Source organism: Enterocloster bolteae (assembly GCF_002234575.2).
Taxonomy (GTDB): Bacteria; Bacillota; Clostridia; order Lachnospirales; family Lachnospiraceae; genus Enterocloster; species Enterocloster bolteae.
In genome coordinates this window covers 6,511,995-6,569,665 of sequence record NZ_CP022464.2, presented here as the reverse complement: position 1 = coordinate 6,569,665, position 57,671 = coordinate 6,511,995, and the positions used below count along the sequence as shown (strand labels likewise).

At 47.2% G+C, this 57,671-nt stretch carries 49 protein-coding genes, 2 tRNA genes and 1 riboswitch (2 of these 52 cut by a window edge); of the genes, 36 read left to right on the top strand and 15 right to left on the bottom strand.

Annotated elements, in window-relative coordinates; genetic code table 11:
• From CGC65_RS30650 to rsmG, 9 genes are all read left to right on the top strand, one after another.
• Window positions 1–578, top strand: the 3' portion of a protein-coding gene (locus CGC65_RS30650; protein ID WP_002569305.1) for an ECF transporter S component. 64 nt of this gene lie to the left of the window's left edge; the window shows 578 of its 642 coding nt (coding positions 65–642); its start codon lies beyond the left edge, outside the window; the stop codon is at window positions 576–578.
• 238 nt (window positions 579–816) lie between these two features.
• Entirely contained in the window at window positions 817–951 is a 135-nt protein-coding gene (gene rpmH / locus CGC65_RS30645; protein ID WP_002569304.1) for a 50S ribosomal protein L34, read from the top strand.
• Window positions 952–1,066: 115 nt separating this feature from the next.
• On the top strand, window positions 1,067–1,411 hold the full coding sequence (gene rnpA / locus CGC65_RS30640) for a ribonuclease P protein component (RefSeq protein WP_002569303.1): 345 nt from the start codon (window positions 1,067–1,069) through the stop codon (window positions 1,409–1,411).
• Window positions 1,412–1,418: 7 nt separating this feature from the next.
• Window positions 1,419–1,631: a membrane protein insertion efficiency factor YidD gene (gene yidD / locus CGC65_RS30635; RefSeq protein ID WP_007038278.1), complete on the top strand. Its 213-nt coding sequence runs from the start codon at window positions 1,419–1,421 to the stop codon at window positions 1,629–1,631.
• 18 nt (window positions 1,632–1,649) lie between these two features.
• Window positions 1,650–2,966 (top strand): YidC/Oxa1 family membrane protein insertase, encoded by a 1,317-nt coding sequence (locus tag CGC65_RS30630; protein WP_002569302.1) that lies wholly within the window; start codon window positions 1,650–1,652, stop codon window positions 2,964–2,966.
• An 11-nt stretch (window positions 2,967–2,977) separates the two neighbouring features.
• The gene (gene jag, locus CGC65_RS30625; protein ID WP_002569301.1) at window positions 2,978–3,769 is read left to right on the top strand and encodes an RNA-binding cell elongation regulator Jag/EloR; all 792 of its coding nucleotides are present in this window, start codon (window positions 2,978–2,980) and stop codon (window positions 3,767–3,769) included.
• 96 nt (window positions 3,770–3,865) lie between these two features.
• Window positions 3,866–5,245, top strand: a complete 1,380-nt coding sequence (mnmE, locus tag CGC65_RS30620; protein ID WP_002569300.1) for a tRNA uridine-5-carboxymethylaminomethyl(34) synthesis GTPase MnmE — start codon at window positions 3,866–3,868, stop codon at window positions 5,243–5,245.
• A 29-nt stretch (window positions 5,246–5,274) separates the two neighbouring features.
• Window positions 5,275–7,152, top strand: coding sequence for a tRNA uridine-5-carboxymethylaminomethyl(34) synthesis enzyme MnmG (gene mnmG / locus CGC65_RS30615; RefSeq protein WP_002569299.1), 1,878 nt, complete (start codon window positions 5,275–5,277; stop codon window positions 7,150–7,152).
• A gap of 11 nt (window positions 7,153–7,163) precedes the next feature.
• Window positions 7,164–7,943 carry a 16S rRNA (guanine(527)-N(7))-methyltransferase RsmG gene (rsmG, locus tag CGC65_RS30610; RefSeq protein ID WP_002569298.1) on the top strand — a complete coding sequence of 260 codons (780 nt, stop codon included), beginning with the start codon at window positions 7,164–7,166 and terminating at the stop codon, window positions 7,941–7,943.
• A 1,124-nt stretch (window positions 7,944–9,067) separates the two neighbouring features.
• On the opposite strand, the gene CGC65_RS30605 is transcribed toward rsmG, so the two are convergent.
• Window positions 9,068–9,898, bottom strand: a complete 831-nt coding sequence (locus CGC65_RS30605) for a deoxyribonuclease IV (RefSeq protein WP_002569297.1) — start codon at window positions 9,896–9,898, stop codon at window positions 9,068–9,070.
• Window positions 9,899–10,018: 120 nt separating this feature from the next.
• On the bottom strand, window positions 10,019–10,969 hold the full coding sequence (locus tag CGC65_RS30600; RefSeq protein WP_002569296.1) for an alpha/beta fold hydrolase: 951 nt from the start codon (window positions 10,967–10,969) through the stop codon (window positions 10,019–10,021).
• 293 nt (window positions 10,970–11,262) lie between these two features.
• Between CGC65_RS30600 and CGC65_RS30595 the strand changes: the two genes are divergently transcribed.
• The 3 genes from CGC65_RS30595 to CGC65_RS30585 are packed head-to-tail and all read left to right on the top strand — an operon-like array spanning window position 11,263 to window position 13,490.
• Complete coding sequence (locus tag CGC65_RS30595) at window positions 11,263–12,033, top strand: ParA family protein (RefSeq protein WP_002569295.1); 771 nt, start codon at window positions 11,263–11,265, stop codon at window positions 12,031–12,033.
• Window positions 12,033–12,953, top strand: a complete 921-nt coding sequence (locus CGC65_RS30590; RefSeq protein WP_002569294.1) for a ParB/RepB/Spo0J family partition protein — start codon at window positions 12,033–12,035, stop codon at window positions 12,951–12,953. Before CGC65_RS30595 ends, CGC65_RS30590 begins: the two co-directional genes overlap by 1 nt.
• Before the next feature lie 24 nt (window positions 12,954–12,977).
• Entirely contained in the window at window positions 12,978–13,490 is a 513-nt protein-coding gene (locus CGC65_RS30585; RefSeq protein ID WP_002569293.1) for a DUF4446 family protein, read from the top strand.
• Between the two features lie 818 nt (window positions 13,491–14,308).
• On the opposite strand, the gene CGC65_RS31160 is transcribed toward CGC65_RS30585, so the two are convergent.
• A complete protein-coding gene (locus tag CGC65_RS31160) occupies window positions 14,309–14,779 on the bottom strand; it encodes a hypothetical protein (protein ID WP_158259163.1) in 471 nt (156 codons plus the stop codon).
• 280 nt (window positions 14,780–15,059) lie between these two features.
• Here CGC65_RS31160 and CGC65_RS30575 point away from each other — a divergent pair, with 280 nt between their 5' ends.
• The 5 genes from CGC65_RS30575 to metK all read left to right on the top strand — a co-directional run bounded on the left by CGC65_RS30575 (window position 15,060) and on the right by metK (window position 23,708).
• Window positions 15,060–17,540, top strand: a complete 2,481-nt coding sequence (locus tag CGC65_RS30575) for a cysteine peptidase family C39 domain-containing protein (RefSeq protein ID WP_002569290.1) — start codon at window positions 15,060–15,062, stop codon at window positions 17,538–17,540.
• 163 nt (window positions 17,541–17,703) lie between these two features.
• The gene (locus CGC65_RS30570; protein WP_002569289.1) at window positions 17,704–18,996 is read left to right on the top strand and encodes a UDP-N-acetylglucosamine 1-carboxyvinyltransferase; all 1,293 of its coding nucleotides are present in this window, start codon (window positions 17,704–17,706) and stop codon (window positions 18,994–18,996) included.
• A gap of 107 nt (window positions 18,997–19,103) precedes the next feature.
• The gene (locus CGC65_RS30565) at window positions 19,104–20,132 is read left to right on the top strand and encodes a transglutaminase domain-containing protein (protein ID WP_002569288.1); all 1,029 of its coding nucleotides are present in this window, start codon (window positions 19,104–19,106) and stop codon (window positions 20,130–20,132) included.
• A 186-nt stretch (window positions 20,133–20,318) separates the two neighbouring features.
• On the top strand, window positions 20,319–22,163 hold the full coding sequence (locus tag CGC65_RS30560) for a 5'-nucleotidase C-terminal domain-containing protein (protein ID WP_002569287.1): 1,845 nt from the start codon (window positions 20,319–20,321) through the stop codon (window positions 22,161–22,163).
• Between the two features lie 95 nt (window positions 22,164–22,258).
• Window positions 22,259–22,405, top strand: a riboswitch (SAM riboswitch).
• A 115-nt stretch (window positions 22,406–22,520) separates the two neighbouring features.
• Window positions 22,521–23,708 carry a methionine adenosyltransferase gene (gene metK / locus CGC65_RS30555; RefSeq protein ID WP_002569286.1) on the top strand — a complete coding sequence of 396 codons (1,188 nt, stop codon included), beginning with the start codon at window positions 22,521–22,523 and terminating at the stop codon, window positions 23,706–23,708.
• 238 nt (window positions 23,709–23,946) lie between these two features.
• On the opposite strand, the gene CGC65_RS30545 is transcribed toward metK, so the two are convergent.
• Window positions 23,947–25,128 (bottom strand): ISL3 family transposase, encoded by a 1,182-nt coding sequence (locus CGC65_RS30545; protein WP_002578311.1) that lies wholly within the window; start codon window positions 25,126–25,128, stop codon window positions 23,947–23,949.
• A gap of 398 nt (window positions 25,129–25,526) precedes the next feature.
• Here CGC65_RS30545 and adhE point away from each other — a divergent pair, with 398 nt between their 5' ends.
• Window positions 25,527–28,139, top strand: a complete 2,613-nt coding sequence (adhE, locus tag CGC65_RS30540) for a bifunctional acetaldehyde-CoA/alcohol dehydrogenase (protein WP_002569285.1) — start codon at window positions 25,527–25,529, stop codon at window positions 28,137–28,139.
• Between the two features lie 89 nt (window positions 28,140–28,228).
• Here adhE and CGC65_RS30535 read toward each other — a convergent pair whose 3' ends face one another.
• Complete coding sequence (locus CGC65_RS30535) at window positions 28,229–28,489, bottom strand: helix-turn-helix domain-containing protein (protein WP_002569284.1); 261 nt, start codon at window positions 28,487–28,489, stop codon at window positions 28,229–28,231.
• Window positions 28,490–28,623: 134 nt separating this feature from the next.
• Between CGC65_RS30535 and CGC65_RS30530 the strand changes: the two genes are divergently transcribed.
• The gene (locus CGC65_RS30530) at window positions 28,624–28,884 is read left to right on the top strand and encodes a hypothetical protein (RefSeq protein WP_002569283.1); all 261 of its coding nucleotides are present in this window, start codon (window positions 28,624–28,626) and stop codon (window positions 28,882–28,884) included.
• A 243-nt stretch (window positions 28,885–29,127) separates the two neighbouring features.
• Here CGC65_RS30530 and CGC65_RS30520 read toward each other — a convergent pair whose 3' ends face one another.
• The gene (locus CGC65_RS30520) at window positions 29,128–30,117 is read right to left on the bottom strand and encodes a WYL domain-containing protein (protein WP_002569282.1); all 990 of its coding nucleotides are present in this window, start codon (window positions 30,115–30,117) and stop codon (window positions 29,128–29,130) included.
• 6 nt (window positions 30,118–30,123) lie between these two features.
• Complete coding sequence (locus CGC65_RS30515; RefSeq protein ID WP_002569281.1) at window positions 30,124–31,425, bottom strand: WYL domain-containing protein; 1,302 nt, start codon at window positions 31,423–31,425, stop codon at window positions 30,124–30,126.
• Window positions 31,426–31,745: 320 nt separating this feature from the next.
• Here CGC65_RS30515 and CGC65_RS30510 point away from each other — a divergent pair, with 320 nt between their 5' ends.
• The 6 genes from CGC65_RS30510 to gdhA all read left to right on the top strand — a co-directional run bounded on the left by CGC65_RS30510 (window position 31,746) and on the right by gdhA (window position 37,182).
• Entirely contained in the window at window positions 31,746–32,981 is a 1,236-nt protein-coding gene (locus CGC65_RS30510) for an RtcB family protein (protein ID WP_002569280.1), read from the top strand.
• Window positions 32,982–33,591: 610 nt separating this feature from the next.
• The gene (locus CGC65_RS30500; RefSeq protein WP_002569279.1) at window positions 33,592–34,704 is read left to right on the top strand and encodes a slipin family protein; all 1,113 of its coding nucleotides are present in this window, start codon (window positions 33,592–33,594) and stop codon (window positions 34,702–34,704) included.
• A gap of 131 nt (window positions 34,705–34,835) precedes the next feature.
• Window positions 34,836–34,923 (top strand) — tRNA-Tyr (locus tag CGC65_RS31155).
• A gap of 65 nt (window positions 34,924–34,988) precedes the next feature.
• Window positions 34,989–35,077 (top strand) — tRNA-Ser (locus CGC65_RS30495).
• A gap of 281 nt (window positions 35,078–35,358) precedes the next feature.
• A complete protein-coding gene (locus tag CGC65_RS30490; RefSeq protein WP_002569277.1) occupies window positions 35,359–35,637 on the top strand; it encodes a hypothetical protein in 279 nt (92 codons plus the stop codon).
• 210 nt (window positions 35,638–35,847) lie between these two features.
• A complete protein-coding gene (gdhA, locus tag CGC65_RS30485; protein ID WP_002569276.1) occupies window positions 35,848–37,182 on the top strand; it encodes an NADP-specific glutamate dehydrogenase in 1,335 nt (444 codons plus the stop codon).
• Between the two features lie 224 nt (window positions 37,183–37,406).
• Here the strand turns inward: gdhA and CGC65_RS30475 are convergent, their stop codons facing one another.
• Window positions 37,407–38,588 carry an ISL3 family transposase gene (locus CGC65_RS30475; RefSeq protein ID WP_093979954.1) on the bottom strand — a complete coding sequence of 394 codons (1,182 nt, stop codon included), beginning with the start codon at window positions 38,586–38,588 and terminating at the stop codon, window positions 37,407–37,409.
• Between the two features lie 368 nt (window positions 38,589–38,956).
• Between CGC65_RS30475 and CGC65_RS30470 the strand changes: the two genes are divergently transcribed.
• The 9 genes from CGC65_RS30470 (at window position 38,957) to otnK (ending at window position 48,113) form a co-directional block, all read left to right on the top strand.
• Window positions 38,957–40,120, top strand: a complete 1,164-nt coding sequence (locus CGC65_RS30470) for a DUF819 family protein (RefSeq protein WP_002569274.1) — start codon at window positions 38,957–38,959, stop codon at window positions 40,118–40,120.
• A gap of 171 nt (window positions 40,121–40,291) precedes the next feature.
• Window positions 40,292–40,990, top strand: a complete 699-nt coding sequence (locus CGC65_RS30465; protein ID WP_002569273.1) for a GntR family transcriptional regulator — start codon at window positions 40,292–40,294, stop codon at window positions 40,988–40,990.
• A 310-nt stretch (window positions 40,991–41,300) separates the two neighbouring features.
• Window positions 41,301–41,825 carry a PTS sugar transporter subunit IIA gene (locus CGC65_RS30460; protein WP_002569272.1) on the top strand — a complete coding sequence of 175 codons (525 nt, stop codon included), beginning with the start codon at window positions 41,301–41,303 and terminating at the stop codon, window positions 41,823–41,825.
• A gap of 4 nt (window positions 41,826–41,829) precedes the next feature.
• Window positions 41,830–42,111 (top strand): PTS sugar transporter subunit IIB, encoded by a 282-nt coding sequence (locus tag CGC65_RS30455; protein ID WP_002569271.1) that lies wholly within the window; start codon window positions 41,830–41,832, stop codon window positions 42,109–42,111.
• Window positions 42,112–42,132: 21 nt separating this feature from the next.
• The gene (locus CGC65_RS30450) at window positions 42,133–43,512 is read left to right on the top strand and encodes a PTS galactitol transporter subunit IIC (protein WP_002569270.1); all 1,380 of its coding nucleotides are present in this window, start codon (window positions 42,133–42,135) and stop codon (window positions 43,510–43,512) included.
• 49 nt (window positions 43,513–43,561) lie between these two features.
• On the top strand, window positions 43,562–45,463 hold the full coding sequence (locus CGC65_RS30445) for a BglG family transcription antiterminator (protein WP_007037394.1): 1,902 nt from the start codon (window positions 43,562–43,564) through the stop codon (window positions 45,461–45,463).
• A 45-nt stretch (window positions 45,464–45,508) separates the two neighbouring features.
• A complete protein-coding gene (locus CGC65_RS30440) occupies window positions 45,509–46,189 on the top strand; it encodes a class II aldolase/adducin family protein (RefSeq protein WP_002569268.1) in 681 nt (226 codons plus the stop codon).
• A gap of 15 nt (window positions 46,190–46,204) precedes the next feature.
• On the top strand, window positions 46,205–46,867 hold the full coding sequence (locus CGC65_RS30435) for an aspartate/glutamate racemase family protein (RefSeq protein ID WP_002569267.1): 663 nt from the start codon (window positions 46,205–46,207) through the stop codon (window positions 46,865–46,867).
• A 13-nt stretch (window positions 46,868–46,880) separates the two neighbouring features.
• Window positions 46,881–48,113 carry a 3-oxo-tetronate kinase gene (otnK, locus tag CGC65_RS30430; RefSeq protein WP_002569266.1) on the top strand — a complete coding sequence of 411 codons (1,233 nt, stop codon included), beginning with the start codon at window positions 46,881–46,883 and terminating at the stop codon, window positions 48,111–48,113.
• A gap of 90 nt (window positions 48,114–48,203) precedes the next feature.
• On the opposite strand, the gene CGC65_RS30425 is transcribed toward otnK, so the two are convergent.
• From CGC65_RS30425 to CGC65_RS30395, 7 genes are all read right to left on the bottom strand, one after another.
• Window positions 48,204–49,607: an MATE family efflux transporter gene (locus CGC65_RS30425; protein WP_002569265.1), complete on the bottom strand. Its 1,404-nt coding sequence runs from the start codon at window positions 49,605–49,607 to the stop codon at window positions 48,204–48,206.
• Between the two features lie 87 nt (window positions 49,608–49,694).
• Entirely contained in the window at window positions 49,695–51,035 is a 1,341-nt protein-coding gene (locus tag CGC65_RS30420; RefSeq protein ID WP_002569264.1) for a sodium-dependent transporter, read from the bottom strand.
• A gap of 80 nt (window positions 51,036–51,115) precedes the next feature.
• Window positions 51,116–51,733: a manganese catalase family protein gene (locus CGC65_RS30415; protein ID WP_002569263.1), complete on the bottom strand. Its 618-nt coding sequence runs from the start codon at window positions 51,731–51,733 to the stop codon at window positions 51,116–51,118.
• 19 nt (window positions 51,734–51,752) lie between these two features.
• Complete coding sequence (locus CGC65_RS30410; RefSeq protein ID WP_002569262.1) at window positions 51,753–52,049, bottom strand: spore coat protein CotJB; 297 nt, start codon at window positions 52,047–52,049, stop codon at window positions 51,753–51,755.
• Window positions 52,042–52,260 (bottom strand): spore coat associated protein CotJA, encoded by a 219-nt coding sequence (locus CGC65_RS30405; protein WP_002569261.1) that lies wholly within the window; start codon window positions 52,258–52,260, stop codon window positions 52,042–52,044. Before CGC65_RS30405 ends, CGC65_RS30410 begins: the two co-directional genes overlap by 8 nt.
• A gap of 442 nt (window positions 52,261–52,702) precedes the next feature.
• The gene (locus CGC65_RS30400) at window positions 52,703–54,592 is read right to left on the bottom strand and encodes a PEP/pyruvate-binding domain-containing protein (protein WP_002569260.1); all 1,890 of its coding nucleotides are present in this window, start codon (window positions 54,590–54,592) and stop codon (window positions 52,703–52,705) included.
• Between the two features lie 68 nt (window positions 54,593–54,660).
• Window positions 54,661–55,626: a LysR family transcriptional regulator gene (locus CGC65_RS30395; RefSeq protein WP_002569259.1), complete on the bottom strand. Its 966-nt coding sequence runs from the start codon at window positions 55,624–55,626 to the stop codon at window positions 54,661–54,663.
• Between the two features lie 130 nt (window positions 55,627–55,756).
• Here CGC65_RS30395 and CGC65_RS30390 point away from each other — a divergent pair, with 130 nt between their 5' ends.
• Window positions 55,757–57,043: an aspartate aminotransferase type Ic gene (locus CGC65_RS30390; RefSeq protein WP_002569258.1), complete on the top strand. Its 1,287-nt coding sequence runs from the start codon at window positions 55,757–55,759 to the stop codon at window positions 57,041–57,043.
• A gap of 51 nt (window positions 57,044–57,094) precedes the next feature.
• Window positions 57,095–57,671, top strand: partial view of a Glu/Leu/Phe/Val family dehydrogenase gene (locus CGC65_RS30385; RefSeq protein ID WP_002569257.1) — the 5' end (the start) only. Its footprint extends 686 nt past the window's final position; the window shows 577 of its 1,263 coding nt (coding positions 1–577); it begins with the start codon at window positions 57,095–57,097; its stop codon lies beyond the right edge, outside the window.

The window sequence follows — 57,671 nt, the reverse complement described above, 5'->3', positions numbered from 1 at the left end:
TCATGGCATTTGTGCCATTCTTAGGGTATATTCCGCTTGGATTCATGAATGCGACCACCGTTCATATCCCTGTGATTATCGGAGCCATTATTCTGGGACCGAAATACGGGGCATTCCTGGGGTTGACATTCGGTCTGACCAGTTTGTGGAAGAACACCTTCATGCCAAATCCCACGTCCTTTGTGTTTTCACCCTTTGTTACCATGGGACAGTTTCACGGAAATCTGGGAAGCCTGGTTATCTGCCTGGTTCCAAGAATACTGATTGGGGTTGTGGCCTATTATGTATACCGTCTGTTTATGAGAACGCTTAAGAACAGGAGGAATAAGCAGGGGACCGCATTGTTTGCGGCAGGCGTGGCCGGATCCCTGACCAACACCCTTCTGGTTATGAACCTGATTTATTTTTTGTTTGGGGATCAGTATGCGTCCGCTGCCAGCTGGACAGCCAAATGGGTATATGGAGTAATATTGGGAATTATCGGTATGCAGGGAGTGCCGGAAGCCCTGGTGGCCGGAATTATTGTGACGGCTGTAGCCGGAATCCTGCTGAAGCTGACACCTGACATCAGAGGATAGCAGCGTATAGGAAGGAAAACGGATTTATACTAAATATAGTAATGTAGTTTTGCAATGCACACATTTTGTTGGGACAGTCTTTGGGACTGTCCTTTTTTGCCGGTTTTTTGTTGATTTTTTGAGAAAATCCGCTTGACGAAGGCGGATTTCTTCTATATAATTGAGAAGATGTTTAATTATACTAGTCTAAATGTGTGTTTTCACATTGCCACATAATTTTGATAGGAGGTGCCCGGATATGAAGATGACATTTCAGCCCAAGAAGAGACAGAGAGCGAAAGTTCATGGCTTTAGAGCAAGAATGAAGACTGCAGGCGGTAGAAAAGTTATTGCTGCCAGAAGAGCTAAAGGTAGAGCAAAATTATCTGCTTAATTGTTTCAAGCTTAAAGCAAAAGAACTACGGGCCACAGCATCATGTGGCCTTTTCTTTTCTTACCTTCCCGGAAAAAGGGGAGTGTTTTGACAACCTGATTGTAAGGAGTTTCGGATGAAACGATTTCCTTCCGTTAAGAAGAACAGTGAGTTCCAGGTGATATACAGGAATGGAACTTCCTATGCGAACAGACTGCTGGTGATGTATGTGATGAAAACCGGGGAAGATGAAAACCGCATTGGCATATCTGTGAGCAAAAAAGTGGGCAACAGTGTTGTCCGCCATCATATAACAAGGCTTTTAAGAGAGATTTTCCGTTTAAACAATAATAGAATAAAGACTGGGTTAAACATCATCCTGGTAGCCAGAGGCGCTGCCAGACAATCGGATTACAAACATTTGGAGGGTGCTTACCTGCACCTGTGCGGACTGCATCACATTTTAAAAGAATCGAAGTGAAGTGATTATGGCAAGATGTCTGATTTTGTTGGTAAGGGGATACCAGAAGTTTCTGTCGCCCCTTAAAGTAAGAACTCACTGTATTTACACACCTACATGCTCTCAATACGCCATTGAAGCATTAAAAAAGTATGGTGCGTTAAAGGGTACATGGTTGGCCTGCAAGAGGATACTCCGGTGTCACCCATTTGCAGAAGGCGGTTATGATCCAGTTCCGTAGATCGAAGGAGGTAGTGTATTGAACAGTATAGCTGGCGCAGTATTATTGACAAAAACAGGAGGTATTCTGGGGCCGATAGCTGATATCCTGGGGTGGATCATGGACTTATTGTTCCGTTTTACCAGTACCTTCGGAATATTAAATATCGGTTTATGTATCATTTTATTTACCCTGGTAACCAAGGTGCTGATGATACCTCTTACCATTAAGCAGCAGAAATCATCAAAACTCATGGCAGTCATGCAGCCCGAAATTACAGCCATTCAGAAGAAGTACAAGGGCAAGGAAAGCGACCAGAAGTACGCCATGATGATGCAGACTGAAATCAAGGCGGTTTATGAGAAGTACGGCACATCCATGACAGGCGGATGTCTTCCTCTTCTGATCCAGATGCCTATTATTTTCGCGTTGTACCGCGTCATATACAATATTCCTGCATATGTACAGTCCGTAAGGGTATATTATGAAGCAGTGGTAAGCAAGCTTCCCAGCGGATATGAAGCATCCCAGGCATTTACAGACCTGGCACAGGCCCACAAGATGGTGGGTGAGAGATTTGACTATACCAATGTAAACACAGTCATTGATTTATTATATAAGCTGACAGGACAGCAGTGGGATTCACTGGTCAATGCCTTTTCTTCCGTGGGACAGGCAGTTACGGAAACCGGCGTGAGAGTGGTGGATGCCATTGAGAATATGCAGAACTTCTTTGGTCTGAATATTGCATACACACCCCTGCAGGTTATCATGAACTATTTTAATAAGGTTGACAACACCACTCTGATGACTGCCTTTGCAGCACTGTGCATTCCGCTGTTAGCAGGTTTAAGCCAGTGGTACAGCACCAAGCTGATGACAGCCAACCAGCCCCAGCAGTCTGAAGATGCTCCGGGCGCAAACATGATGAAGAGCATGAATGTGACCATGCCTTTAATGTCCGTATTCTTCTGTTTCTCATTTGCATCCGGTATCGGACTTTACTGGGTTGCACAGAGTGTATTTACCATTATCCAGCAGGTGGGAATCAATTCTTATCTTAATAAGGTTGACATTGACGACCTGGTTCAGAAGAACATTGAAAAGACGAACAAGAAGCGCGCAAAGAAAGGCCTTCCTCCTACAAAAGTGGGCAATGTAGACGAGATGCTCAAGAAGATTGAGGCAAAGGAAGAAAAGGCAGAGCAGGCCCAGATGGCTAAGATCGCTAAGACCAAGTCTATTGTTGAGGAGTCTACCAAGTACTATAATGATAATGCCAAGCCTGGAAGTCTGGCGGCTAAGGCTAACATGGTTTCCAAGTATAATGAGAAGCATGAGAAGGGTAAAAAGTAGGAGGGTTTTGTATGGATATGATTACAGTTACTGCCAAGACAGTGGACGAAGCAGTTACAAAGGCGTTAATCGAACTTGAAACCACCAGCGACAAACTGGAATATGAAGTAGTTGATAAAGGAAGTACAGGATTCCTTGGTATCGGCGCAAAACCTGCCATTATTCGTGCTAAGAAAAAAGAGTCCATTGAGGATAAGGCCATGGATTTCCTGTCTCAGATTTTTGGGGCAATGAATATGCAGGTGAATATTACAGCTGCATATAACCAGGAGGAGCAGGAGCTGTCCTTAAACCTGGAAGGCGAGGACATGGGGATCCTCATTGGCAAGAGGGGGCAGACCCTGGATTCTCTCCAGTATCTGGTGAGCCTGATTGTGAACAAGGGAACAGAAGGATATCTCAGGGTGAAGCTGGATACTGAGAATTACCGTGAGAGAAGGAAGGAAACCCTGGAGACCCTGGCTAAGAACATTGCCTATAAGGTTAAGAGAACCAAGAGACCGGTATCCCTTGAACCTATGAATCCTTATGAGAGAAGAATCATTCATGCGGCTCTTCAGAATGATAAGTATGTTACCACCAGAAGCGAAGGGGAAGAGCCCTTCCGCCATGTGGTGATTGCCCTTAAGAAGGAGGCAGCGTCCGGCGACCGTAAAGGACGCTATGACAGAAATAAAGGGGGACGTTTTGAGCGTTCCGACCGTTCCGGCGGATATAGGAATAACCGCCGCACCAATGGAAACAGTGCATCTCAGACAGGTTCAGATGCATCAGCAGAGACTGCTGCCGGTGAAGAAGAATAAGCCCATCCGTGGTTGATCGGATGCAGGCAGTAATGAAACAGGTTAAGAGGCTGTTGCTGAAGCGACGGCCTTTTTGCTCTATTGTGAGGAGAGCCTATGAAGACAGATACGATAGCGGCTATAGCTACAGGTATGAGCAATTCAGGAATCGGAATCGTGAGAATCAGCGGAGAGCAGGCGTTTTCCGTGATTGATTCCATATTCCGGAACAGAAAGGGGGAGAGGGTCAGACTGAGCCTTTCCCAGTCCCACACAGTCCATTATGGGTATATATATGACGGTGATGAGAAGGTGGACGAGGCCCTGGTCATTATCATGAAGGGGCCCCACAGCTATACGGCTGAGGATACGGTGGAGATTGACTGCCATGGGGGAGTGCTTATGGTCAGGCGGATTCTGGAGACTGTTCTTCACGCAGGAGCCAGAACAGCGGAACCGGGAGAGTTTACAAAGAGGGCTTTCTTAAATGGAAGGCTGGATTTGTCACAGGCCGAGGCGGTGGCAGATGTGATTCACGCCACCAATGAATATGCGTTAAAAAGCTCTGTGAGCCAGCTGAGCGGTTCAGTGTCCGCTAAAATTAAGGAACTGCGCAGCCGGATACTGTATCAGATAGCTTTTATCGAATCAGCTCTGGATGATCCGGAACATATATCACTGGATGGATATGGGAGCCGGCTGATGGATGATCTGGTGCCTATGATTGGTGAGGTGAGGAAGCTGCTCCTGTCTGCGGATGACGGAAGGGTTATGTCCGAAGGGGTAAAGACAGTTATACTGGGTAAGCCCAATGCAGGTAAATCCTCTCTGATGAATGTGCTTTTGGGAGAGGAGAGGGCCATTGTTACTGAAATTGCGGGAACTACCAGGGATACCCTGGAAGAGCATATTTATTTGCAGGGAATCAGTCTTAATGTGGTGGATACGGCGGGAATCAGGGATACAGAGGATGTGGTGGAGAAAATCGGTGTGGACCGGGCGATGAAAGCAGCCAGGGACGCTGATTTAATTATCTATGTGGTGGATGGTTCCAGGCCCTTGGATGAAAGCGACAGGGAAATAATAGAATTTATCCGGGACAGAAAAACCATTGTATTGCTGAACAAATCGGATTTGGATTTGGAAGTGGGTACGGCCGAGCTGGAACAGATTTGCGGACATAAGGTGCTCCCTGTTTCTGCTAAAGAAGAACAGGGAATCGAGCTGCTGGAGCAGGAAATCAAGAAGCTCTTTTATCACGGCGACCTGTCTTTTAACGACCAGGTTTATATTACAAATGCGCGTCATAAGGAAGCCCTGGAGCAGTGTCTGGAGAGTCTGCTGATGGTAAAGGGAAGCGTTGAGGACAGCATGCCAGAGGATTTTTATTCCATTGACCTGATGAATGCATATGAACAGCTGGGTTTCATTATCGGGGAGGCAGTGGATGATGATGTTGTCAATGAGATATTTGCAAAATTCTGTATGGGTAAATAGGGAAATTTAATATGGAAGAGGAACGCGGAATGATACCTTATTTAGAAGAAACATACGATGTGGTGATTGTCGGAGCCGGCCATGCAGGATGTGAGGCCGCTCTGGCCAGTGCAAGACTGGGTATGGAAACGATTATGTTTACTGTCAGCGTGGACAGCATAGCGCTGATGCCCTGTAACCCTAATATAGGAGGAAGCTCCAAGGGGCATCTGGTCAGGGAGTTAGATGCGCTGGGCGGAGAGATGGGGAAGAATATAGACAAGACCTTCATACAGTCCAAGATGCTTAATGAATCCAAGGGACCGGCTGTTCATTCCCTGCGGGCTCAGGCTGACAAGCAGGATTACAGCAGGCATATGAGAAGGACCCTGGAAAACACAGAACATCTCACCATACGTCAGGCGGAAGTGTCTGAAATTATGGCGGAGGATGGTAAAATCAGGGGAGTAAAGACATTTTCCGGCGCAGTGTATTACGCAAAGGCCGTGATACTGTGCACGGGAACGTATCTGAAAGCCAGGTGTATCTATGGGGATGTGAGCAATCCTACAGGGCCTAACGGCCTTCAGGCAGCCAACCATCTTACGGATTCTTTGAGGGAACATGGAATTGAGATGTTCCGGTTCAAGACAGGGACGCCGGCCAGGGTGGATAAAAAAAGCATTGATTTTTCTAAAATGGAAGAGCAGTTTGGCGACCTCAGGATTGTGCCGTTTTCATTTTCAACGAATCCGGATGAAATCCAGAAAGACCAGGTTTCCTGCTGGCTGACTTATACCAATGAAAATACCCATCGTATCATCAAGGATAATCTGGACCGTTCACCTCTGTTTTCAGGGGCCATTGAGGGAACCGGACCAAGGTATTGTCCTTCCATTGAGGATAAGGTGGTTAAATTCCCGGATAAGAACCGTCATCAGGTATTTGTGGAGCCGGAGGGCCTTTACACCAATGAGATGTATCTGGGAGGCATGAGCAGTTCACTGCCGGAGGATGTACAGTATGCAATGTACCGTACGGTTCCGGGACTTGAAAAGGTAAAGATAGTGAGAAATGCCTATGCCATTGAATATGACTGTATTAACGCTCTCCAGCTTAAGCCGACTCTGGAGTTTAAGAAGATTTCGGGCCTGTTTGCAGGCGGGCAGTTTAACGGAAGCTCAGGGTATGAGGAGGCGGCCGTCCAGGGGTTCATGGCTGGTGTGAATGCAGTGATGAAGATACGTGGACAGGAGGCTGTGGTTCTGGACCGTTCACAGGCATATATAGGGGTTCTGATTGATGATCTGGTAACAAAGGAAAACCATGAACCTTACCGGATGATGACTTCCAGGGCAGAGTACAGGCTTTTGCTGCGCCAGGACAATGCAGATATAAGACTCAGAAAAATCGGTCATGAAATCGGCCTGGTATGTGATGAAGAGTATGAGCATCTTTTAAGGAAGATGGATGATATACAGTCAGAGATCAAACGGCTGGAAAAGACTGTTATAGGTGTAAGTGATCGGGTACAAATGTTTTTGGAAAATTATGGAAGCACCTTATTGAAGTCCGGAATAACGCTGGCAGAGCTGGTCAAGAGGCCGGAATTGGATTATGTTAAACTGGCGGAACTGGATGAAGGCAGGCCTGAACTTCCTGATGATGTCAGAGAACAGGTTAATATTGAGATTAAGTATGAAGGATATATAAAGCGTCAGATGCAGCAGGTGGCACAGTTTAAGAAGCTGGAGGATAAGAAGCTGCCCGAGGACTTTGACTATTCAGAGGTAAACAGCCTTCGCAGGGAGGCAGTTCAGAAGCTGAACAAAGTACAGCCGGCAACCATTGGACAGGCATCCCGTATATCAGGTGTATCACCGGCGGACATATCTGTTCTGCTGGTGCATTTTACAAGAAAACAGTGAGAGGGTCTGATATGACAGATACATTTAGACAGCAGATGGACCGGGAGCTTGGCCTTCTGGGGATAAAATTAAGTGAGAAGCAATTGGAGCAGTTTTTTACTTATTATGAAATGCTGGTGGAAAAGAATAAGGTTATGAACCTGACAGCCATAACAGATGAGACAGACGTAGTATCCAAACATTTTAGTGACAGCCTGTCACTGTTTAGGGTGTTGAAACGGGTGATGGATTCCGGTGATGGGTGTGACGGCAGCAGAGTGTATGAGGAAGAACTGTTGGAGGGAAAGTCGGTTATTGATGTAGGAACAGGCGCAGGATTTCCAGGTATACCCCTTAAAATAGCTTTTCCGGGAATAAAACTTACCTTGCTGGATTCCTTGAATAAGAGAGTTAAATTTCTGGAGGAAGTCTGTGATGCCTTGGAATTAAAAAACGTGGAATTTATTCATGGGAGAGCTGAGGATATAGGAAGGCAGAAAGAGCACAGGGAAATGTATGATTTGTGCGTGTCCAGGGCTGTGGCAAATTTGGCTTCTCTGTCTGAGTATTGTATGCCCTTTGTGAAGATTGGCGGTTTCTTTGTTCCTTATAAATCCGGCGAGATAGAAGATGAGCTGAAGTCTGCCGGCAGTGCGGTTGGAATATTGGGAGGAGAACTAGAATTTGTAGATAAATTTATGCTGCCCGGTACAGATGCTTCCAGATCTTTGGTGGTAATAAAGAAGGTGAAAGGGATTTCTAAAAAGTATCCAAGGAAGGCAGGAATGCCAACTAAGGAGCCTTTGGGATAGAAGTGGATGTGGGAATGTTTCACGTGAAACATTCCCTTTTTCTTGACTGAATTTATTATTGTTATAAGCTTGTATAGATTTAATTGTTTTTAATTTTAAGTGTAATAAAAACTCATAGATATTTTTTTGTTATTATATAGGGGATGAAAAATTGAAAAGATGGAAGAGCGTATATGAAGTAATAGGATTTACTAAGTTATATGATGCATTAAATTATATAATTTATTAGATGACAAAATGTGAGAAGGAACTTATTGCGTTAAATAATATAAGGTGTTTTAGTTAGAATAATGAGTTATTCAGTATCTTGGATTAGTCAGAGTAGTGAGTTATTCAGTATCATGGGTTAGTCAGAGTAGTGAGTTATTCAGTATCTTGGATTAGTCAGAATAATAGGTTAGTTAGTATAATTGTATAATTAACATAATGCATTAATCTATATGATTGGTTCCACATTACAATAAGTTATTGAGTTTAATATATTGAGTAATATGATGGGACAGTCAACATAATACATTATTCACTATAATAAGTTATTCAGTATAATGCATTGGTTATATACTGAGTTATTCAGTATAATGCGTTGGGCATGTAATGTGTTATTTAATATAATGCATTGGGCATGTAATGAGTTATTCATTATAATGCGTTGGCCTTATAATGAGTTATTCAATATAATGCGTTGGCTATGTAATGAGTTATTCAATATAATGCATTGGGCATGTAATGAGTTGTTCAGTATAATGCGTTGGGCATGTAATGAGCTATTCAATATAATGCATTGGGCATGTAATGAGTTATTTAGTATAATGCGTTGGGCCATAATAGGTTATTAAACATAATGCATTATCCTACATAATAGGTTAGATAATGCTATATATTATGCGATAAAATGTATTAGTTAATACAATACATTAGTCAGCATAATACCGTAATTAATATAAATGTGTCATCTCACTTTTAATAGGTAATAAACATCTATTAATATTTAATATACATATAAAACTTTTAAATATAATTGAATATAAAAATAAGAAGGCAAAATACATCGTATGCCTTCTTATTACTTCATTTATATTTGTACATGAAGAAGTCACGCACTCAAAATATCTGATTAACTAGAGTTAATCTGCCGCCTCACGCATCATTTGTATTTCATGTGCATATCCATCCAAATCATTAGGAGTCTCTAAAAAGAATGGAAGATGTCTCAATTCAGGATGTGTGACAATTCGTTTAAATGTGTCTAATCCTATATAGCCTTCACCTAATTTTGCATGTCTGTCTTTATGAGCGCCTATTGGGTTCTGGCTGTCGTTTAAGTGTATGGCCTTTAAACATTTTAACCCGATTTTATTATCAAACTCTGTCAATATATCGTCTAAGTGATTGACTATATCATATCCCCCGTCCCATATATGACAGGTATCAAGACAAACACCCATATGACTTTTTAATTCAACTAAATCAAGAATCTGCCGCAATTCTTCAAAAGCCCCACCTACTTCACTGCCTTTTCCCGCCATTGTTTCCAGCAAAACAGTAGTGGTCTGTGCCGGAGAAAGAATTTCATTGAGCATTTCTGCAATAAATTGTATGCCAATTTCAGTTCCTTGTTTTACATGGCTTCCCGGATGAAAATTATACATATTTCCAGGTGTATACTCCATCCTAACTAAATCATCCGCCATGGTTCGTTTGGCAAAGTTTCTTAATTTAGGATCAGCCGAGCAGGCGTTTAGTGTGTAAGGTGCATGGGCTAATATTGGAGTAATGTCCAAAGACTGGACTTCCGTTAAAAAAACTTTTACATCGTTTTCATCTATGGCTTTTGCATTTCCTCCGCGTGGATTACGGGTAAAGAACTGAAATGTATTTGCATTTATCTTTTTTGCATCTTTTGCCATAGCTCGATATCCCTTTGATGAGGATAGATGACAACCAATTCGCAGCATATTGTATTTTCCTTTCTTATATATACAGTTAAATAATTTATTTTATTGTACAGAGGTGGTAGTAAAAACGGTTCGGAGTAGATGTCCGAACCGTATGTTTCACGTGAAACATTTTATATTTTAAGATAAATAGGTTTGAATCATATCAAATACTTCTGCAGGTTTTTCTAAATGAGGAAGTAACTTTGTGTTGGGGACATCAGCATATTCAACAGCAGGGTTGTATTCTTTATATTCTTCCATACATTCGCCTATGTCATCTATGGCACCTCCGCCTAACAGATATATGCTGTTATCAATTTTCTTTAAAGCAGCTGCAATATTGCATTTAACATAATTACATTTTAAGCTGGCATAGACGGACTTGGGAGATTCTCCTAAATGGGCTGATTCGTGATATGCATCAATTACACGGGTCTTTACTGAGTAAGGATTATAATAGTAATTAGTTAAAAATTCCTTTGTTATGAACTGTTTACTGCAGGCTATATTATATATTAAAGTTCCGGCAATCGGTAAATCCAAAATTATTTTATAAAGCTTTGCATTCTTACCGGGCACCTGACTGCAGGAGAGGAGGCTCTCTGGATTTATAAATAACAGCTGATTGAATAATTCAGGACTGTTGCTGCAAGCCATGATACCCAATGCAGCAGAGGAACCACTGGCAATTATATCCGTCCTGTGTCCTATCTCTGATTTTATGAAATCAGAGAGAAGCTGCACATACAGATAATTGGTATAGGTAAGATTGGGTTTTTCTGATCGACCAAAACCAAGCAAGTCAATGGTATAGACAGTATAAGTTTCCGCAAGTTTACCTACCAGATTCTTCCATTCATACCCACTGGAAGCAGGAGCAAGGTCGTGTACCAACAGAATCGGTTTACCTGTTCCGGTCTTAGTATAATGTATATTTCCTAAACGCCACTTATAACACAATGCCTCTGGTTCTTCCAATACATTTCGGGACGTTGCCGAAAGTTTTATCGCTTTGTTAATCAGAGCAGTAGCAGCAGCAGCTCCGGATGACAGTATAAGTAAGGTCAGTAATTTATTCCTGGTTTTCATTCAATAGTCTCCTGAAATTACATATTATATAACCGGTTTTTTGATTCTTCTCCATTATAATACAAGCTGGGGGCTATTACAACGGTTAGAGGATTAAATTATTATTAAGACACTACAGGATTAGGATGCCCAATTTTCTGCCTTAAAAATGTTTCACGTGAAACATTTTTTTGTATAAAACATGAAAATTCTCCTTTTCTCCTAATTTTCCGTAGGAAAAGAATAGGACTTGTGTTATAATCGTAAAAGTAATCGAAGAAAGGTTTGTTTTTTCGAGAAAGGAATTTATACATATGGGACGAATCATAACAATAGCCAACCAGAAGGGCGGGGTAGGTAAGACTACTACGGCCATTAATCTTTCCGCCTGTTTGGCTGAAGCAGGACAACATGTTATGCTGGTGGATTTTGATCCCCAGGGAAATGCCAGCAGCGGTTTGGGGCTGGAACAGGAAGATTTTGATAAAACAGTTTATGATATGATGATTGAAGAGGCATCTGTAAATGAATGTATTATTAAGGAAATACAGCCAAATCTGGATGTGCTTCCATCTGATATGAACCTGGCAGGAGCGGAGATTGAATTTCAGGAAGTCGAGGATAAGGAAAAACTTCTGAGCAGCTGTCTAAATCAAGTTCGTGATACATATGATTTCATCATCATTGATTGTCCCCCATCTCTAAATATATTGACCATTAACGCACTGACGGCAGCAGATACTGTACTGGTTCCTATACAGTGTGAGTACTATGCCTTGGAGGGACTTAATCAGGTATTAAAAACAGTGGACCTGGTTAAAAGAAAGTTGAATCCGGAGTTGGAATTGGAAGGCGTGGTCTTTACCATGTATGATGCAAGGACAAATCTTTCACTGGAAGTAGTGGAAAGTGTTAAGAGCAGTTTGAACAGAACAATTTATAAAACCATTATACCGAGAAATGTACGTCTGGCTGAGGCACCCAGCCACGGTATGTCTATTAATCTTTACGATTCCAGATCAACGGGGGCTGAGAGCTACAGGATGCTTGCGGCAGAAGTAATGAGCAGAGGAGAAGAATTGTAATGGCTAAAAAAGGATTGGGTAAAGGATTGGGAGCCATCTTTGGAGAAGATGTTATAAAGGAAAGTGAAGAAGAGATTGCAAAAGCAAAAGCGGCTGTGACGGATAACGGGGATGGCAAAAGCGGTGAGTTGATGGTAAAGATGGCTTTGATTGAACCTAATAGAGAACAGCCCAGAAAAGATTTCAATGAAGAACAGCTGGCTGAGCTGGCTGATTCCATCAAACGATACGGTATTTTGCAGCCCCTTTTAGTTCAGAAAAAGGGGACATTTTATGAGATTATCGCCGGGGAACGCAGGTGGCGTGCTGCCAAAATAGCCGGATTAAAGGAAATACCTGTTGTGTTACGGGAGTACAATAAGCAGGAAAGCATGGAGATAGCACTGATTGAAAATGTGCAGAGATCTGACCTGAATCCCATTGAAGAGGCATTGGCTTATCAGCGTCTGGTAACAGAATTCAAGTTGACTCAGGAGGAAATAGCAGCCAGAGTATCAAAGAACAGGGCTACCATTACCAATTCCATGCGTCTTTTAAAATTGGACGGACAGATACAGGAAATGCTGATTCAGAATCTTATTTCCAGCGGTCATGCAAGAGCTTTATTGTCTTTAGAGGATAAAGGACTTCAGCTGAAGGCAGCAAAGATGATATTGGACGAATCGCTCAGTGTCAGAGAAACAGAGCGCCTTGTAAAGCGCCTTGCAAAAGAAGCGGAGAACGGGGAAGAGAAGAAGGATAAAAATAAGGATGAAGCCCTGGCTTTGATATATCAGAGCTTGGAAGAACGTATGAAAAGCGTCATGGGTACAAAGGTCAGTATCCACAACAAGGATAAAAATAAAGGACGCATTGAAATTGAATATTATTCAGAAGCAGAATTAGAGCGGATTGTAGAAATGATAGAATCAATTCGCTAGGTACAAAGGAGAGATGGATATTATATGGAGAACAGCATCTTAAATCAAATTCCCTTTGATCCTGCATACATAATAGCGGGATTATTGATATTAGTGGTTCTGTTGCTGATATTGACGATTACAACAATGACAAAAGTGAGAAGGCTGGATCGCCAATATGACTATTTTATGAGAGGAAAAGATGCAGAAACTCTGGAAGATGTCATTCTGGACCAGATTGAAGAAATCAGGGATTTAAGGGCCGAAGACAGGTCAAATAAGGATTCCATCCGAACATTGAACCGGAATCAGAGAGCCTCATTCCAAAAATATGGGCTTGTCAAGTATAATGCCTTTAAAGGAATGGGAGGAAACTTAAGTTTTGCCTTTGCCATGTTAGATTATACAAACAGTGGATTCGTATTAAACTGTGTCCACAGCAGAGAAGGTTGTTATCTGTATATTAAGGTGGTGGATATGGGGCAGACTGATATTGTTCTGGGGAATGAGGAACAGGAGGCATTGGAACAGGCTCTTGGTTATATTAAGAAAAATTAAATCAATAACAATTGTAAAAGACTGGAAATTATCTGGTCTTTTATTTATTTTGGGAAAAAGGCGGAAAGTTGGCGCATAATGGATTTGGCCTGCATATGATATTGGTAAGAGAAAATTGGAAAAGGGAGAGTAGATGCAGGACATTGAATACCTGAAAAGCATGTATCCGTCAGGAATAAGAATTCTACAGGGGTATGTGGCAGAAGCTTGCGACAGATTGGATTATAAAAACAGCCCCATGTATGATGAGTATCCTGACCATATAATGATTAACCGGCTTTGTGATACAATTTGCGACACGGTGATTGCATCCGAAGGCGCGGAAAAGGTCAGAGGCATGTGGAACATATCAGAGCATGATAAAGCTGTGATGGAAATGGCAGAACTCAAAAAGGATATGAAACGTCTGGATGTAGATTTCTTTACAGAGGATGATGACCCGGTGATGGAGCAGGAGCAGAACATAGAAAATGTTCCGGCTGAAAACATAGGTAATGCTGAGGTTTTAACCACAGAAGAATCACTGGAGGAACAGTCTGTTTCCAATAGCCAGAATGAGTTCCTGGGTTATAGGGAATCAGTGGTGAACCCGTCCGGAATTATAATGGAGACTCAGGAAATGAGAGGGAGAGAACCTGGATTTTCGGGAAATGGAAGAATGGGTGGACGACCTAATATGGGTCCGGGCCCAGGAAGACCACCCATGGGAAATAATCCAGGCAGGCCGCCTATGGGTCCAGGTCCGGAACGTCCGCCTATGGGGCCAGGCCCGGAACGCCCTCCCATGGGGCCAGGGCCAGTGAGACCGCCGTCAGGACCTAATCAGGACAGACCACCAGTGGGAGGACCCGGACCAGTGAGACCGCCGCAGCCACCGAGGCCAACGCCGCCTCCGCCAAGACCGCCGCAGCCGCCGAGGCCAACGCCTCCGCCCCCGAGACCGCCGCAGCCACCGAGGCCAACGCCGCCTCCGCCAAGACCGCCGCAGCCGCCGAGGCCAACGCCTCCGCCCCCGAGACCGCCGCAGCCACCCAGGCCAACGCCGCCTCCGCCAAGACCGCCGCAGCCACCGAGGCCAACGCCGCCTCCGCCAAGACCGCCGCAGCCGCCGAGGCCAACGCCAACGCCGCCTCCGCCGAGACCGCCGCAGCCGCCGAGGCCAACGCCTCCGCCCCCGAGACCGCCGCAGCCACCCAGGCCAACGCCGCCTCCGCCAAGACCGCCGCAGCCGCCGAGGCCAACGCCCCCGCCCCCGCCGAGACCGCCGAGGCCACAGCCACCCAGGCCAACACCTCCCCCTCCGAGACCGCCAATGCCGCCCAGACCAATGCCGCCCAGACCGGTTCCGCCACCTAAACCCGGAAACAGGCCATCCTGGCTTAGAGACATGGTCAAGGTACTTCTGCTGAATGAAATGTTCCACAGAAGGTGTGCCAGAGGTCTGTGTGCCTTATAGGAGCAGCAAAGATATTATTAATAAAATTCCGAAAAGATTAAGTTGTAGTTTTACTGGATATTATATAAAATAGAAATGATACAGAGCAACCAGTATAAAGGATAAAATCACATATGAAAAAAATATTGCAAAAAGCAGGGATTTTGTTCCTGATATTTATAGGAGCGCTGGTAGTTTATTTTATCAGTGCCAGAAACACGATGGAAAAAGAATCAGCTGTATATACATCTATGGAAGAACCGTCTTTGCCAGTGGTTTATACCCAGCTGGGCGGTCAGGAAATCAATTGCCTGCATGGATACATGCAGGATATGGGGAATCAGGCAGCCAGGGAGAGTATCTCTGTGCTGCCTGAAGACCGTGGGCTGAATATCCGGATTGAAGAGTATGGAAATACCATTACAGGCATCAGTTATGAAGTGAGAAATCTTACTCTGGACAGGCTGGTGGAGAGGACAGAAGTGGAAGACTGGGTAAGCGGGGACGGAAGCGTCAGCGCGGTGCTCCCGATTCAAAACCTGCTGGCCAGAAATGAGACATATCTCCTTTCAATTACCGTGTCCACAGGAGAAAAGGAGCTGCATTATTACACCAGAATCATGTGGCCGGATAACGCTTATGCGTCAGATATGGTCAGACTGGCCCAGGAGTTTACCAGGAAGAGTCTGGACTATAATCAGGCAAGAGATTTGGTATCCTATCTGGAAACCAATGACACAGAGGATAACAGCTCACTGGGGCATGTTACCATCAGGGCCAGCTTCAGCCATTTAACATGGGACGGCCTGGATGTGGAGATGGTGGGAGAGCCTCTGATGACTCTCCAGGAGTTTGACGGCATTATGGGACAAATCCAGATTCGGTATCAGGTCGCCATTAATGAGGAAGACGGAACACGTTCCATGGTTGACGCAGAAGACAATTTTACCATGAAATGGAATGAGCAGAGAATCTACCTGATGAATTACGAACGCAATGCCAATGAAGTGTTTGACGGAGGTCACCAGTCTTTTTCAGGTAAAAAGATTCTTCTTGGAATTACAAATGACAACAAAGTAAGAACCATGAAGAGTCCAAAATCCAAGTATGTGGCATTTAAAACAGGAGGAGATCTGTGGTGCTATGACTATGATGATAAGCAGGCGGTGTGCGTATTTTCGTTCAGAAGCAATTCGGACGACGGTGTGAGAAGCAATTATGACAGGCACGACATAAAGATATTGTCCATGCAGGATGACGGCTCTATGGATTTTCTGGTGTATGGATATATGAACCGGGGGAAGTACGAAGGACGGATGGGAGTGGTATATTACCACTATGATAAGGAACAGGATACGGTACAGGAAAAGTTCTTCCTGCCTGCATCTGAATCCTATGATATGGTGAAAGCAGACATTGATAAACTGTCCTATCTCAGCGAGAATGACATGATGTATATTATGCTTCAGGGTACTGTGTACGGTATCGATCTCAAGAGCAATGAATCCCTGGTAGTGGCCCAGGGGCTGACAGAGGGAAGCTATGCTGTCAGCGGCGATGCCAGCCGGTTTGCATGGCAGGAAGGCCAGAACCTCTATGAATCCGAAAAGGTCCATGTTATGGACTTTAATACTTCCCAGAAACAGGAAATCGTAGGGGAGGTAAATGATTATGTCAGAGTATTGGGATTTGTTGGAAATGATTTGATATATGGACTGAGCAGTTCCAAGGATAAGTGGATTGTCAATGGCCGCATGAAGGGTATGCCTATGTATGCAATGTACATTGTCGATACGCAGATGCAGGTGGAGAGTGAATACAGAAAGGATGGCATTTATATAACGGATGTAGTTGCACAGGATGGACGGATTCATCTGAAACGGCTTGTGCCATTGGGCGAGAACCAATATCTGTATCAGAATGAGGATACCATTGTATGCAACCAGAGGGTTGAGAAGGACCCCTTGGAGGGAATCGGCTGGTTTGCCTCCCAGGATAAGGGAAAGGTTTATTTTGTACAGGCAGATTCGGAAATACACGGAAATGAGGTCCGTACATCTGCGCCAAAGGCATTTTCTTATGAATATACAAGTGTTCTGGATACAGGAACCAGTGCTTCCGCATCATCTGATAACAGCATGATATTCAGGGCATACGGAGGCGGACATTATTTAGGTTCATCCAGAACCTTCAGCCAGGCAGTGGAGATGGCCTATGGGCAGATGGGGTATGTGACGGACAGCAGCCAGCATATTGTGTGGGACAGAATCAACAGACAGCCCATACGCAATATCAAATCCCCGGTGGATGAGGCCAGGAAGGTGACAAAATATCTGGATTCATTTGACGGAAGCCGCGTCTATGAGGATGGACTTATTCTCATTGACGCAGGAGGATGCAGCCTGAGCCAGATACTGTACTATATTGACAAGGGTATTCCTGTGATTGCCTATGTGGAATCAGGCCAGTACGTGCTTTTATCCGGCTACGACCAGTACAATGTGACGCTCTATGACCCTCAGACCCAGGAGACACAGAAGATGGGGCTGAATGATGCCACAGAGTATTTCAAGAACCTGCAGAATGATTTCCTGTGTGCTTTGGCAGTGGAGTAGACAGTGTACTTTAGGGTGTGCATTTTCGTTTTACTTTACAAATCTGATTCTTATGGTATAATCTAAGAAGATGTAAATAAATTATGAACAAATTTTTAAAGATTTCTTTAGGAGTATTTTCCTTATATATTGGATTTGTTTAAATAAAAATCAGAGGTGTGGAATGGAACAATATATTATCAAAGGCGGGAATCCACTGGTGGGAGATGTGACCATAAGCGGAGCCAAGAATGCCGCACTGGGAATACTGGCTGCTTCTATCATGACTGACGATGATGTGGTGATTGATAATCTGCCGGATGTAAGGGATATCAATGTACTGTTAGAGGCGATTCAGGAAATCGGTGCAAGGGTTGACCGGATTGACCGACACACTGTAAAGATAAATGGAAGCAATATAAGCGAGGTATCTGTGGATGATGAGTATATCCGCCGGATACGTGCTTCTTACTATTTCATAGGAGCTCTTTTGGGCAAATATAAAAGCGCGCAGGTTCCCCTTCCCGGGGGATGTAATATCGGCAGCAGGCCCATTGACCAGCATATCAAGGGATTCAGGGCACTGGGGGCTGAGGTGACCATTGAGCGCGGGGCTGTCATTGCCCATGCCATCGACCTGGTGGCAAGCCACATTTACCTGGATGTGGTATCAGTGGGAGCTACTATTAATATCATGATGGCCGCGGCCCTGGCAGAGGGACAGACCATTCTGGAGAACGCTGCCAAGGAACCCCATATTGTTGATGTTGCCAACTTCTTAAACAGCATGGGCGCCAATATAAAGGGAGCCGGTACGGATACAATTCGTATCAGGGGAGTGAACCGTCTTCACGGCACTGAGTATTCCATTATACCGGATCAGATTGAGGCAGGCACATTTATGTGCGCTGCAGCTGCCACCAGAGGCGATATCATGGTTAAGAACGTGATTCCCAAGCATCTGGAAGCCATTTCGGCCAAGCTGACGGAGATAGGCTGTGAGGTGATTGAATTTGATGACGCTGTACGCGTGGTGGGAAAACCTGCCCAGAGGCATACGGATATAAAGACCCTTCCCTATCCCGGCTTTCCTACGGACATGCAGCCTCAGATGTCGGTTGCCCTGGTCCTGGCCAACGGCACCAGTATGGTGACAGAGAGTATTTTTGAGAACAGATTCAAATATGTGGACGAGCTGGCCCGCATGGGCAGCAATATAAAGGTAGAGGGCAATGTGGCTGTCATAGACGGCGTAAAAGGCCTGACAGGAGCCCAGGTCAATGCACCGGACCTGAGGGCGGGAGCAGCCCTTGTGATTGCGGGATTGGCCGCCGACGGGTATACGGTGGTGGATGAAATCGGTTATATCCAGCGCGGATATGAGTGTTTTGAGGAAAAGCTTCAGGGATTGGGAGCTATGATTGAAAAAGTAGATTCCGACCGGGAAGTACAAAAGTTTAAATTAAGGGTTGGTTGATAACAGGAGAGAATACAAGGCAGGAGGATGTACCGGAAGGTGCATGGTTCCTGCCTTTTCTTTCAGAGGCAGGACAAACAGACTTAAGAAGGATATGTGGAACGAATATGAAACAAGAATTTTATTACCAGCAAATGAATAAAGCTCAGCAGAACGCCTATAGGGCCATGTTGGATGGATTTGAGTCACTGTCGCCGGAATTTCCGGTTCTGCGCTTGGATGGTAAGGAGCTGTCAGATATTTTTTTCCGGCTCCGCCTGGACCATCCGGCCATATTTTATGTGGAGGGCTTTCACTACAGGTTTGCCCAGAATTCAGAGTATGTACAGATGATTCCGGAATATATGTTTGAGAAGAAGAAAATAAAAGAGATGAAAATAGCCCTGGAGTCCAGGATAAGCCGGCTGGTCCGGCAGGCAGAGGGAATGGCGCCGGAGGAAAAGGAAAAGTACGTGCATGACTTCATCTGCTCCAATGTGACCTATGACAAGCTGAAAAAACAGTATTCCCATGAAATTATAGGGCCTCTCCAGCAGGGGATCGGCGTCTGCGAAGGCATTGCCAAGACCGTGAAAATACTGTGCGACAGGATGGGGCTGGAGTGTCTGATAGCCATAAGTGAATCAGCTCCTGACAGGGGAATCCGGTACCGCCACGCATGGAATCTGGTAAGATTGAAGAACACATGGTACCATCTGGATGCGACCTTTGATAATTCCCTGGGACGGTATGGACAAAAGCGGTTTGATTATTTTAATCTGGACGACAAGATGATATTCAAGGATCATCAGCCCCTGGTGTATAAGGTGCCTGCGTGCACAGACGGGGGAAGGTTTTATTATAAAGAAAACAGGCTGTCCCTGACCAAGTTGGAGGATGTGGCGGGACGTTTTAAGGCTGTGCTGAGGAAGAAACAGCCCTATTATGTATTCCACTGGCGGGGAGGATATCTGACCAGGGATGTGCTGGAGCAGATTGCGGGCATTGCGTCTGAGGCAGCCAGGGAAAAAGGAAAATATGTCAGGATGTCCGTGAACTATTCCCAGGCCGTAATGGAGCTGGCTGTGACGGATTATCAGTCCGGGCAGGAGATATGCAGGGAAGAGGCGAATGAGGGCGAGCTGGCCTGTGAATAACCGAAATGCCGGAGGCAGAAATCAGGCGGCGGACTAAGGATACGCAAAAAATGGGGAAAGAATCCACAGGCAGGATGATTTCCCCATTTTTTTATCAGAACCGTTATCAGCGTTTTTTACTTATCCGCTTAAATATGATATGATGGTGGCAGGAACCTTTGGAAAAACATAATAAGGAGGAAAATCATGAAAAACAAGAGCTTCAAATGGCTGCGCAGCCTGTTTCTTGCAATTGTCCTGACCACTGTAACGGTGGCTGGCCTGCCGCTCACAGGCGGTCCGGTCACGGCACTGGCAGCGGACAAGGATATCGTGGTGCTGTACACCAATGATGTCCACTGCGGAGTGGATGACAACATCGGCTATGCAGGTCTGGCATTGTATAAGAAGGAGATGCAGCAGCAGACGCCGTATGTAACCCTGGTGGATACAGGGGACGCCATTCAGGGAGCGCCCATTGGTACGCTTTCAGACGGCGGGTATCTTATTGATATCATGAACTATGTGGGATATGATTTTGCAGTTCCTGGAAACCATGAGTTTGACTATGGCATGTCCAGATTTCTGGCGCTGGCCGGGAAATTAAATTGTGGGTATTATTCCTGCAATTTTATAGACAGTGCCACAGGCGCGCCTGTTTTTGCGCCTTATAAGATGTTTACATATGGGGCTACTCAGGTGGCTTTTGTAGGCGTTACCACGCCTGAAAGCTTTACAAAATCCACACCGGCATATTTCCAGGACAGCCAGGGCAATTATATTTATTCCTTCTGTGAGGACGAGAGCGGCCAAAAGCTGTACGATCAGGTGCAGGCCAGCGTGGATGCAGCCAGGACAGCGGGAGCTGATTATGTGATTCTGGCGGGACACCTCGGGGAAAACGGCATTACCCAGAAATGGTCCTCCGCCAGTGTGATTGCCAATACCACGGGAATTGACGCGTGTATTGACGGTCATTCCCATGAGACGGTCCCGTCGGAGAACGTAAAGAATAAAAACGGACAGAATGTGGTTCTGACCCAGACGGGGACCAAGCTGAATCATATCGGAAAGCTGACCATATCTGCCGATGGATCCATACGCACAGAGCTGGTATCAGAGGTGCCTGCTGCGGACCTGGACAGGGAGTATACGGTACAGGAACATGATTCCTTAAGCAGGATTGCGAAGAGGGAATTGGGCAGCTATAACCGCTGGATCGATATTTACAACAGCAATCTGGATAAGATAAAGAATGCGGACGTGATTCCTGTGGGTCTTAATATTGTGATTCCCGGCAAAAGCTATATTAATCCTGACGGAAAGGCCGCAGACTATGGGACCTATCAGTTTATCCAGTCTATCGAGAACCAGTACAATGAGACATTAAAGACAGTTCTGGGTACCACGCCATATGAGCTGACAGTCAATGATCCTGCCACGGGGAATCGTATTATCAGAAACGCTGAGACGAATCTGGGAGATTTGACGGCAGATGCTTACCGTGCGGAGCTGGGTGCTGATATCGGGCTCAGCAATGGAGGCGGAATCCGAAGCGTTATTAAGCCGGGAAACATTACCTATAACGACACCCTGGCCGTGTTCCCTTATGGGAATATGGGATGTGTCATAGAGGCCACGGGACAGCAGATTAAGGATGCGCTGGAGATGGCGTCCAGGAATTGTCCTGAGGAGAGCGGCGGTTTCCTTCAGGTTTCCGGTCTGACCTACACCATCGACACATCTGTTAAGTCCGGCGTTCAGACGGATGACAAGGGGAATTTCACCGGTGTGTCCGGTGCTTACAGGGTAATGGACATTAAAGTGGGAGGAGAACCCATTGACCTTAAGAAGACGTATACCGTAGCGTCCCATAATTATATGCTGAAACAGGGAGGCGACGGCATGACCATGTTTAAAGGATGTAATGTAATCCGGGATGAGGTTATGGTGGATGTGGATATATTGTCTTCCTATATCCGAAGAATGGGAGGTTCCGTGACATCTGAGTATGCAAATCCAGGGGGACAGGGAAGGATTTCCATAAGGTAAGACAGGAAATGATGGATTTTAGTATTGACATATATATATAATTGCTATAAGATATGGAAGGTAACACATTTTACAATTAAAGAGTTCGTAAATATCCCTTATTCAGAGTGATGGAGGTACAAAGGACCTGTGAAGTCACGGCAACCCCGGTTGAGTATATCAGCAAGATATGCGAAAGGGCCGGAAGGTGCCAGCCTGAGCGAGGAGTATGCTATGGAGCATACTTGGTCGAGCAATAAGAGGATTTGAAGATTTAATGATATTTTCAAGTCCGCAATTGCTGCGGACTTTGTTTTTTGTAAATGGTTGATGTTACAGCTGCTATTAATCATTTATCTGAAAGAAGGAGAGATTAAAATGGAGAGAAGACTTTTTACATCTGAGTCCGTAACAGAAGGGCATCCGGACAAAATGTGCGATGCTATATCCGACGCAATCCTGGATGCTCTGATGGAGCAGGATCCAATGAGCCGCGTGGCATGTGAGACAGCCACCACAACAGGACTGGTTCTGGTTATGGGAGAGATAACCACCAACGCTTATGTGGACATCCAGAAGCTGGTGCGCGAGACGGTGCGTGAGATTGGCTATGACCGTGCCAAATACGGCTTTGACTGCGATACCTGCGGTGTTATCACAGCCATTGACGAGCAGTCCCAGGATATTGCGCTGGGAGTGAATAAGGCGTTAGAGGCAAAGGAAAACAAGATGTCTGACCAGGAACTGGATGCTATCGGAGCAGGGGATCAGGGCATGATGTTCGGTTTTGCCACCAATGAGACAGAAGAATTTATGCCGTATCCCATTTCCCTGGCCCACAAGCTGGCTAAGCGTCTTACGGAAGTCCGCAAGAACGGTACGCTTAAGTACCTGCGTCCGGACGGCAAGAGCCAGGTAACTGTGGAGTATGATGAAAATGACAAGCCGGTCCGCCTGGATGCTGTGGTATTGTCCACACAGCATGATGAGAGCGTGACCCAGGAACAGATTCATGCGGATGTGAAAAAATACATCTTTGACGAGATACTTCCTCAGCATATGATTGATGGGAACACAAAGTTTTTCATCAACCCTACAGGACGTTTTGTTATCGGCGGACCTCAGGGAGACAGCGGTCTGACAGGACGTAAAATAATCGTTGATACCTACGGCGGTTATGCGCGCCACGGCGGCGGCGCATTCTCCGGAAAGGACTGCACCAAGGTAGACAGATCTGCTGCATATGCTGCCCGCTATGTTGCTAAGAACATCGTGGCGGCCGGTCTGGCTGACAAGTGCGAGATTCAGCTGTCCTATGCCATTGGTGTTGCTCACCCTACCTCCATCATGGTGGATACCTACGGAACCGGTAAATTGAGCAATGAGAAGCTGGTGGACATTATCCGTTCCAATTTTGATCTCCGTCCGGCCGGAATCATTAAGATGCTGGACCTGCGCCGCCCGATTTATAAGCAGACAGCTGCTTATGGTCACTTTGGCCGCAATGATTTGGACCTGCCTTGGGAGAGACTGGATAAGGTTGAATTGTTAAAAAGTTATCTATAGGAAGGCGCTTAAGATTTGACTGAACCCCCTATTTTAATAAGTAATCAAAGGATTTCGGTTGAGTCAATGATTAGAGCTTCGGAATATGTTTGATTTTTAGGCTCTTTGTCAATAGTTGGGGTGGGATTTGTTAAAATCCCGCCCCAATTCTATGAAAAGGGCCCTTTTTATGTTTAGTTCCAGGTTTTACTGATTTTGGGCATGCCAAATAAGCCTCCGCATTACCGACCTTTTTATCCTATGATGTACAGTGAAGTATCCGGGTTCGGAACCGTTTGAAATTCCGGATTCCGTAGCTGCTCCGTTTTAATACCTTTATCTTGTTGTTAAATCCTTCTGTGGGACCATTTGTCAACCCGTATTTAAAGGCATTCAGAATTTCTTTTCGCCAGGCCCTGTAGGTCTTAGCACAGGCCTCAAATTCCTTGATCCCACAGCTCTGTGCATTCGCAATCCAGTCATCAAATTCCCTCTGCTGCTGACGATACGCTTCCATCTGGCAGATATCATAAAACCACTCTTTCATGCGGTGTGCCAGACGCAGATCCTCGCTATAGTGAAGCATTAAATCACAGGCCTGTTTGTTCTCATCTTTCAGCTTTTTATAGCGGGTCAGAATGAGTTTCCGGCTGCGTTTATAATACTTACGCAGAGAAACCGGCATGGAGCGCTGCAGCCGTTTGCGTACATTTTCAATCGCCCATGTCATCTGCCGGATGAAATGATATTTATCCACGATGATTGTAGCGTTTGGAAAGAAGGTCTGTGCAAGTTCGGTGTAGGGGCGCCACATATCGCAGACGAAGAACTTTACCTTCAGGCGTTCTTTCCTGGGAATGTTCCGCCAATAATCAGCCAGATGGCTCTGGGTCCGATCCGGGAGAATGTCGAGGATCCGGCGCTTTTTCGGATCAACCAGAATGCACTGATATTTACCGGTAGAAGCATTGCCTTTGAATTCGTCAATGGAAAGCGCTTGTGGAAGCTGGTCAGGCGGAGGATAGCAAATCGTGTCCAGAAGGCGGCAGACCGTCTGGACGGAAACACCGGTAAGCTCTGCAATCTGTTTTAAGGAAAAGGTCTGCCGGAGCAGGGAGACAATGTAAAATGCCAGTCTGCGGGTCCTGCGGTGGTAGCTGGGGAGGAACGAATAGGGTTCCGTGAACCGTTTGCGGCAGTATGGGCAGAGGTAGCGGCGTTTGCGAAGGAGCAGGATTACTTGTTTTCCCAGTAAGGGAATGTCCTGGACTTCTTGTAAACGGTAATCATGAATCCGTTTAGTTTTAGCCCCACAGCAGGGACAAGTCTGTTCTACCGGTTGGGACTGGATGAAAATTTTAATGAAAGAGTCTGCCTGAACCACTTTTTTAATAAAAACACCTTCCAAGTTAAGGAAGGCCTTGGTATAATTAGGGTACATCTATAAGGGGTCACCTCCGTAACATTAAACTTTGGTCGGGATAATGTGTTTAGGAGGCTTCTTATAGATGTATTTTATTACAACGAAAAGAATGTTGGAAGTGTGCTTTTCAGCACACCCCAACATTCAGTATAGAACCGATTTTTAGTTACAGCTATCTTCTATGGCAATAGGGGATAGCTGTTTTCTTGTCTGAGGATTGCCCTGGTTCCCCCCTAAAAAAAATTATAAAATCTTTCATTTATATATTGACATTTTTTTAACGAAGGTTTATAATGCAAACAGTGAGATTGTTAATTAATTATCAATAGCAATTGAGTAACAATTTAAAATGACTTGACAGGCAGGTACAGCCTAAATGTACTGATTCAAACACAAGGAAAATGGAGGATAAGGAAATGGCAAAGAAAATCGAGCAGGTTGTTCCGGAAATCATTGACAGCGTAGACGGACTGAATGCAAAAATGAATGCAATGCGCGAAGCGCAGAAAGCTTTTTCTACCTTTACACAGGAGCAGGTAGACAAAATCTTTTTTGCAGCAGCAAGCGCAGCCGACAAGATGCGTCTTCCACTTGCAAAGATGGCAGTAGAAGAGACCGGCATGGGCGTGGTTGAAGATAAGGTCATCAAAAACAACTACGCTGCAGAGTATATCTATAACGCATACAAGGATACCAAGACAGTTGGTGTGATTGAGGAAGATAAGGAATACGGCATTAAGAAAATTGCCGAGCCAATCGGTCTGATTGCAGCTGTTATTCCTACCACTAATCCTACTTCCACAGCTATCTTTAAGACACTGATTGCCTTAAAGACACGGAACGCAATCATCATTTCCCCACATCCCCGTGCTAAGAACTGTACTATCGCAGCGGCCAAGGTGGTTCTGGACGCGGCAGTGAAGGCCGGCGCACCGGAGGGCATTATCGGATGGATTGATGTTCCTTCACTGGAACTGACCAATGAGGTTATGAGGGATGCGGATCTGATTCTGGCAACAGGCGGTCCCGGCATGGTTAAGGCTGCTTATTCTTCAGGAAAGCCTGCTCTGGGCGTTGGCGCCGGCAATACACCGGTTATCATCGACGACACAGCAGATATTAAGATGGCGGTTAACTCCATCATTCATTCCAAGACATTTGACAACGGTATGATTTGTGCTTCCGAGCAGTCCGTGACAGTCATGGAATCCATTTACAGCGAAGTAAGAAAAGAATTTGAATACAGAGGCTGCTATTTCTTAAAGCCGGGCGAGATTGATAAGGTGCGCAAGACCATCATTGTTAACGGCGCCCTGAACGCCAAGATTGTGGGACAGAAGGCAGCAACCATTGCCAAGCTGGCAGGCGTTGAGGTTCCGGAGGATACCAAGATTCTGATTGGCGAAGTTGAGTCTGTGGATATCAGCGAAGAGTTTGCCCATGAGAAACTGTCTCCTGTACTGGCTATGTACAAGGCTAAGACGTTTGACGAGGCTCTGGATAAGGCAGAGCGTCTGGTGGCAGACGGAGGCTACGGCCATACCTCATCCCTGTATGTGAATGTAAATGAAGAAGAGAAGATTTTAAAGCATGCAGCAAGAATGAAGACCTGCCGTATCGTAATCAACACTCCTTCTTCCCACGGCGGTATCGGTGACCTGTATAACTTCAAGTTAGCTCCGTCCTTAACACTGGGCTGCGGTTCCTGGGGCGGCAACTCCGTATCTGAGAATGTTGGAGTTAAGCACTTACTGAATATTAAGACCGTTGCTGAAAGGAGAGAGAACATGCTGTGGTTCCGTGCACCTGAGAAGGTTTACTTTAAGAAAGGCTGTCTGCCTGTAGCATTACAAGAGCTGAAGGATGTTTTAGGCAAGAAGAGGGCGTTCATCGTAACAGACTCCTTCCTGTATAAGAACGGATACACCCATGCCATTACAGACCGTCTCAATGAAATGGGAATCACATATACTGTATTCTCCGATGTACAGCCTGACCCAACACTGGCTAATGCACAGGCCGGCGCCAAGCTTATGAGAGAATTTGAGCCGGATGTAATCCTGGCCATGGGCGGCGGTTCTGCTATGGACGCAGGTAAGATTATGTGGGTGCTGTATGAGCATCCGGAAGTGGATTTCATGGATATGGCTATGCGTTTCATTGATATCAGGAAACGTGTATATACCTTCCCGAAGATGGGCGAGAAAGCATATTTCATTGCTGTTCCTACTTCTTCCGGTACAGGTTCCGAGGTTACTCCTTTCGCCGTTATCACAGACCAGGAGACCGGTATCAAGTATCCTCTGGCAGATTACGCGCTGCTGCCTAATATGGCAATTGTTGATACTGACAATATGATGAGCCAGCCAAGAGGACTGACCAGCGCATCCGGCGTTGACGTACTGACCCATGCACTGGAGGCATATGCATCCGTCATGGCAACCGACTATACAGACGGCCTTGCGCTTAAGGCCATGAAGAACGTATTTGATTACCTTCCAACCGCTTACAATGAGCCTACAAATGTTGAGGCACGTCAGAAGATGGCAGATGCTTCCTGTATGGCTGGTATGGCATTTGCCAATGCATTCCTGGGCGTATGCCACTCCATGGCTCATAAGCTGGGCGCATTCCATCACCTGCCACACGGTGTTGCCAATGCTCTGCTGATTTCCCTGGTGGTTGATTTCAACGCAGCTGAGAATCCACGTAAGATGGGTACTTTCTCCCAGTATCAGTATCCACATACCCGTGAAAGGTATGCGGAGTGCGCAAGGTTCTGCGGAATCCAGGCCAAGGATGATGCTGAGGCAGTTCAGAAGCTGATTGTTAAGATTGAGGAGCTTAAGAGGACTGTTGGTATCAAGTCCTGCATCAAGGATTACGGCGTTGATGAAAAAGACTTCTTAGACAGGCTGGATGATATGGTAGAGCAGGCATTTGATGACCAGTGTACCGGCGCTAACCCAAGATATCCGCTTATGAGTGAGATTAAAGAAATGTATTTAAAAGCATACTACGGTAAATAATTCGTACCCATTGCGGGTAAATACCTTTATCCTTTGTGTTTGGAACAGGCCGTCTGTCGTTTGACAGGCGGCCTGTTCATATTGTTTTGTTATTGTTTATCCCTGTGGTTCAGCATGATACCATCAAAAAAAGATTCATAATTGATGTTAAATATTTCCTTCATGGCTGCCAGCTCGGAGATTCGTATATTATATGTGCCGCTTTCTATCTGGGAATATATGCTGCGTGAAATATTAATCCCCATCAGCTGCATCTTTGCAGTGACCTGATCCTGGGTGAGATGTGACTGCATGCGGTATTTTCGGATGTTTGGCCCTATCCTTAAATCCTGCTTTAATTTTTGATCCATGGCTTCCTCCGGAATATGCAAGAAATAGGTTGCATTTCCTTGATTTTACGACAAATGTCATATATAATTGCAATGTATAGATTGCACAGGAGAAATTGGAAATATACATGCAGAAAGAAGAATAGGAGTTTTATATGATGCCAGATAAATCCCAGGGGGGGCTGTTGGCCAGATTGCAGGATCTCTCCGGCTGTCAGTACCTTTCGGACCTCCACAGTCCGTTTTATATAGAGGATATTATATATGCCGTGCGCACGGTAAGCATGTCATCCTATTCCATGAGCGAATGGGAGGAGGCTTTCCGGTATATTACTGGCGTCAGGACGGAATTTAAGAGTAAGGAAGAGCTTGTTAAGAATCTGATTCTCAGATTAGAGGAAAATAAGGAACTATAGATAAATAAAGATGCTGTATGGCTGTCCGGATGTATTATGGTATATCCGGACAGCCATACAGCATCTTTTTCATTTATCCTGTTTTTTCCTGTTTTTATGCGGAGCGTATTTTTGTGCGGAGCGCAGTCCTGTCCTGTGCTGGGCAGGAGGCGCTGGGGAGGAGGCGTTGGGGAAGGAGGTGCTGGGGCAGGGGGCGCTGAGGCAGGAAGCGCTGCTGTGGTTTCTGCAGTCACCCGGCGTACCCTATGTAATCTCGCTGTAAAACAGCTCATGCTGCCTTTTTACCCGTTTGCGGATCTGCCGTACAAAGGACGAAGGGCCAACTACCCGGACCACAGGGCCAAAGGACAGAATATCTATGAGAAGTTCTGTCTCATCTGCCAAATCATAGTGGATGGAACAGATCCAGCATTTCATTTCCGCGTCATATTCCGTATGCTTTTCATAGTTGGCAAAATGCAGCATGCACCGTTCCAGGGAGTTGCGTTCCCCGCTGATTTTAAGAACCACTGGTTCCGAGGCCTTTTGGATGGGTTCAAAACAGCGGGATTCAAGGTCTGGTGGGCATGACTTTGAGGTTACGTGGCAGTCCTTTATGCGTGCCAGATTAAGTATGGTGCTGCGGCTGAACGTATTCCGGTGGAGCTGGAGACAGCAGAGCCGGAACTTGTCATCCTTGGAGGAATACTGAAGCTGGTAAGGCGCGGTCTCAAAGGAGTGGACACGGCCGTGTTTTCCCTCATAGGCAACCAGAAGAACGCGTTCCTCCCGAATTGCTTTAAGTATAGCCTGAAAATGCTTCCTGTAGGAGGGGGAATCATAGGAATCCCCGTCCCTGTAGCGGTCATAGTAGTAAAAGTCGTCCTCATGGTAAAGGGAGGGCAGACCGTCCCATTCCCCGGCCAGAAGTTCTAACTGCCTGTCTGTGAAAAACAGTTGGAAACGGGGGTCCTGTATCAGGGATTTCAGCCATGCTTTCTGGAGGTTCGTGAGAGGGAGCGCAGGAACAGCATGGCCCAGACGGGACGTAAAGGTATGTTTGTCCTGTTCTTCCAGAAGGGCCCATGTGCTGTCCGTCAGTTTGGGGATGATGGACAGGGCGCTTTCCTGGAAACCGTAAGCGCGGCATATATCCTCCATATCCTGCCTGGTTATGGGGCTGTGACCTGCTTCATCCAGTATGTGGCGGACCACATTGTAATAACAGCTGTATATTTTGTGAAATAATTCCATGGCATCCTACTCCTCATTCCCGCAGTACATCTCATACATCTTCTCCCAATCCCGGGTTACCTTGGCTATAGAAAAAATATTTGTGCCCTGTATGTCCATGATACGGCCTGTAAAGGTTTTGACCCAGGACAGCATTTCATTGGTATCGAAAAATGTACCTGTGTAGAGAAACTGGTTTTCACGTATCTTCATAATTTCCCCGCCCCTTCCTTCACGGTAAAGACGGTTCAGGATGTAGGGTTCCTTTTCCTCGTCTATATAGAGCTTGATGCAGACCTCCTCCATACGGCTTGTACCGCTTCCAAAGGACACGCCCCAGCATTTCTCCTTATTCTTTTCCAAATCACGGAGTACTTCCTCATAAAATGCACATGGCTCCAGAAGGGTCACCCGGGTAATGGAGTCCAGGCGGGAGTTGCTGAAGCGGCGGCGCTCCGGCAGATACAGGCACAGATACCTGCGCCCGGTCTGGGTGCTGACAAATATCTTCAGGGGCACTCCTGACAGGGTGGAAACCTGTCCGCTGCGGCTGCTTTTGTTCTCAAACCGAATCATGCGTTTCTCACGGACAGCGGTCAGTATGTCGGCCAGTATGCCGTCCTCCAGTGTATGTACGATAAAATGGTGCTTGAACTGGAACAGGTCATTACATTCATCCTGACGGTCCAGGATGGTGCTGCCTATGCAGCCAAAGGGGGCGGCTTCCTGGAAGTATTTCACGGCTGTCATGAGGCACTGCCACAGGTTCTGTTCCCCTTCCTCAGTCCCATCCGGTTCCATGTCACCGGAATTTACACACTGCGGTTCTGTTTCCATGGGCATGAGAGGAGCAAGCGCGTAGGACAGGGTCTTGCCGTCCTTATGGGATACCAGTATACCGAGGGTTTCGTATTCCTTCAGCTTCAGTCGCACGGTCTGGGTGTCGAAAACTACCCCGTAGTTGTGGGATATAAGGTCGGTCACTGTGTTGGATGACATGCCCTCCGGACAGTCCCATAAAAGGTCCAGGATGAAGAAATGGAGCATCAGGTCGTTGTCTGTAAAGCTTTTGGACTTCCAGGCAGCGTACAGGGGATTCTGGGGAATGGTCTTGCTGTCCACATTGATGTAGACATGCTTTCCCTTGGAGGTGTAATCGGACTTTGTATACCGGGAGAGCCAGCTCTCAATACGCCGGCGCTCATTGTCGTAGGTTCTGGCGCTCTTTTCGCTGAAATCATTTCTTACCTTAAACCCATATACGTAAAACTGGCGCATATAGTCCCGGATGCGGTCAAAGTTCTTGATTAGTTCCTGGAATTCAGCCATATATGTCCCCTCCTGTCCGTGGATTTCCGACTGTTTTATCTATCATTTTAATGTAATGTTCTATTTTGTCAAGCTGACACACCTGTTCTTACAGCATACGTTCAATTTAAACGTTAGTATAGATATTATAGTAAATAATGGAAGTTCGCAACTTTTTTTAAATGATAACCACGTTAAAATTGAGTATTATAAGCATGTAGTTAAGATACATACGCAAATATATGAACGGTAAGACAGATTACCACGGCGCCGGCAGGGCGGGATTCATCCCAATCATCCATTGACGGCGTACAGAGTGAAGAAGAAAGGATGTGAGATATATGTTTGTGATGTATGAAAAAGAAAAGATGAAGGTTCCTGTAAGGGTATGGCTTAAGGAACGAGAGGATTTGGAAGGAAGCTGTCTGGAACAGGCATATCATCTTTCACAGCTGCCTTTCCTTCATAAGTGGGTCAGTCTGATGCCGGATACACACGCCGGAATGGGAATGCCCATTGGAGGTGTTATTGCAGCAGACGGCGTGGTGATTCCCAATGCAGTGGGTGTGGACATCGGCTGCGGTATGGCTTATACCGAGACCAACATTAAGGTGGCTGATATCAGGGAGGTTATCACGGGCAACGGCTCCCTCCTCCAGGCTGTCATAGGTGATATCATGCGCAACGTGCCGGTGGGATTTGCACACCATAAGACCATGATGCCCAGCTATACCATGGACGGTGCTTTGGAGGAAATGGACCGGTATGAGGAGGATGGGGAGCTCTTAGGACAGCTGGAGGCGGGATATTACCAAATTGGTACGCTGGGAGGCGGGAATCATTTCATTGAGCTCCAGGAGGATGACGACGGTTATCTGGCTGTAATGATTCACTCGGGAAGCCGTCACTTCGGAAAGTCTGTCTGCGATTACTTCCACTATAAGGCAAGACAGCTAAACCAGAAATGGTTCAGCGCTGTGCCCGATGAATACAGGCTGGCCTTCCTGCCGGTGGATACCAGAGAGGGCAAACAATACCTTAACTGGATGCAGCTTTCCATGGATTTTGCCAAAGAGAACAGGGAAAAGATGATGTTAGCCGTGAAGGCCATTCTGGAAAAATGGATTGGAAAGTATACCGAACTTTCACTGGAGTTTTCCCACGACATAAACTGCCACCACAATTACGCTTCCTTTGAAAACCACTATGGGAAGGATGTATGGGTCCACAGGAAGGGCGCTGTCAGCGCTCAGAACGGAGAATTAGCCGTTATTCCGGGGGCCATGGGTTCTTACAGCTATGTGGTCATGGGAAAGGGAAACCAGGAGAGCTTCTGCTCTTCATCCCATGGAGCCGGGCGGCAGTATTCAAGAAAAGGTGCCATGGCGGCATTTTCCTGTGAGGAAGTCATTCTGGATTTACAGAAACAGGGTGTGATTCTGGGTAAAAAGGGAAAGGCCGATGTGGCGGAGGAGAGCCGGTTTGCCTATAAGAATATTGAGGAGGTCATGGATAACCAGCAGGATCTGGTGGTGCCTGTGAAGCGCCTTAAGACAATAGGCGTGGTGAAAGGATAGAAGGCCGCGGCAGTATGCCGGGGCCGGGGAAAAACAAGCAGGCGCCCGTCAGAGGGACGGGAGGCCTGCCCTACATAAATATCGGCAGTTTGCCTTAAGAGGCGGAGTTTACTTCCTGGGACTCCCCGGTGCCCGGCCTGTGGTTCAAGGGTATGCCGGCAATCTGCAGTTTTTTAGGATGATGTGTCGCGGGTTCGACTCCCGCCGTGTATGATAACACGTAGCTAAGTGGGTATAGCAATCATTAAAAATGATGACATAACCAAATGTCTCCAGGAAGGAGAAGGGATGCCTTCGCTCCTGCCGAACCTGTTTAAAACAGGGAAAGGCAGTTCTTCTGCGGCCCAGCGCGGCTGCGGATACCGCACAAAATGGGCCGGGCCAGAAATACGGTCAATCCGGATAGGCCGGATGATAAAGTGTTTCCCGTTCGGATGGAGCCTGTACGGAATGCGTGTCAGCGCATTACGGATCGGATCCGGGTAGGGCCGTAACGCCCAGCCCTTCCAGGATGTGCTTAAGCAGAAGCCCGCAGCAGGAGGATGGAGCCGGGCATCCGCCTTTTCCATCAAACAAATTTTACAGATTCATAATAATGAGGGATTCAGATATGATGATAAAGAAATATATAATCAAAGAGCAGGAATGCGGCTACCTGATGAAGGACGGCCGGTTCGTGGAACTGCTGACAGCAGGCAGGTATTCTTACCTGAACATGTTGGGATATGAGGTACAGACAGTGCCTATGACAGGGGAAGTCAAAACGTGCGGAATACCGGAGGAAATCCTCATGAAGGATGAAAAGTTTGCCTCCAGGGTAGTGAAGGCAGTGCTGCCGGACGAGTGCATAGCTCTCCGGTTTGTGAATAAGGCGTACAGGGAAGTAATCACAAAGCCTGAGACATTGTACTGGAATGTATTTGAGAAAAATGAATTCCGGCTCATCGACATAACACAGCCTTATATGGAGGATACCCTTCCCCGGATGTATATGGATCTGATGCCATCCAAGTACTATAAGAAAATAGTTATAAAGGACGGAGAGACAGGTCTTTTGTATTTTGACAACTGCTATGAAAAGAAACTGGACACAGGAACCTATTACTTCTGGAATTACGGAAGGGAGGTTACCTGCAAAGTTTTCAACATGAAGATCCAGCAGCTTGACATCTCCGGCCAGGAAATCCTTACCGCAGATAAGGTGGCTGTGCGGTTAAATATAATCTGCAATTACCGGATTACCAATCCGGAGAAGCTGGTTCAGACCGTAGAGGGGGTGGCTTCCCAGCTCTATACCTATGTCCAGCTGAAACTGCGGGAATATGTGGGGCGGTACAGGCTGGATGAGCTCCTGGAACAGAAGGAGGAAATCGGAAGATTTGTGCTGGATAAGCTAAAGGAGTATCAGGAGGAATACTGCGTGGAGATAACCGGGGCAGGTATCAAGGACATTATCCTTCCGGGAGAGATAAGGGAAATCATGAATACCGTGCTGATGGCAGAAAAAAAGGCCCAGGCCAATGTCATCATGCGGCGGGAGGAAGTGGCTTCCACCAGAAGCCTTTTAAACACTGCCAGGCTTATGGATGAAAACCGCACCCTGTTCAAGCTGAAGGAGATGGAGTATCTGGAGAAGATCTGCGACAAGGTGGGCAATATATCCCTTAACGGCGGTAAAGGCGTGCTGGAGCAGCTGGCAGAGCTGGCCGGGGTGCAGGATTAACGGTATACAGGGATAATGGTGTACAGGAATGGGAATGCCGGGTTAATTTAAAAATAATGCAAATTTGCCCAGGTCCATATGCTATAGTACTGACATAAGAGAACGGAGGCCTCCCCGGCCTCCCTCCATAAGCGCCGGTATGCAAATGGCTGAAGCAAGCGGTCTGTAAAACCGTGACCCAGGTGGTGAACATTGTTGGCTCGAATCCAACCCGGCGCATCAGGACTGTTAACAGACAGGTTCCGGGCGCGCCCATACCAGGATAAGGCATGGGCGCGCAATCAGCAGATGTGGCAGAGTGGTCGAATGCGGCTCCCCGCTAAGGAGCAGGCCGGCAGTAACCGGTCCGGAGGTCCGAATCCTCCCATCTGCGTTGACAAATTTGGAAGAAAAAGTGTATACTCATAATCGGAAGGAGAGCATTATGGCAGAAGCAGTGTTTATAAAGGTAAGGTTATATAGTTATGGGAAGTCCGGTGCCAGCAGTTATTCATGCTATGGCAGCGGACGGATTGGTGTAACTGAAAACAGGAACTGCCAAAGCCCGGGATAAGACGAAACGATTCATAAATACGTTTTATGAACTTTTAGCGAACATGGTACAAAGGGCCCCAGGCAGGCCCTTTTTTGATGCGGAAAGCGAGGAAGATTCACATGCATCAGACCATGTTTCCATTATTGATTGTTAATATCCTGGAGAATCATGCCACAAAGGAAAGACCTCTTTCCGTTACGGAGATAACAGAGTTTGTCAACAGGGAGTTCGGACCCTTTGCCATGGAAAAGGAACAGCTTATGAACCGGTCCACGGTGACGCGGATTCTGGATGCCATGGAGTTCTGGACCGAGGAAGGAAACCTGCTTAATTTTAAGGTGACGCAGTGCGGTTCAGAGAATAAGAAGCTGTTCTGTCTGGAGCGGCCAAAGGGGTGAAGTGGAGTTCCGGACCGATTTCAGGTGGTAAATGATGAAACATCCGGTAAAACCGCGGAAAATCCGGCTACAGTGATTTCGAAAATCGGTTTACATACTTCTTGACTTTAACATATTAACTTGTTATACTTTTCCTAAAGTGTGTGCCGGACCCACTGCCGGCACAGCATCCCCACACTTCACAAACAAAAATCCAGGAGGTCGATTGAAATGTCATACGTTGATGAGATTTATGAGAGAGTAGTAGCACAGAACCCGGGTGAGCCGGAGTTTCATCAGGCTGTCAAGGAAGTACTGGATTCCTTAAAGCTGGTCATTGATGCCAATGAGGAAAAATACCGCAGGGAAGGTATTCTTGAACGTTTCACGGAGCCGGAAAGAATTGTATCTTTCAGGGTACCGTGGGTAGATGACAATGGAGCTGTCCAGGTGAACAAGGGATACAGGATCCAGTTCAACAGCGCCATAGGACCATATAAGGGCGGCCTGCGTTTCCATCCATCTGTAAACCAGAGCATTCTCAAGTTTCTCGGTTTTGAGCAGACACTTAAAAACTCCCTGACAGGCCTTCCCATGGGCGGAGGCAAGGGCGGTTCCAACTTCGATCCCAAAGGCAAATCAGACCGCGAGGTCATGGCTTTCTGCCAGAGCTTCATGACAGAGCTGTACCGCCACATTGGCAAGGATACGGATATCCCGGCCGGAGATATCGGTGTAGGCGGCAGGGAAGTGGGATACCTCTTTGGACAGTATAAGAGAATCACAGGATTGTATGAGGGCGTACTTACAGGCAAGGGACTTACCTTTGGCGGTTCCCTGGCCAGGACACAGGCAACCGGATATGGCCTGGTATACATTCTGGATGAGATGTTAAAGCACAACGGCAAGGATATGGCAGGCAAAACCATCGTTGTATCCGGTTCCGGCAATGTGGCCATCTACGCAACTGAGAAGGCACAGCAGCTGGGAGCAAAGGTAGTGGCTTTAAGCGATTCCAACGGTTATATCTATGACAAGGACGGCATTCAGCTGGATATTGTGAAGGAAATCAAGGAAGTACGCAGAGGACGTATCAAGGAGTATGTAGATGAGGTCCCAACCGCAGTGTATACAGAGGGAAGAGGAATCTGGAGCATCCCATGTGATATCGCTCTTCCCTGCGCAACCCAGAATGAGCTGAATCTGGAAGATGCCCAGACACTTCTCGCCAACGGATGCTTTGCAGTGGCAGAGGGCGCTAACATGCCGTCCACCAGGGAAGCCACAGATTTGTTTGTGGAGAAGAAGATTCTCTTTATGCCGGGTAAGGCTGCCAATGCAGGCGGCGTGGCAACTTCCGGACTGGAGCAGAGCCAGAACGCCTTAAGAATGTCATGGTCCTTTGAGGAAGTGGACGATAAGCTTCACACCATCATGGTAAATATTTTTGCAAAGGTATCAGAGGCAGCAGAGCGTTACCAGGTTGCGGGCAACTATGTGGCTGGTGCTAATATCGCCGGATTTGAGAAGGTGGTTGAGGCTATGCTGGGACAGGGCATCGTGTAGTCTGCACTGTATCGCGCAGACGGAATATATAATGTGCGGATTGGATCCCGCAGTCAGGCCATATTGGCTTGTCTGCGGGATTTTTGGCTCTTTGTCAATAGTTGGGGTGGGATTTGTTAAAATCCCGCCCCAATTCTATGAAAAGGGCCCTTTTTATGTTTAGTTCCAGGTTTTACTGATTTTGGGCATGCCAAATAAGCCTCCGCATTACCGACCTTTTTATCCTATGATGTACAGTGAAGTATCCGGGTTCGGAACCGTTTGAAATTCCGGATTCCGTAGCTGCTCCGTTTTAATACCTTTATCTTGTTGTTAAATCCTTCTGTGGGACCATTTGTCAACCCGTATTTAAAGGCATTCAGAATTTCTTTTCGCCAGGCCCTGTAGGTCTTAGCACAGGCCTCAAATTCCTTGATCCCACAGCTCTGTGCATTCGCAATCCAGTCATCAAATTCCCTCTGCTGCTGACGATACGCTTCCATCTGGCAGATATCATAAAACCACTCTTTCATGCGGTGTGCCAGACGCAGATCCTCGCTATAGTGAAGCATTAAATCACAGGCCTGTTTGTTCTCATCTTTCAGCTTTTTATAGCGGGTCAGAATGAGTTTCCGGCTGCGTTTATAATACTTACGCAGAGAAACCGGCATGGAGCGCTGCAGCCGTTTGCGTACATTTTCAATCGCCCATGTCATCTGCCGGATGAAATGATATTTATCCACGATGATTGTAGCGTTTGGAAAGAAGGTCTGTGCAAGTTCGGTGTAGGGGCGCCACATATCGCAGACGAAGAACTTTACCTTCAGGCGTTCTTTCCTGGGAATGTTCCGCCAATAATCAGCCAGATGGCTCTGGGTCCGATCCGGGAGAATGTCGAGGATCCGGCGCTTTTTCGGATCAACCAGAATGCACTGATATTTACCGGTAGAAGCATTGCCTTTGAATTCGTCAATGGAAAGCGCTTGTGGAAGCTGGTCAGGCGGAGGATAGCAAATCGTGTCCAGAAGGCGGCAGACCGTCTGGACGGAAACACCGGTAAGCTCTGCAATCTGTTTTAAGGAAAAGGTCTGCCGGAGCAGGGAGACAATGTAAAATGCCAGTCTGCGGGTCCTGCGGTGGTAGCTGGGGAGGAACGAATAGGATTCCGTGAACCGTTTGCGGCAGTATGGGCAGAGGTAGCGGCGTTTGCGAAGGAGCAGGATTACTTGTTTTCCCAGTAAGGGAATGTCCTGGACTTCTTGTAAACGGTAATCATGAATCCGTTTTGTTTTAGCCCCACAGCAGGGACAAGTCTGTTCTACCGGTTGGGACTGGATGAAAATTTTAATGAAAGAGTCTGCCTGAACCACTTTTTTAATAAAAACACCTTCCAAGTTAAGGAAAGCCTTGGTATAATTAGGGTACATCTATAAGGGGTCACCTCCGTAACATTAAACTTTGGTTGGGATAATGCGTTTAGGAGGCTTCTTATAGATGTATTTTATTACAACGAAAAGAATGTTGGAAGTGTGCTTTTCAGCACACCCCAACATTCAGTATAGAACCGGATTTTTTTACTTTTTTTGGAATGTGGGTATGGGAAAGAGACAGGTCAGGTCTGGTTTATCTTGAAAATCAACAGAAACTGGAAATAATGCATAAAAAACATAGTTTTTACTTTTGTATATTGAATATTTTTAAAACTTGTGTTAATATAATGCTAATACGGATTGTTGACAATCCACAATCTACAATTTACAATCATCAATATATGAAAGGTGAAGAGGAAAAAAAGATGGAAGCACTTATTACACGTACCGAAGGCCTGATATTCGTGATTTTAATCATGGTAGCATTTGCGCTTTGGTTACAGAGATTCAAAGCATTTAAGTCACTGGGGCCGGTTTTGACAGTAGTGGTATTGGGAATTATTCTTTCTAACACCCATGTGGTGCCGATTTCACATGATTTTTACAGTGCGTTGTCTACATACTGCGTGACGCCCGCCATATCTATCTGCCTGCTCAGCATGAATATGCGTGAGCTGAAGAAGCTGAACAGGGAGCCGATTATTGCTTTGGTATCTGCTATTTTTTCCGTATGTTTTATTGCCATCATACTGGGATTATTCTTTGCTCCAAGGATTACCGAGGGCTGGAAGTGCGCCGGCATGTTTGTAGGCACCTACACAGGCGGAACACCTAACCTGACAGCGATTGCAACCGGTCTGGACTGTTCAAGGGAAACCCTTGCGGCCGCCAATGCAGCTGACTACGTGGTGTCCACCCCCTTAATGGTATTTCTGTTTGCGGCTCCGGCTATCTTAAAGGCGTCCAAACGCTGGAACAAGCTGTGGCCTTACCAGTTTACAAAAGAGGAGCTGGACGACGGAGAGGACGAGCCTCTGATGTCCGATAAGAGATGGTCTATCCGGGATATTGCATGGCTTTTGACCATTGGTTTCGGTGTTTCCTTTGTATGTACAGTGATTGCACAGTCCATTTTTCCGGATACCTTCTGGAAAGCGGGAAGGCTGCTGATTCTTACCACGGTATCCATTGGCCTGGCACAGTTAAAGCCTGTCCAGAAGCTGCGCGGAAATCTTGACCTGGGTCTGTTTATTTCCCTGACCTTCCTTGCAACCATTGGATTTGCTGTGGATTTACAGCAGTTTATCGGTTCCGCGCTAATGATGACACTGTATGTACTGTTTATGCTGATTGGATGTATCGTACTGCACCTTATTATCTGCCGCATATTTAAGATTAAGTATGAATATGTAATCCTGTCCATGGTGGGATGTATTGTAGACGGGCCAACCTCATCCCTGACCGCGGCGGGCGCAGACTGGAAATCCCTGATTAACGTCGGCTTAATCATGGGTGTAATAGCCGGAGCCTGCGGAAACTATGTGGGCATCTTTGTATCCTATGTCATCAAGGGTATATGCGGCCTGTAAACATGATGAAAGGCGAAAGCCTCAGACAAACTCCGGCGCTTGTGATCCAAGGTGCCGGAGTTTTGCCATTTTTTCAGACAATATGTTTACCGTGGGATTTTCTTATGATACTATTATTTTGTGACAGAATACACTGGAATTGTTGTGGGATTATGAAAAGGAATTGCTTTTATGGGAAAATTAACGTATCAGACACTGCGTGAAAATGTGGTGGACGTCATTCGTATGAAAATATTCAACCACGAGCTGGCGCCGGGAATGAGAATTATTGAACAGGATATTTCGGACGAACTTGGGGTGAGCCGCGGGCCGATCCGGGAGGCTTTAAGACAGCTGGAACAGGAAGGCCTGGTGGAATATGTGAGAAATGTGGGGTGTTCGGTGAAAAATATCACCCTGGAGGACATTTACGAGATTTATCTGCTGAGGGCCACCTATGAGATTTTGGCAGTAAAGCTGTGCAGGGGAGTGTTTTCAGAGACTGCCTTTGCCGAGATGGATGCTGCATTGGAATCCATGAAGGACTTAAAGGAAACGGATTATAACAAATCCATTGCCTGTGATAACATGCTTCATGAGGCCATCATACGTTCCACCGGCTTACCGCGGCTGATTAAGGGATGGACGGACTTAAACTATGGAAATGCCATCAATTATTATGCGGGCAACCCTGACAGCCGGGCCATGATAGAACGCCAGTACCCCATCCACAAGGAACTGGTGGACGTGTGCCGCACCGGAAATACGGAGGAAATATGCAGGGCCATATCAAACCATTATATGAAGACAATCAGACGGCGGCTGAAGGAGCAGGGTATGCCGGAAGACCATTTTAAGTTTTCAATTGATGTGATTGATGGCTGGGTGTGAGGCTGGGAGAGAAGATTGGACAGCCGCAGAAAACAGAAGAGAGGGAGAATCCTGATGACGGTTTGAGAAGTACCTGTCATCAGGATTTTTTTGTGGAACAATAAGAAGGTGTATTCTGCCCTGTGATTTGGTAAACCATGTTGTTGTGAATAGTGACATGGTATCCGGGTGAAACAGGGAAAATAAGGCACAATTATGTATAAAATAATTGCGCATCACAGGAATGAGCATCATATTGCACAAAATATGGGCCCTATTTGAATTGAAATACACATGTCCGGCCTTTATAATGCAGGTATGGAGAAGATACATGAGCGCGCGTGTAACTTTAATATTAATTAATGAGGAGTACCAAATCATGACGGGAGATATTGTATACAAGGACCTGATTCAGCTGGATTTGGATGTGAGAAACACAGACGAATTATTTGAAGTAATGTCCGGGCGGCTTATGGAATTGGGATATGTGACAGGGGATTTTCTTGAAAGCATAAAGGAAAGAGAGAAGGAATATCCCACGGCCCTTCCCATAGAGCCATATGCAGTGGCTATACCCCATACAGACCCGGAATGCATTAAGAATGCATTTATTGCCTGTATCCGCCTGAAGGAACCGATTCCATGGAGGGAGATGGCTGCCAACGAGGTAGTCCATATGGTGCGGTTTGTATTTCTGCTTGGTTTTAAGCAGGAGGCGGTGGGGGATGCCCATGTGGAACTGCTTCAGATACTGGTAAACAATTGCCAGAGACCTGATTTTATGGAAAGGCTGAGGCAGGCTGCTAATATAGAAGCATATTTTAATCTGGTATTATCAATGGAAGGTATAGGGTGAACATATGAAGAGAATTATAGTTGCATGTGCAAATGGAGTTGCCACGTCACAGGCTGTTGCCAGTAAGGTAAACCGTCTGCTTAAAGAGAGAAAGGTGGACGCGGTGGTGGACGCGGTTAATATCAAGTCCCTGGACAGGGATATAAAAGACTGTGTGGCTTATATAACCATCACAAAGACGGTAAAGGAATATCCGGTACCTGTTATCAACGGAATCGCGTTCCTGACAGGGGTCAGGCAGGAAGATGAACTGAAAAAGCTCATTGATGCGGTCAACAAAAGCTGATAGGGAGAAGGAGGGGAAAGTATGCAGGTATTAACAAATGTTGTTAATTTCTTTTTGGGATTAGGGGCTCCCATATTTGTACCGATTATAATGATTGTCGGCAGTATAATGGTGGGGATGAAGATAAAGGACGCGATTTCATCCGGCATCACACTTGGCGTGGCATTTACGGGCATGAATCTTCTCATATCCTTTATGAAGGACAGCATAACCCCGGCCGCCCAGGCCATCATGACCTCTACGGGAATCTCGCTGCCCATTGTTGACGGCGGATGGAGCACCATGGCTACCATATCATGGGCATGGCCCTATGCATTTCTCATGTTTCCGCTTTTGATAGCAGTCAATGTAGTGATGATACTTCTCAACAAGACAAATACCATCAACGCAGATTTATGGAATGTATGGCTTAAGATATTTACGGCAGTTGCCGTGGTATCCATTACTCATAGTGTGATTCTGGCCTTTGTGATTGCGGCGGTTCAGATTATACTGGAACTTAAATCTTCGGACGCACATCAGCACCGAATTGAAAAGCTTACAGGAATTCCGGGTGTGTCCGTGACCCATGCTACGTTATTCTTTGGAGCTATTTTATACCCGATTGCCCTTGTTTTAAGAAAAATTCCGGGACTTAACAGGGAATTTGACACGGATATGTTAAAAGACAAGGTTGGTATTTTTGCGGAAAACCATGTGATGGGATTTATATTGGGCTGCCTGTTTGGAATTCTGGCAAAGTATTCCCTGGCCCAGATTCTTACCACAGGAATCAAGGCTGCAGCTGCCATGACGCTGTTCCCGGTGGTGGCCAAATATTTCATGCAGGCCTTGTCTCCCATTTCTGAGGCGGTCAGCGCTTTCATGAATAAAAAGTTTGAAGGAAAGACTCTGATTGTAGGTCTGGACTGGCCTATCCTTGGCGGCTGTAATGAGATATGGCTGGCTATCCTTTGGAGCATACCGTTTATGCTGATTTATTCCATGGTGCTGCCGGGCAATGAAATCCTTCCCTTTGCAGGTCTTATGAGCGCATCCCTGGCATTGCCGGCGTTTCTGGTGACAAGAGGAAACCTGCTTCAAATGTCTATCCTCTGCGTCATCGGCGCTCCGGTGTTCCTGTGGGTGGGGACTGCCTTTGCTCCATTCATGACAGAGTTAGCCATCGCAACAGGCAGTATTGACCTTCAGGCGGGAGAGCTGATCAGCAACAGCCTGATTAATGGTCCTGTATTTACGTATTCTATTTCCCATCTGTTTATGTTTTTAAAGGGTAATTTCATGCCTTTGATTATATTTGCAGTCTGGCTGGCAGGGTTTATTTTATATTACCGTGATTTAATGCGTGAGGCCAGGGAAGACGCGGCTCTGGAGGCGGGGAATGCCAAGGCGGGACAGTAAGCAATCGAATTGACGAGGTGATATCGTGTATCTGGATAGCAGAAGTTATATGATTTTTCAGGAGATTGTAGATAATTCATCAGCTACAGGCAAGGGGCTGGAGGAAAAGTTCCATCTTACGAGAAAGCAGCTCAGCTATAGCTTTGACAAAATCAATGACTATCTTAGGGATAACGGCCATCCGGAGATTAAGCGGCTGAAGACCGGGTACTTTATGGTGCCCGGTCCGGTGGCTGAGCATTATTCCGCCAAAGAAGCAGCAATCACCAAGTCCTCCTATACCTATTCGGACGAGGAGCGGGCATATTGGATTGAGCTACGGCTGCTCTGCCATGAGGATGAGCTTTCCACCTATCATTTTACAGAGGAGCTTCAAATCAGTAAAAACACGCTGCTCAGTGACTTCAAGAAGGTACAGGAACGGGTAAACAGATTCAGTTTGGAGCTGGCATATAACAGGAAGGAAGGGTACCGCCTTTACGGAAGTGAATATCACAAAAGAGAGCTTTTGACACATGCCCTCAGAAAGCTTCTGAACATGCCGGGCGGTGAGGAGAACCTGAACCGTATATACGGAATCAGGAAGGAAGGGGTAAAGGAGCTCAGGGCAAATATCGAGGAGATAGAAAATAAGCTTCAGCTTCAATTTACAGATGAACGTCTGAAGGAGCTTCTGTATATTTTTTATTTTACACTGATTCGGATTAAAAATGAAAAGACCGTGGAAGCCATGGACCGGTACCGCCTGGTAACCACCACCAAAGAATATTCCGTGGTGGCTGCCTTTGCAGATAAGTACAGGATAAAGGATGAAAATGAGATTGTAAATTTTGCAGTTCAGATACAAATTTCAAAGGTCCATAACAGGGTCCATGAAGATATAGGGAATCTGGAGCTGCTCAGGGACGCGGGCATGCACATGCTGGAACGTTTTGAGTCCATCAGCTGTGTACGGCTGGACGGAAGGGCGGAATTTTTGGAAATCCTTTATCAGCACATGAAGCCTGCCGTGTACCGGATCTGGTATGGATATCATGTGGAACCGGATATCACGGACATGATACTGCCAAAATACCAGTATCTTCATGAAATCGTGAGAAAGGCCGTAAGGCCCTATGAAGTGTATCTCACATGTACTTTTCCGGACCCTGAGCTTGTGTATATTACGGTTCTCTTTGCATCATGGCTTCATAAGGAGGGAAAACTGATTCAGGTCCAGGAAAAAGAGAGGGCCGTGGTGGTGTGTACCAATGGACTCACCGTATCGCAGTATCTCTTTGTGTCTCTGTCAGAGCTTCTGCCTGAGATTGAATTTTTAGAGTGCCTGTCCTTAAGGGATTTTTATGAATATGATAAGGATTTTCAGATAGTGTTCTCCACCGTAAGGCTGGAGACAGATAAAAAACAGTTTGTGGTGTTTCCTTTTGCCAATGATATTGCCAAGAAATCATTCAGGGAAAAGGTATTGGATAACATACGGGTTTCGGAGGGAGAGGTAAAGCTTCAGAGCCGTCTGCCCTTCCTGCTGCCGGACGAGAGGATTCAGATTACCCGGGAAATGCCCGACTGGCAGAATGCAATCCGTATGGCATCCGCACCGCTGCTGGACAATGGTTTTATTAACAGGAATTATATTGAAAAAGCCATTGATATGGTGGAAACGGATAAACGGTTCATCATGATTGCAGACGGCGTGATTATCGCCCATGCAGGTGTGGATGACGGTGTTTACAGCATGGGCATGTCGTTTCTTAAGCTTCCTGAAAAACTGTCCTTTAACGGATATATGGATGCCGATATTATCGTTGTGCTGGCCACACCGGATAAGACCAGACACTTGCCCGCACTCTACCAGCTGTTCGATTTGCTGGAGGACGAGGGTAATATAAGCGCCATGCGGAGGGCGCAGGACGCACATGAGATTGCCAGGCTGATACGAAAATATATTTGAATTAACAGCGCTTAAAATAATAGGAACCAGAGGGGAGAAAATCATATGTCACAGGAAACAATACAAAGAGCAATACAAAAAGCAAAAGAGCAGGTCATGTGGGGATGCAGGACCATGGTGGACAAGGGGTATGCATTGGGTACAGCAGGCAATATCAGCGCCAGGGTGGAGGGAGAACCATTGTTTGTCATTACCCCGTCAGCCAGACCGTATCTCACGATGAAGCCGGAGGACCTGGCTGTGGGGGATATGGATGGAAATGTGGTGTCGGGACCCTATAAGCCTTCCATTGAATTTTCCATGCATTTGGGTATTTATAAGGAAAGACCGGAGGTTAACTGCATCGTGCACACACACTCCAAATTTGCCACGGCTGTCAGCGCCATGGACGGTGTTGAGAAGGTGCCGGTCATTGACATTGAGGGCGTGGTGTATCTGGGCGGGGAGATACTGGTGGCCCCGTTTGCACCTCCAGGATCCGGTGAGCTGGCAGCGCATGTAAGGAATACCATTGGGACAAACGCAGGCCTGCTCATGGCCAGCCATGGCGCCATCGGCACAGGTCTTACCATGGAAGATGCCATGATATCCAGCGACAATGTGGAGAGGGCCTGTGAAATGTATCTGGCAATCCTGGGGGCAGGGCGCCAGGTAAGGAAACTGCCTGAGGATTATATGGAAATGGCAAAGAAAAAGTCGCTGGTAAGAAGAAATGTAGTTTTATAGAATCAGGAGGGGCATATGGAAAGAAAGGTTGCGGTAATCCATACCACAGTTGTTACCTGCGACGGCATCAACAGCAGGCTTAAGGCGCTGGTACCGGACGCCGAGGTGATGAACATTGTGGATGATAGTCTTTTAAATGATGTGAAAAAGGAAGGAATGCTGACAAAGGAGGTTACCAGGCGGCTTTTAACATATGCTCTTGAGGCACAGGACTGGGGAGCAGAGCTGATTCTTAACGCCTGTTCCTCGGTGGGGGAGGGAGTGGATGTCATAAGACCCCTTTTAAAGATTCCTTACCTTAAAATTGATGAACCAATGGCCCGCAGTGCAGTGGAAAAGGGTGAAAAAATAGCTGTATACGGCACGGTGAAAACCACGCTGGAGCCAAGTGCGAGGCTCATAAGCCATATTGCAGAAGCAGAGAAAAAGAAGGTTGTGGTGGATTCCTATTTGGCTTCCGATGCGTTTGAAGCGCTGACAGTGGAGAAGAATCAGGAAAAGCATAATCAGATACTGGAAGCGCTGATTCGGGATACGGGGAAACAGTATGATGTTCTGGTCCTGGCACAGGCCAGCATGAGCGTATTGATTCCATGTCTGGCAGATATCACAAAACCAATCCTGAGCAGCATGGATTCAGGTGTGGAGGCAGCCGCCAAGGCGTTAAAGGGTTTATAAGAGAGGTTAAAGTATGATATTAGGATGTGTGGCAGATGATTTCACAGGGGCCAGCGATGCCGCCTCCTTTCTTCAGGCAGGAGGCGCAAATGTGATACTCAGCAACGGGATACCTGAGAGGGAGGATGAGGATATCTTGGAAGCCCAGGCAGTGGTCATAGCACTGAAAACCAGAACCTGTCCTCCCGGCGAGGCGGTGGACCGGAGCATGGCTGCCTTTTCCTGGCTGAAGGCCCATGGGGCACGTATGCTGTATTTTAAATATTGTTCCACCTTTGATTCCACGGAAAATGGAAACATAGGCCCGGTTCTGGATGCAGCCCTAGAACGGTGGGACATACCGTACACGCTTTTATGCCCTGCTCTGCTGGAAAATGGAAGAAGCGTGAAGGATGGTAAGCTGTATGTCAATGGAGTACTGCTGGAAGATAGTCCGATGAAGGATCACCCTCTGAACCCAATGAGGGATTCCAGGCTAAAGTACCTGATGGAGAGGCAGAGCCGCTACCCCTGCTTTAACCTGGGGGCAGGTGAACTGGAACGGGGGTTCAGGCCTTACGAGAAACCAGGGCATTATTACCTGATCCCGGATTATTATGAAGAGAAGCACGGGAGAATGATTGCTAAACAATACGGGAATCTTCCGCTTTTGTCAGGCGGATCCGGTCTGCTCAGGATGATTGCCCGTACATGGGAACCGGATGAGGAGAGGAGTGTTCTCACACCGTCCCGTTGTGCGGCTCCTGTCATACTGGCTGGAAGCTGTTCTGAGGCTACCAGGACACAAATCAGGTATTATGAGTCAAAGGGCGGTGCTTCTTTGCGTATCCATCCCCTCCGGTTTGTGCAGGGCATCCAGACAATGGAACACATCAGGGCATTCCTGGAAGAAAATAAAGATCAGGCAGCGCTGGTGTACACTTCAGCGCCGCCTGATGAGGTAAATCGTATAAAAGCAGAGTGGAGGGAGTCATATCCGCCACTGGAACATTATAACGAGGAACTATTGGCCGGAACAGCCGCCTATGCCTTGGAATCTGGAAGAAAAAGAATCATAGCAGCAGGAGGGGAGACGTCAGGCGCCGTTATGCAGAAGCTGGAAATGCACACCTTTCATATCGGACGGTCCATTGCTCCGGGGGTTCCGGTTATGTATCCTGCGGAACAGGAAGGGATGGAGCTGATTCTTAAGTCCGGCAATTTCGGCCAGGAGGATTTCTTTATCCGGGCTGCAAGGGACATCTGAGCCGCCCTTAATGCGTCAGGCCGCCAATCTGTCAGGCTGCCAATTCGCCAGGCCGCCAATCCGCCAGGCCGCCAATCCGTCAGGCTGCGATTAGTCCGCCGTCTCCGCCCCGCAGTTCATCTCTTCTTCCATACCCCGCATTCTGCGAAGCTCCCTGGTAACAAATACCAGGGCCAGGAGGGCAGCCATTAAATCAGCAACCGGTGCAGAGTACATCACGCCCTCAATGCCGAGGAACATGGGAAGGACCACAATCAGGGGCAGAAGGAAGATAATCTGCCTGGTAAGGGAGATGAAGATACCCTTTGCCGCCTTTCCGATGGACGTAAAGTAATTAGCCGTGATAGGCTGGAGCCCGTTTAAAAATGTGAAGAACAGGAATATGCGGAAGTATTGTTCCGCAAAGTGAAAGTATTCCTCGCTGCCTGAGCCAAAGATGCCGATGATTTGCCTGGGTATCAGCTGGAAGCACAGGAAGGACAGGGTGGAAATCATGGTTGCGATGAGCACAGCTTTCAGATAAGCCTCTCGGACCCGCCTGAATTTCCTGGCGCCGTAGTTAAAGCTGACAATAGGCTGTAATCCCTGGGACAGACCGATGACCAGGGAGAAGAATATCATGTTCACCTTGGTTATGATGCCTGCGCAGGCCAGGGGAATCTCACTTCCATAGTGGGATTGGGCTCCGTAATAGCGAAGGATGTTGTTCATTACAATCTGTACCACCATCATGGCCATCTGGTTAAAGAAGGGGGCCATACCCAGGGCGGCAATGGCCTTCATATGGGATGGAACAGGCACAAGAGAGCCCAGGGACAGGCGCACTGTCTTAAACCGGGTCAGGTATACAATGACCATGATGCCGGATATGATCTGCCCGATGATGGTAGCCAGTGCGGCCCCCGCCATCCCCATGTGGAAGCCGAAGATAAACAACGGGTCCAGTATGGTATTGAGGACGGCGCCCGTGAGAGTACACATCATGGAAAAACGGGGACTGCCGTCTGCGCGGATCAGGTTGGAGCCGCCTGTGGTCAGGATAAGGAATGGAAATCCAAGGGACGTGATGCCGGTATAGGTCAGTGAATAGTCCAGAACATCCGGAGTGGCCCCAAATACAATCATAAGCGGTTTCAGGAAAAGCCTGACCGTGAGACATAGGAGGATTCCAATGGCAGCCAGCATAAATACAGCGTTGCCTGCATAGCGTGTGGCTTCCTCTTTTTCGCCGCTGCCAAGGGACAGATTAAAATTGGCAGCCCCGCCGATGCCGCACATCAGGGAGATGGCAGTACAGGTGATGGTAAGGGGAAAGGCCACGTTGGTGGCAGCATTTCCCAGCATACCCACGCTTCTTCCTATGTAAAACTGGTCTACAATGTTATACAGGGCGCTGACCAGCATGGCTATGATGCTGGGTATGGCAAACCGGGCCAAAAGCTGGTTCACGGGCAGAATACCCAGTGGATTTTCTTGAGTTGATGAAGATTTCATAAGCTACCTCGTCTTTCGTAAATAAAAGAAGACTCCCTGTCAGTTTGCGAATGACAGGGAATCACATGTATCATTGGTATAATTATACTACCCGATTCCTCCAAATACAATTCCCAAAACAAAGACCGCCGCCGTTAAACCGCAGAACAGATAGGATGTCATGAAAGAAAACCAGGGTCCTATGGGACGCAGACGGCCTTTTTCCACTTCTTTTTTCGCATAGTCCGATCCAAATACCCAGAAAAACATGATACCGGCCAAACCTGCTCCAAGAGGGCAGATATAGATGGATACAAAATCCATCCACCCGGATACAATGCCCTGGATGCACAGTCCGATGGCCAGGGCGGCAGCCGTTATTACGGAGACAGATGTCCTGCGGCTGAGTTTAAACTGCTGCTGTAAAGCGGCAATGGGGGCCTCGAACAGATTAATCAGGGAGGAGATCCCGGCAAACAGTACGGCTGTGAAGAACACGATAACCAGGACACGGCTTCCGGGCATGGATTTAAAAAGGTTGGGAAGGTAAATGAAAATCAGTCCGGGTCCGCCTTCATCCAGCCCGGAACCCGCAGTTGCCATGGCCGGGATGATGACAAGAGCAGCAAGCAGGGCTGCCAGGGTGTCAAAAAGGGCTACCTTCCATGCTGCATTGGTCACATCCTCCCGGTCATCCAGATAGGAGCCGTAGATTAAGGTGCCGTTTCCTGCCAGTGACAGTGAGAAGAACGCCTGTCCCAGGGCGAATACCCATGTCATGGGATCTGCCAGGCCTTTAAGGTCAATCCGGAAGATATAGCGGTATCCATCCGCGGCAGAGGGCTGGAACGCCATGTAGACAGCCAGTCCCAGGAACAAGAGGAAGAATAGGGGCATGATTATTTTGTTGATTTTTTCAATACCGCCGGATATGCCCAGTACCATGATGATAAAGGTGATAACCAGTCCAACAGTCTGCCAGAAATTATTTCCGAAGGATCCGGCCATGGAACTAAAAGCAAGGGCAAAGCCGTCCACATCGCCGGGAGCCAGTGTAGTGCCGGTCAGAGAACCCGCGCTGTAGCGGAGGATCCAGCCCACGATGACAGAGTATCCGATAGCCAGGGACAGGGAGCCCAGAACCGGGATATATCCGATGGCTTCTCCCAGACGCCGTCCTTTTCCCCTGCTGGCCATGGCCTGGCCAAAGGCGCCTATAGGTCCGGAGCGGGCGGCGCGGCCGAATGCCATTTCCCCGATAACGCCGGAAAGGCCTATCATAATGACAAAGAGGAAATAGGGAAGCAGAAAGGTTCCGCCGCCGTATTTGGAGACTCTGGCGGGAAACATCCATATATTGCCCATTCCAACGGCGGAACCGATGCAGGACAGGATAAATCCCCAATTTGTTTTCCAGGAATCCCTTTGAGTGTCAGTTGAGTTAATCACGTAAAACCTCCAAAGTTGGTGTATGTAGTCCGCTGCTCCGCATACAGTTCAGCATGCGAGGCAGCGTCGTGTTTTATCTTTTATTTCTGGTTCTGTACAAACTGCTTATCAAACTCAGGATTGAAGTAGTAAAAATTCTTTTCATCCAGCTTGGACTTTATCTTTTCCAGCGCCTCCCCGAAACGCTGGAAATGCACGACTTCCCTGGCCCGGAGGAATTTAAGGGGTTCTCTTACCTCCGGGTTTTCAATAATGCGGATCAGGTTGTCATACGTGGTCCTGGCCTTCTGTTCTGCCGCCAGGTCCTCATGAAGGTCTGTGATGGCATCGCCTTTGGACTGGAATTCGCAGGCATTAAAGGGAACACCTGCAGCAGCCGTAGGCCAAAGAGCCGTGGTGTGGTCGATATAATAGGCGTCAAAGCCTGCTGTCTTGGCCTGTTCCGGGGTCAGATTCTTGGTCAGCTGATAGATAATGGCGCAGATCATTTCCAGATGGGCAAGCTCTTCTGTGCCAATATCTGTCAGCAGTCCGCCCACTTCCTTGCATGGCATAGTGTAACGCTGGGAAAGATAACGCATGGAAGCAGCTAATTCGCCGTCAGGACCGCCGAACTGGCTGATAATCAGGGACGCTGTCTTGGGACAGGTCTGGGTAATTTTTACGGGAAATTGTAACCGTTTTTCATAAGTCCACATGGTCAGACACCTCCTTATTTTAATGTTCCGGGCAGTCCCATGGCAGAGGTCCGTCTGACCAGGTAAAATGCTTCTGGCCGGGATACTTGGTATGGGATTCGGACTTGTTATTGGTTTCAGGGCAGACACAGTTCAGGGTAAGGGGTTCATATTCCTTGGCAAAGGAATCCAGAAGCTGTTTTCTCTGGGCCATGGCCTGGCTGAACGCGTCTAATGCCTGGCCGTCTGTTGGGTGGGTATCCAGATACAGGTTCAGGTCATTGACAACAAAACTTATCTCATTAATCTGCTGAAGCAGCTGGCAGCGGTCAGGCATTTTTTTCACCTCCTACTATAAAAAACGGCAGATCCAGGCAGGGAAAAATAGTTCCCTGTTTCAGGGCTTTGGATGGCTCATAAGGTGTTTCCCAGGGCTGCATGGGAACAGTGGCAATGGCCAGCTGTACTCCTGGTCCGGGAGCGGGAAGCTCTTTGCTGCACCCGCATTGTGATGCAGGAACTTTGGCGTCGCAATTGCATAAATTCATATGATTCACTCCTTTCTGTTGATTGGCCTTGTACAGGCTTCATGATTAGTATGAGCCTGATGCGTTTTTTTAGGTTATTTAAAAACTGTCAGTATATCCAGAAATCGTCGGAGTGTTTTTAAATGGGATTTTTTGCTGAATCCGTATTTCTAAAGTTGAACGTGCAGTATGTTTTTCCGGTTGTATCGGCAGCAGAAAGATAGAGTGAATCCTGATTTAGAATTGATTAAGAACAAGCGCAGAAGCAAGAATTTCTAATACTGGCAGTAAATGAATGTTTGATTGTCCCTGCCTTTCAACATAAAATTTTTAAAAATGAGGCTATGTTAAAGTAGTTCGGTGCCCGGACTTGCGTCCTGAGCACCGATGTATCTGCAGTCTGACATGATACAGGTATCATGTCTCATGTTTCCCGCCTGCTGTATGGGGCGCTGTATTCCCCTTACCGCTCGGCAGTCTGCTGTTCCCCGCGTATCCGGCACACCGCACGGCCCTCCTGGGCATCCAGGGTCAGTGTGGCACCGGACCGGCTTACATCATGGATCTTTACAATGTCAGCCAGTTCCTGGGATTCGCCGGGCAGAATATCCTTCAGCACCTCAGGATATCTGGTGAGGAGTTCAGGGCGGTACAGCCTGGTCTTGCTGTTGTCATTGATGGCGCCGTAATACACATCTGCCTCCACCATGTCCTGGAACATGTGGCTGCCGTAGGAAAGATCCGGGTGGTAGCCTGCCTTTCCGTAAGCCACCTCGCAGATGGCGCTGAACTGGCTGATTTCCGCATAGACCACGGGTACGCCTAATTCAGGGGACGAGGTTCCGATGCGGCCGGGCACCAGCAGCATCAGCTTCTTATCCGTATCCTCAAAATGCTGGTTGATGCGGCTGATTAAACGGGCCACGTCCGGCTTCTTGGCATATTCGTATTCATAGTATTTCTGGGGATCCACCCACACAATGTAGTCGATGGGTTCCTCCTTGGACCGGCGCATGGACGTTCTGCGCACGTCAAAGAGAAATTCGTGGTCCACGCCGTCCGGTATATGTACCTGCTCGGATTTGGCGGTCTGAAGGGGACGGCATTGCAGCAGGTTCAGCCTCCACATGCCTTCCTCCGGACTGGTGACGGCAAACTCCACATCCACCGGGCGTTCATATTCTTTCTCCAGCATCTTCATGAGGGTGCGCATCATCCGTATGAATTCCAGATTGTCCACCAGGCCCTGGCAGTCCCCAAAATAGATGGTTCTGTATATATGGCGCTCGGCCAGCATGTCCTCGGCGTCCGTATCCCTGCTCAGCACCATTTTCTTCTGCCATTTGGGAAAAAGGTCCAGTATTTTTTCCAGGGACTTGGTGCAGAGAGACTTGGTTCCAAAATCCAGGACATCCACCTTGCGCTGAGAAAATTTGTGGCGTTCAGCCAGGGTGGTCCTTAAGTTGGCCTGCGCCCTGTCAAGGCCGATAAGACGGGGGTAATCGCCGGGCGTCCTCTCCACAGCCCTGGTCCCCAGCCCCATGACCATGCGCAGCATTCCTGCTTCCGGGTTCAGGTGCTCCATCCATTTATAAGGGTTATAGGAACAGCCCATACCGGCAGCCACCGGCATATAGAGGTCGCCGTACTGCTGCCCGGCCACCTGCTGAATCAGCAGGGCCATCTGTTCATCCACATCCAGCAGGTGGCGTTTCCTGCGGTATTCAATGGCCTGTTCGTTCATGGTGCTGGCGTATACGCGGCGGATGGCTTCCTCCAGTTCCTCCATCCGTTCCTCCTTGGTGCCCTGGTTCATACAGAAGATAGATTCGTATTTGCCGGAGAATGCATTGCCGTATCCGTCCTCCATGATGCTGCTGGAACGGACAATGATTGGGGTGGTTCCGTAGTGGTCCAGCATATCGCTCAGCTCTTCACGTATATCTTCGGGCAGAGAACCGCCCCGCAGCCGTTTGGTCAGTTCCTCGGTCTCCTTAAAATGTTCCTTTTCCAGACGGTGTCTGGCCTTTAACTCCGCACAGCGGTTATATACCAGATACCGGTAGAAAACATCCGTGCCGATGAAAAAGGAGTTATGGGGTTCCACATGCCCTGCGTACTCCGGCATGTTGAGTTCAATCAGCTTCCTGGCAACCAGCAGGCCGCAGGCCTTGCCTCCAATTACGCCCCCGCCGATTTTGCGCATCCAGACCCTGCGGAAATCCTCCTCTGTGAAATGCTTCAGTATCAGCTGTTCCATGTGGCTCTCCGTGGTCATGAGCCGGTTGCAGATACATTTTTTTTCTTCCCTTGTCAGGTTTTCCTTTTTAAGGATTTCTGGCCATCCAACCATTTTTCTTACCCCCTTCTGTATTTTTATTTGCTGAAAAAATGACACTTATAACACTTATAAGCATATGATTATACATACTTCTCCGAGTTTTTCTCAATTCCCGGAATTGCCATTTTGATAAATTCAATCATGCTCCGGGTCAGGTATTTATTTTTTTTATAATACAGGTAAACATCTCTTACTGCCTCGGGGTCGTCAATCTTATAATATATGATATCCGGGTTTTCCGGAAGGCATTTGACCACGGTGTCGCTGACAAATGAGGCGCCCATGCCGTACTCTGTCAGGTGATAGGTGGTTAAGAGCTGGTTCAGCTTTAAGGTATAGTTTAACTGGATTCCTGCCCGGCCCAGTATGGCGTCCACACGTTCCCTGGTATCATTGTGGGACCGCAGCATGACAAAGGGCTCATCCTTGAACTTCTTTAGGGATACGGCCGGAAAGGTATCGTTCTGGTGAAGGCAGCGCTTTATGTCGGAAGCCTTAAGCTGGTATTTTACCGCTCTCCGGTTGCTGTCAAAGGAGGAGGGAACAGCCAGTAGCAGGCGTTCCTCCATGAAGCGCTCCTTTTCGTAGATGCCAGCGTCCAGCAGATAGTTGTCTATGATAATGTCCAGTTCCCCGGCAAAGAGCTTTTGCTCCAGCAGCGGGGTGTGTCCCTCAAACAGGTTCAGCTTCACGTGAGGGTAGGCCCTGCGGAACTTATCAATGATGGGTGGAAAAATGAAGGATGAAAAGAGATAGGTCCCGCCCACGGACAGACGGCCTGTTTTCAGCTCCTGGAGATTGCCCACATAGTAGGCGAACTCATTTTCCAGGTCCATGATTTTCTCGGCGGTCTTGATGTATTTCTTGCCGCATTCCGTCAGCTGGATGGGGCTGGTGCTCCGGTCAAAGAGGGGCATGCCTATCTTTGTCTCAATCTTCTTAATCATGGAACTGAGGGCCGGCTGGGATATGTAAAGGTTCTCAGCAGCCTTGGAAAAGCTCTGTTCCTTATAGACTTCGTATACGTAATTCATCCCGCTGAACATAGCTGCACCTCCTATAAGTTTTTGATTATATGTTTTATTCAAATATAAATATTTGTTTTTATTCTAGGATATTTTTATAATAAAGGCAAGAACAAATATATCTGACTAATGTTTGATGCGGAGGCCATGAATGAGACATGTAACGGAATATTCCAAACAGGAACTGAATGATATGTTAAAAGAGCTTACCATACAGTTCCAGGAAGCCAAGAAATTGAATTTGAAACTGAATATGGCCAGGGGAAAACCCGCAGCAGCCCAGTTGGATATGAACATGGGCCTGTTGGAGTTTCCAGAGGGCTGTACGCTGGAGGACGGTACAGATGCAAGGAATTACGGCGTTTTAGAAGGGATTCCTGAATGCAGGCGTCTGTTGGGCCAGCTTTTGGGCCTGAAGCCGGACCAGATTATAATAGGAGGTAATTCCAGCCTGAATCTGATGTTCGACACCATGGCGTTCCACTGTCTTTTCGGAACACAGGGAGAAAAGCCATGGAGCTTCTATGCATATGAGGGCAGTCCTGTGAAATTCCTTTGTCCGGTCCCGGGGTACGACAGGCATTTCCAGATTTGCGAGGAGCTGGGAATCCAGATGATTCCGGTCCCGCTTCTGGAGGACGGACCTGACATGGAGATGGTGGAAGCCATGGTAAGGGAGGATGCTTCCATCAAGGGAATCTGGTGCGTTCCCCTTCATTCCAATCCTCAAGGGGTATGCTACAGCGACCGGGTGGTGGACCGCTTGGCGTCTATGGAGACGGCTGCCCCGGATTTCAGGATATTCTGGGACAATGCCTACGGTGTGCACCATATTTATCAGGAAGTGCCCCTCAAAAATATCCTGGATGCATGTGAGGCCGGCGGCCATCCAAACAGGGCTTACTATTTCTTCTCAACCTCCAAGATAACATTTCCGGGGGCAGGTATTTCCCTTATTGCTTCAGGACCGGACAACATGAAGGAGTTTAAGGGCCATATGTCCTCACAGACCATTGGACATGACAAGCTGAACCAGCTAAGGCATGTGCAGTATTTCAAAACGCCGGAAAACATCCGCGCCCATATGGCGGATCTGGCAGAGGTGCTGAGGCCCAAATTTGACATGGTGTTAAACCGTCTGGAGGAGGAACTGGAAGGCAGCGGACTGGCAGTGTGGAGCCGTCCGAAGGGAGGCTATTTCATCTCCCTGGACACGCTTGCAGGATGTGCAAAGCGCACCGTGCAGCTGGCTAAGGAGGCAGGTGTCACGCTCACAGGCGCAGGCGCAACCTATCCCTACAAGAGGGATCCGCAGGACAGAAATATCCGCATTGCTCCCACCTATCCCACGCCGGAAGAGTTAAAATCAGCCATGGACATATTTATTCTGTGCGTTAAGATAGCGGGAATCGAGTCAGTGGTGAATCAGGGGAACTAAGTATTGGGATACTATAAACAGGCAGCAGCCGGGCAGAAAAGGAGAACAGGTATGGAGAAACTATATAATCCTTATGACAATGTGTTAAAGGTAGTAAAGGAAGCAGCCGATATACTGGGCTATACGGACAGTGACATAGAGGCCATTAAGTACCCGGAGAGGGAACTTAAGGTTGCGATTCCGGTGCGGATGGACGATGGGACAACGAAGGTATTTGAGGGATACAGGGTGCAGCACTCCACATCCCGCGGACCGGCCAAGGGCGGAGTGCGTTTCCATCCTGCGGTAAATCCTGACGAGGTCAGGGCCCTGGCAGCCTGGATGACATTCAAGTGCGCAGTGGTGAATATTCCTTACGGCGGCGGCAAGGGCGGCGTTGTCTGCGACCCCAATGAGCTGTCTGAAAATGAAATCCGGGCAATCACCAGAAGATACACGGCAGCCATTGCTCCCCTTATTGGGCCGGAACAGGATATCCCGGCTCCTGATGTAGGTACCAATGCGGCTGTTATGGGCTGGATGATGGATACCTACAGCATGCTGAAGGGCCACTGCATCCACGGCGTGGTTACAGGCAAGCCAATCTGCCTGGGAGGCGCCCTTGGAAGAAATGAAGCCACGGGACGGG

Excerpts from the sequence above, each read along its gene's own strand:
- rpmH (WP_002569304.1), top strand. The coding sequence starts at position 817 with ATGAAGATGACATTTCAGCCCAAGAAGAGACAGAGAGCGAAAGTTCAT.
- rnpA (WP_002569303.1), top strand. The coding sequence starts at position 1,067 with ATGAAACGATTTCCTTCCGTTAAGAAGAACAGTGAGTTCCAGGTGATA.
- yidD (WP_007038278.1), top strand. The coding sequence starts at position 1,419 with ATGGCAAGATGTCTGATTTTGTTGGTAAGGGGATACCAGAAGTTTCTG.
- jag (WP_002569301.1), top strand. The coding sequence starts at position 2,978 with ATGGATATGATTACAGTTACTGCCAAGACAGTGGACGAAGCAGTTACA.
- mnmE (WP_002569300.1), top strand. The coding sequence starts at position 3,866 with ATGAAGACAGATACGATAGCGGCTATAGCTACAGGTATGAGCAATTCA.
- mnmG (WP_002569299.1), top strand. The coding sequence starts at position 5,275 with ATGATACCTTATTTAGAAGAAACATACGATGTGGTGATTGTCGGAGCC.
- rsmG (WP_002569298.1), top strand. The coding sequence starts at position 7,164 with ATGACAGATACATTTAGACAGCAGATGGACCGGGAGCTTGGCCTTCTG.
- CGC65_RS30605 (WP_002569297.1), bottom strand. The coding sequence starts at position 9,898 with ATGCTGCGAATTGGTTGTCATCTATCCTCATCAAAGGGATATCGAGCT.
- CGC65_RS30600 (WP_002569296.1), bottom strand. The coding sequence starts at position 10,969 with ATGAAAACCAGGAATAAATTACTGACCTTACTTATACTGTCATCCGGA.
- CGC65_RS30595 (WP_002569295.1), top strand. The coding sequence starts at position 11,263 with ATGGGACGAATCATAACAATAGCCAACCAGAAGGGCGGGGTAGGTAAG.
- CGC65_RS30590 (WP_002569294.1), top strand. The coding sequence starts at position 12,033 with ATGGCTAAAAAAGGATTGGGTAAAGGATTGGGAGCCATCTTTGGAGAA.
- CGC65_RS30585 (WP_002569293.1), top strand. The coding sequence starts at position 12,978 with ATGGAGAACAGCATCTTAAATCAAATTCCCTTTGATCCTGCATACATA.
- CGC65_RS30575 (WP_002569290.1), top strand. The coding sequence starts at position 15,060 with ATGAAAAAAATATTGCAAAAAGCAGGGATTTTGTTCCTGATATTTATA.
- CGC65_RS30570 (WP_002569289.1), top strand. The coding sequence starts at position 17,704 with ATGGAACAATATATTATCAAAGGCGGGAATCCACTGGTGGGAGATGTG.
- CGC65_RS30565 (WP_002569288.1), top strand. The coding sequence starts at position 19,104 with ATGAAACAAGAATTTTATTACCAGCAAATGAATAAAGCTCAGCAGAAC.
- CGC65_RS30560 (WP_002569287.1), top strand. The coding sequence starts at position 20,319 with ATGAAAAACAAGAGCTTCAAATGGCTGCGCAGCCTGTTTCTTGCAATT.
- metK (WP_002569286.1), top strand. The coding sequence starts at position 22,521 with ATGGAGAGAAGACTTTTTACATCTGAGTCCGTAACAGAAGGGCATCCG.
- CGC65_RS30545 (WP_002578311.1), bottom strand. The coding sequence starts at position 25,128 with ATGTACCCTAATTATACCAAGGCCTTCCTTAACTTGGAAGGTGTTTTT.
- adhE (WP_002569285.1), top strand. The coding sequence starts at position 25,527 with ATGGCAAAGAAAATCGAGCAGGTTGTTCCGGAAATCATTGACAGCGTA.
- CGC65_RS30535 (WP_002569284.1), bottom strand. The coding sequence starts at position 28,489 with ATGGATCAAAAATTAAAGCAGGATTTAAGGATAGGGCCAAACATCCGA.
- CGC65_RS30530 (WP_002569283.1), top strand. The coding sequence starts at position 28,624 with ATGATGCCAGATAAATCCCAGGGGGGGCTGTTGGCCAGATTGCAGGAT.
- CGC65_RS30520 (WP_002569282.1), bottom strand. The coding sequence starts at position 30,117 with ATGGAATTATTTCACAAAATATACAGCTGTTATTACAATGTGGTCCGC.
- CGC65_RS30515 (WP_002569281.1), bottom strand. The coding sequence starts at position 31,425 with ATGGCTGAATTCCAGGAACTAATCAAGAACTTTGACCGCATCCGGGAC.
- CGC65_RS30510 (WP_002569280.1), top strand. The coding sequence starts at position 31,746 with ATGTTTGTGATGTATGAAAAAGAAAAGATGAAGGTTCCTGTAAGGGTA.
- CGC65_RS30500 (WP_002569279.1), top strand. The coding sequence starts at position 33,592 with ATGATGATAAAGAAATATATAATCAAAGAGCAGGAATGCGGCTACCTG.
- CGC65_RS30490 (WP_002569277.1), top strand. The coding sequence starts at position 35,359 with ATGCATCAGACCATGTTTCCATTATTGATTGTTAATATCCTGGAGAAT.
- gdhA (WP_002569276.1), top strand. The coding sequence starts at position 35,848 with ATGTCATACGTTGATGAGATTTATGAGAGAGTAGTAGCACAGAACCCG.
- CGC65_RS30475 (WP_093979954.1), bottom strand. The coding sequence starts at position 38,588 with ATGTACCCTAATTATACCAAGGCTTTCCTTAACTTGGAAGGTGTTTTT.
- CGC65_RS30470 (WP_002569274.1), top strand. The coding sequence starts at position 38,957 with ATGGAAGCACTTATTACACGTACCGAAGGCCTGATATTCGTGATTTTA.
- CGC65_RS30465 (WP_002569273.1), top strand. The coding sequence starts at position 40,292 with ATGGGAAAATTAACGTATCAGACACTGCGTGAAAATGTGGTGGACGTC.
- CGC65_RS30460 (WP_002569272.1), top strand. The coding sequence starts at position 41,301 with ATGAGCGCGCGTGTAACTTTAATATTAATTAATGAGGAGTACCAAATC.
- CGC65_RS30455 (WP_002569271.1), top strand. The coding sequence starts at position 41,830 with ATGAAGAGAATTATAGTTGCATGTGCAAATGGAGTTGCCACGTCACAG.
- CGC65_RS30450 (WP_002569270.1), top strand. The coding sequence starts at position 42,133 with ATGCAGGTATTAACAAATGTTGTTAATTTCTTTTTGGGATTAGGGGCT.
- CGC65_RS30445 (WP_007037394.1), top strand. The coding sequence starts at position 43,562 with ATGATTTTTCAGGAGATTGTAGATAATTCATCAGCTACAGGCAAGGGG.
- CGC65_RS30440 (WP_002569268.1), top strand. The coding sequence starts at position 45,509 with ATGTCACAGGAAACAATACAAAGAGCAATACAAAAAGCAAAAGAGCAG.
- CGC65_RS30435 (WP_002569267.1), top strand. The coding sequence starts at position 46,205 with ATGGAAAGAAAGGTTGCGGTAATCCATACCACAGTTGTTACCTGCGAC.
- otnK (WP_002569266.1), top strand. The coding sequence starts at position 46,881 with ATGATATTAGGATGTGTGGCAGATGATTTCACAGGGGCCAGCGATGCC.
- CGC65_RS30425 (WP_002569265.1), bottom strand. The coding sequence starts at position 49,607 with ATGAAATCTTCATCAACTCAAGAAAATCCACTGGGTATTCTGCCCGTG.
- CGC65_RS30415 (WP_002569263.1), bottom strand. The coding sequence starts at position 51,733 with ATGTGGACTTATGAAAAACGGTTACAATTTCCCGTAAAAATTACCCAG.
- CGC65_RS30410 (WP_002569262.1), bottom strand. The coding sequence starts at position 52,049 with ATGCCTGACCGCTGCCAGCTGCTTCAGCAGATTAATGAGATAAGTTTT.
- CGC65_RS30405 (WP_002569261.1), bottom strand. The coding sequence starts at position 52,260 with ATGAATTTATGCAATTGCGACGCCAAAGTTCCTGCATCACAATGCGGG.
- CGC65_RS30400 (WP_002569260.1), bottom strand. The coding sequence starts at position 54,592 with ATGGTTGGATGGCCAGAAATCCTTAAAAAGGAAAACCTGACAAGGGAA.
- CGC65_RS30395 (WP_002569259.1), bottom strand. The coding sequence starts at position 55,626 with ATGTTCAGCGGGATGAATTACGTATACGAAGTCTATAAGGAACAGAGC.
- CGC65_RS30390 (WP_002569258.1), top strand. The coding sequence starts at position 55,757 with ATGAGACATGTAACGGAATATTCCAAACAGGAACTGAATGATATGTTA.